This window comes from Streptomyces flavochromogenes (assembly GCF_000717595.1).
Taxonomy (GTDB): Bacteria; Actinomycetota; Actinomycetes; order Streptomycetales; family Streptomycetaceae; genus Streptomyces; species Streptomyces flavochromogenes.
The window spans coordinates 1-55,494 of record NZ_JNZO01000050.1 but is presented as its reverse complement, the minus strand read 5'-3'; the positions used below and the strand labels follow the sequence as shown (position 1 = coordinate 55,494).

The following is a 55,494-nucleotide window of genomic DNA, read 5'->3' as shown; positions in this document are numbered from 1 at the left end:
AACCCGACGCCCTCGTCCCCGCCGACGCGAGCGACGCGACCCTTTACTGGGGCTTCGCCCACCTCTCGGCCGGCGGCGACCTGAAGGCTGCCGTGGAGGCGGCCCGCACCGCCGGTGCGCGCCCGGCCGACGGCCGGCACGGCACGGGACAGGTCACCGTCACGTCCCGCGCTCACGCGCTGCTGAACACGGGCGGCTTCCACGCCGAATCCGTCCCCGACGGAGGCACCGCCCACCAGCAACTACGCGTCCACGCCAACGACGCCGGACAGCTGACCCTCCGCTTCGACCACGCCCAGGGGCAGCTCACGCGAAACGCGCCGCCCATCCGGATAGGCCGTGTCACCACCGACTCCGGCGCAACCTGCGAAATCCGCCACGCGACCCTGCCCGGCAGCGTTCCCAACCTGGCCTGCGACCTCGAGGCCGGAGACCATGTCATCGGCTACGACCTGGCCGGCGATCCGGGCCAGTACGCCCAGAGCTTGCAGGCGCACACCCGCTACGACATCTACGACCTGGGTGTCTGGGACGAATCAGACGTCAAGCAGAGCAGCCGGCCGTTTGCAGTCCAAGGCCGCACCATCCTGCCCTGGCACGGCCTGCACGCCCGCGACACCACCGGCACGCTCTGGGAGTACGGCGGCACCCGCCGCGCCACCGCGCCCCTGCACGAGCGCACCGGGACCGGCCCCGGCTGGCAGGCCTACACCGCCGTCACCTCCCTCTCCCCCTACAGACAAGGCCCCTACTTCCGGAACGTGGTCGCCCCGTCTGCCGCCACCCGCGGTCTCGGCGACCTCGTCGCCCGTGACACGGGCGGCACCCTCTGGTACTACCATCGCCAGACCGGCAACAGCGGCGGCGATTTCGCGCCCCGCGTCAAGGCCGGCGCCGGCTGGAACATCTACGACCGGATCACCGGCGCCGGAGACCTCGACCGCAACGGAAGCATGGACCTCCTGGCCCGGGACAAGACCGGAGCGCTGTGGCTGTACAAGGGCACGGGCAGTTTCACCGGGGCGCGGTTCAAGGACCGGGTGAAGGTCGGCGGTGGCTGGGGTGGCTACAACCAGCTCTCGGGCGGGGCCGACCTGACCGGTGACGGCCGATCCGACCTGCTGGCCCGGGACAGGGCCGGGATCCTGTGGCTCTACCAGGGTTCGGAGAGTGGAACGTCCCTGTACACGACTCGCACCAGAATCGGTGCGGGCTGGAACGCCTACAACCAACTCGTCGTCGCCGGAGACCTCACCGACGACGGCAACGCAGACGCCGTCGCCCGCGACACCACCGGCATCCTGTGGCTGTACCAGGGCACAGGCAAGACGACCACACCGTTCGTAGGCCGCGCCAAAATCGGCACCGGCTGGGGGACGTACAACCTCGTCTTCTGACCGACAACGCCCCGGGGCGGACCGCGCGATCGGACAAGGCGAGGACCGACCAGGATCCGGCCTGAATCGATGTGGTCGGCCCACAGGCGTACCACCGGTACGAAGCACCTCGGCGTTCTCCCGACTGCCTCGCCGAACGCTCCTGCCAGGCCGTCGACAGAGGCGAGCGCGTCGTCGGCGGCCAGACCCCTTGCGACCGCCGAACGAGCTGCCGCCAGCGGCACGACAGAGCTCAATCGCGGTCCGCGGTGATCCCGCCGCACACCCCCCGCAAGCGGACCCACCTCATCGCGTTCGTCGCCGACCTGCTCTTCAGCGTCGTCCTGCTCACCGCCGGCACCCCCGCCGCCTCCCCGAATCGTCGCCCCCGCAGGTCTCTCCCAGCTCTACGACGCCTCAGCACCCACAGCCGCTCAAAAGGCTGACTTTCGTCAGGCTCGTCCGTCACGGGCAATGGGGCAGTTCTAGCGGCTCATTCCGTATACCGGCGGGTTGGAGACGGGGCGGGTTCGGGAGCGCTTCACGGCCGTGGCGCGGGCTATCTCGAAGGCGATGGCCGCGTGCTCGTACTTGAACCAGGGCTGGGCTCCGCACCACGGCCCGATCAGACGGAACTGCTCCAGGGCGGCCGTGTAGAGCATCGACTGAAGCATGTAGTGCGCGAGCAGGTGGCGCAGGGCCGGCAGGCGCTCGTCGTCGGGCGGGACCTGTTCGAAGGACGCGGCGACCTGCTTCAGTGTCTTCCTCGTCAGCGGCGTGAAGGGCATCGCAACGACGAGGTGGCGTTCGGTGAGCTCGTTGAGTGCGTGCAGGTAGATCCCGGCGAGTGGGCTGCCGGGCGGGGCCTTTCGGACCGTCTGGCGGGCGAAGCGCATCATCCGCCGGTCACTGCCGTACCACTTGGCGCACCAGTACTGGAGGGCCTGCCAGTGCCCCTCGTAGTGGTGGGGCGCGCGGGCGACGAGTCCCTCCCAGAGCGGCTTGAAACGCGCCCGCCTGTACTTGGCTCCACGCGCTGCCGTGATCATGACGACCCAGGGGCCTGGGTTCGCTGGGTCGAGCAGCGCGGCCCGCTGTGCCTCCTCGATGGCGGCGGGGAGCATCGCGCGGAAGCGGTCCATGTCCGAGGACAGGACCTCGTGGGCGTACCCGCTGCCCCGGACTTCCCAGGCACGGTGGACCATCAGGCTCGCGCGGAGGGTTGCCGCGTCGCAGTTTCCAGGCTCGGCAGCGTGCCAGGCTTCAAGCCAGGCGTCGTCCTCCCGGGCGACGTGCTGCAGCAGTTCCAGGCGGGCCCAGCGTTCGTCCCAATCCTCCCCCGCCGCACTGACGTACCGCTCGGCGGTCTCCCAGTCCCCTTCCCATGCTGCGTCGGCCACGGCCTGCCGTTCCTTCGTCCGGTACACCGGCGGGGGCGGCCCGGGGCGCCGAGAGTCGAGCTGCTCACGGGGCGGGAGGCCGTAGGAGGACGCGACAAAGTGGTCTGCGGCCCTGCCGTCGACGTGGCGAGGGGTGCTGACGACGCGATAGAGCACGATGAGGAGCACGCCGAGTGCAACGGCGCCGGAGATGGTCACGGCGGGGAATCATTCCCGAAGCGATCACTCCCTGCAATAGCTCAGGGCAACGATATGGCGAGGTCAGAGGGATCGCGCCCTCACATCGCATCCCGTCTGACCGGCACGACACCCCCAGGCGGACGGCCTGGCTGTCGGTCTTCTCCGGGATGCTGTGGCGGATCCCCCGCCGCGGTCACCGGCATGCCGATCTGCTGCACGCTCTCGGGCAACTCGCACGACACTGGCGTGACCGGACCCTGCAACGCTCTGCGCCATCAATCGCCGGACCGCTCGATGGCGCATGCCGTGGCCCCAGCACACGGCGCGGCCCCAGCGCTCCGTTGCCGGAGTGCCGGGGCCGAAGACGGTCCGGTCGTACTGCCCCAGAGCGCGCTGGGCACCGGTCCTGACCCGCGCACCCATGTCGGCGCGGACTGCCTACGACCCTAACGCCCCGCCGGGGCGCGGCGGGCCCGGCCTGGGCAAGGCCGGCTGATGCCCATCTCGAGAATCAGTCACATCGTGCCCGGCTCGAACCAGCGCCACCGGACCTACAGCTCGAACTGGATCTGTTCGATGTCGGTCAGCTCGACCAGGAGGTCAGCGGCGCGGCGGCCGCCGTCACGGAAGTACACCTCGCTCAGGGCGTCGGCGGTGGCCTGCTGAAGTTCGCGGTCGGTGGCCCCTTGCTGGCGCCGCGGTGAACCCGAACCGGGCACGGACGTCCACCATCAGACCCGCCGACGTCGCCGCAGCCCTGCGCGCCCTGGCCCTCACCTGCGGCTGCCACCGCCGCCGAACCTCAGCACCCATCCTCTCCGCAAGCTCAGCCCGCGGCTTCCTGATCTGATCACGCACATACCGCTCCACAGTGCGCTGAGAAACACCGAGCAGCAGCTGCGCGACGTCACGAGTGCTGCCCTGATGCTGCTTAACGAGATAGCGAACCTGAGCGCCGGACGGGATCGCGCAGAGTCCCAGGCGAACGCCAAGCTTCTCCTGCAGGAGCGCGCGGCGCGTATCGCGGCCGTGGCTTCTGCGTGCTGACGCGGTCCGAAGGCTCCCGATCGTGACCAGCCCGCGCCCATATCCGCTGGCACTCTGGGCCAGGCCGAGAGACGTGAGGGACACGCGCAACAGTGCCAGCCCGGGCACCACCGGGGTCCGCTAATCGATTAGCGGACCCCGGTGTCTGGCATGAACGCCATAAATCTCTTACGCACGCATCAATGGAGACTCTGATGTGTCGCGTCCCCGTATCCCTTACGGTTCAGCTCGTTCGGCGTCCCGCAGGCGCGACCGGCGGGTCTTCCACAGGGAGCGCACGACGCCCATGAGGGTGAGCACGGTTCCGTTGAGGATGAAGCTCGCCACCAGCGCCAGCGTGAGGGGGGATCCGGTCAGCATTCCCGCCAGTACCAGCAGGGTGTTGAGGATGATCACGATGAGCGCGACGGTCTCGTTGCCGATCCAGGTGAGCCGCCGAGAGTGCGGGGGCTCAGCTGCCACCTGAGGGGAGGGGATGTCTACGGAGACGGAGTTGCCCAGCCGCAGACTGATCGGCGTGACACCCCCGGCTTCGATCGATCTGTGGACGGCGACCTCGGCCAACTGCAACCGACGGAGCTCCAGTTCCGTTTCCCGATGCTCTGCCTGGTCCTGGAAACCCTGGCGTGTGCGCTCCCTCTCGTCCTCCCGGGCCCACATCTCACGCCGCTCGTAGTGCCTCAGCTCTTCTTTCCTCAGCGCCACCATCTCGGGGGTGAGGCGCTCCTCGGGGGAACTCGGAGGCGCGGTGTAGGACGCCCCGCTGGTGTCGTCGGTGAGCCTCTCACGCTCTTCAGGACCCGGCTCGCCGAGGTCGTCATCGAGGGCCGGACGAGCGAGGAGCCCAGCGTCGTGCACCGCGGCGTTCAGCCTGTCGATGCGTGCTGTTTCGTCGGGGTCGATGGCGAGCTTGTCCAGGGCGAGCCCGAAGCGCCGGATCCTCTCCCGCTCCAGCGTCGCGGCGTTCAGTGCGTCGATGCGTCCTGCCTCGTCGGGGTCGAGGGCGAGCTTGTCCAGGGCGAGCCCGAAGCGCCGGATCCTCTCCCGCTCCAGCTTTTCGGCGCCGGCGGTGTTCCGCTCCTGTGCTTCGTCCATGGTCACTGGTCACCTCCTCGCCCGTCGGGCTCTTGCTCGAGCGCTCGTCGTAGCGCCCTCAGTCCGTCGTGGCAGTGGCGCTTGACGGTGCCTTCCGCGATGCCCAGGGTCGTGCTGACCTCTGCGACGCTCAACTGGTGCAGGTGGCGGAGCTTGACGACGGAGGCTTGACGTTCGGGCAGCATCTGCAGTGCCTCGTGGACAACGATGGAGGCGATCACCTCCTCGTCGGCCGACACTCTCGCCTCCTCGTACTCGCGCGCCAACTTCTGGGCCAGTTCCCTGTCCTGGTAGACCGTCTTCCAGTAGGCCTGACGCAGGTACCAGGTGACCTTGCGCGCGTAGGCCTCGGGGTGCTCGTCACGAATCCGCGCCCACTGGCGCCGGACAGCGAGGAACGCGTCCTGCAAGATCGTCTCGGCCTCGTCCGCCGGGACCCCGGATGTCAACAGTCTGCGGTGCATGGAATCACCGTGCAGGGCGAAGAGAGCGATAACCTCGCCGTCGAACTCCTCGTCGCTCACGAAGTGATCTCCCCCGCCGTGGGGCTCTGCCGGCTGGGCTCGAGCGGCGCCGGACTCGACGTCCGGCGGATGACCCTCGTGCGCCCGCCCGGTTCCGACTCGAAGAAGTCCATGCCGTCCTTGACCTGCGTAACCAGGTCCACGCTCGCCTTGTTGCGTTCGCGTTCGAGCTCCACAGCGGTCCGGGCACGGACCCGCTCAGTGAGGTACACCCACATACCCCCCAGGCCGCGAATGCCCCTCAACGCCCCCCGGACCGCTGCCGCCGCTTCCATCATGTCGCTACCCCTCCGCTCCCTCAGGTGGACCATTGACAGCTATATGGGTCAAGCGAGGGAAAGGGTTGGGTCCGTTCACCAGATTCTTTCCGGTTGTCCGCCTCTGCCATGGCCTCTGAGTGCTGATGCGGTCCGCGGCCTGCCGATCATGACCAGCCCGCGCCCACAGGCTTCTGCCGTGTCGGACGATGACATGCCGGTGCCCCGCCTTCCACTGTGAGCGAGGTTGATCGCGTGGCGGGTGTTGTTGGTGATCTCGACCCACTCGGCGTTCAGCGACCGCACGGTGCGGTTGTCGCGTCCGGGGCTGTCGGCCTGGACAGCGCTGATCTCCGCCTTCGGCGTCCGGTGACGGTCGCCCTCGTGAGCAGAGGCCGGCAGGGCGACGATCGAGACCATGGCGCCGGCCGCGAGGACGGTCGCGGCGATACGGCGAGCGGTCGAAGAAGCAGACATGGGTGATGTCTCCTCAAGAACAGTGCCCCACAGGCCGAAAGAAGCTGGTGAAGCGGTGCGGGTCCCGGCCCGGTGCTGGGCCGAGGACCCGAACTCTGCCGCCGTGTCGGGCCGGCCGGAATGCCGACAGAGGCCCGTTACCGGGTACGGACATTTCCGTCACAGTCGCCTGCACCCGGCACGCATATGCCGCAGACGTGACCCTGACATTCACTGACAGCTACACACACCCGGCCGGTGATCACCGGCAAGCCCTTGCGCGCTCCGGCGCCCCACCGGTCGCAGTAGCCGGGGCACTCCGCCAGCAGAGTGTCTGCGCGTTTTTTCGCATACCAGGCCATCACTCGCACAGAAGAACGAAGCCGGGCAGCTGCTCGATCGGCAGAGGGTCCAGGGCTCGTGCTGTCAGTGGTGGCTCGTAGCGTCGAAGACAGGGGCGCGGGATCCACCGGGCCCACGGAACGCCGGGAGCGGTCATGGGTGAGATCACCGTCAGTGCGCAGGACATGGACCACCTCCTGAGCGACCCCGCGAGCGCCTACGGCGCTCCGTATCAGCAGGCCTACGCCCAGCTCGCCGTCTCGCACCGCGGTCGGCCGGTCACCGAGATCGTGCCGCTGCTGCGCTCGGCCGCCGACGCCGCGCTCCTCGGCTTCACCGGCGCCGACCTGCTCGAGCAGGCGCAGGCGATCAGCAGTGGCACCCCGTACGAGCTCCGGGTCCGCGTCACCGGGTAGCCGCAGGGGCGCGCGATCACGGGCGGGGTCTGCCTAGCCTGGGAGCACGTCCAGGGGGCCTGGAGGAGCGTGAGATGCCCCGTCCCCTGTGGTCCGGAGCGATCTCGTTTGGCCTGGTCACTTCTCTGAACTAAGGAGCTGGCCGAGTGCTCTGGCCACCGCTCGCTTCCGCTCGCGGTGGTGGTCGCCGACGCACAGGATCGCGCCTTGTCGGATGCTCGCGGAAAAGACCCGCGAGTACACCCTCCTCAGCAAGCGTCTGAACTCAGCGGCCACAGGCATCGCCGCCCTCCACCCCGACAACACTCAACTCCGCCAAGAACTCGCGTCTGCCTCTGATGGCCGCGTCACTTCACTCCGCCCCCGAAGCCCATCCCCACACCACGAACAGGAGGGCACGCCTCATGAGACATGCGGACTGCGAAGAACAAGGCTTCCCCCTCGGGGTCACGGCCGAGGCGAACACTCCAGGATCCGGCCGTCGACGGTCCCAATAAGCAAGTGTCCTTGGGGCGCCACAGCCAGGGACAGTGCGGTGGTAGGTGCTCCGTCGACCTCGAGCTCGGTGTGCCAGCACACCGAGCCGTCGGCGGCGTCCAGTGCTGTCAGGGCGCCGGAGTTGTAGGCCACGTAGACGGTGTCCCCGTCAGTGTCGAGGGCGGTGGCGGGATGATCGGTGCGGTGCTGCCACTGCACCGAGCCGTTTAGGGATCGCCGCACGACGTAGGCGCCACCAGGTTGGAGCCCGTGACCATGGTGGACGGCGCCGCCATAGACCAGGGACTGCCCGAATTCGACCGCGGGACCACCGAAATGATGCTCCTCCGGTACCCAGGAGTGCGCGAAGAGCCGCCGCAATGTCCCATCGGCGCCCAGGGCGGTGACCCACTTGTCCCTGTGTGGCTCGTCCGGGTCAGTGCCTACCAGGACGTACGGGCGGCTTGCCCGCCGGACGGCGAACGGGTGATTGAACAGGTCGAAGTGGCCGACCTCCGGACCGTTCACCGGACCGTCGAGGTCGAACATCAGCAGCCGTTCGGGACGCTTGCAGCGGCCGTCCAACGGCCTCAGGATCGTCCCCTGGCCGCCTGAGACGAGAACCGTGCACACGCCCGGACTCACGGTCTCCAGCACCTGCCCCGTGTCGATGGCGATCCGGGCGACTCGGGGTGCAGACGTCTCCCAGCGTCTTCCCTTGCGGCGACCGCGGCGTTCGGCGTTAGTCCAAACCGATGTGCCGTCGGAGGCCAGAACCAGCTGCCGGCCGCCTTCCTCGTCCTCGACCGCCCATTGCAGGTCTCCCGATGGCAGCCACGACTCCGCCAGGACCCCGTCCAGAGCGGCCAGCACACGGCCGTCCTTCATACCTTCGACAGCCCACACCCGCCGGCGCACGGACCAATGTCGGCCGGCCGAGGCCGCAAGGTCCGCGAGGATTCGGCGGGCCTCCCCGCTGTGATCCGGCTGGACGACCGGCTCCGCGGGGGCGGCCAGCTCCTCGGCACTGATCGCCCCCTGCCCGACGGCACCCCAGTCTGAGCGAGCCACAACGACCGCATGCCCCTGCTCGTGTGCCTGCGGGTTCTCCCAGTCGTCACACGGCGCCAAGACCAGACGAAGTGCCGTCTCGCTGCGCCATTCCACGCCGAGCACCTCCCGCGGGTACGGCAGGGCAGACACCACGTCGCCGGAGTCCAGGTGGATCAGCAGCAGCTCGCCTTCGAACGAGTAGCCGCCGTCGTAGCGCCCCGTACCAACGGCCAACAGGGGAAGAACGGGGTGGAAGGCGAGAGACCGAACGGGGTACCTCGACCGCACCAGGTGCCGACACCGCAGCCCGTCCTGCACATAGACACCGATCCGGTGCCCCGCCCATCGGGAGTCCGCGGTCCCACTGCCACTCCACTGGACATGTCCGAGGTCCCCACCCACAGCGACCGTCCGCAAGCGCTCGTCAGCGACGGCCAGAGCGGGTTCTCCGATCTCGGAGAATGGGCCGTCGCCGAGTACGCGTCGGACTATCGGCACGAGGGCCATACAGGGTTCCTCCCAGGGCGGCACATGAATGACCGCCGTCCCGGGCTCGGCACGGCGGCAGCTCATGATCCCGTCGGGCGGCGGGGTAGACCAATGGATTTCATTGGGGCAAGGCGCTGACCGTACAGCCCGGGCCCGTCTGAGTGAACGTGACGAGCTGACGGCATTGAATCCCCCGGTCTCGGGAGACACCCAAATCGCGAAGAACACCTGCACGGCCACCACACCCACCGAACTGGGACGTGCTGCGGTTCACATGCAGATCCGTCCTCGGCGTCGGTAGCCCGAGCAAGACCGGCTGGCCCGGGGCCGCCGAGTCGATCTGGCTGATCTTGGATTCGGCACCAGCCAGACTGACGCGGAGCCCTTCGATCTCGCCGAGCCAGCTTCCGCGAGGTCGTGAAGGGTCCAGTCCGCGCAGAAGGTGGCGTTTACCCGCTCGAAAGCTCCGAGGCCCGAACTCCGCTGGAGATCCAAGCTGTTCATTGAACGTCGGCTTGAGACCTTCGCTCTCCAGCGGGATGCGTGGATCGACAGTGGGGCCCTCAAGCCCCGCGGCCAAGCGGCGGCCGGCCCGCACCGTCGGCGTTCTCGGTGCCTGGCGCGCTCCCGTTCCACAGGTGGAAGACGACCATCGGCTGGGCTCGTACCGGTCGCCGGTCTCCACCAGCCGACCCCACCGAGGAACGGCCAACCTCGACAGATCCCGCTCGGGCCCCCTGCCCGGCGCAATGTCCTCCCGTGAAAGTACCCAGTGCTCCAGGTCTTCGGACGCGGTCCGCAGGGGCCGGCCGTGGAGTCTTCCGCTGGAGGACAGGGCCCAGTCGCGGTGTTCTTCCAGGAACTGCTCGCAGCCGGTAGCCTCGGGCTTTCACGAGCGGGCTTGTGCGGGTCTTGATCAGATAGGTGGAGAGTGCTGCTGAGCTGCAGCGATGGGACTTGCCAGCCCCGTTCACCGGGCTGAGTCCGCGGCAGTTCGGGAAGCTGGTGACGGTGCTGCGACGCCTCTTACTGATCGTTTCAGAATGAGCCTGACCGAGCGCTTCAGTTGGCACTTGTGCAGCCGAGTTGACACCTTGGCCCCTGGCTTTGTGCATGTAGCAGCAGATCCGGTCGGGCGTAGGAGTGGGTGGATGAGCGTAGATGTGGAGCGGGAGTGCTGGGCAATGCGACCCGGAGCAGGTGTGGGGCCGTTGCGCTTCGAGATGTCTCCAGCCGAGGTTGCCAAGGCACTGCATGCCTCTGAACCGCAGGAACGGGTCGGTGGTCCGTATGAGCAGGAGGACTTCCCAGATGGGGTGAAGGCGTTCTACGAGGCGGGCAGGCTCGCCTGCGTCGCGTTGGATGCGGTCACCGGTCCGCAAGTCTTCCTGTCTGGCTTCCCGCTGGCAGGGAGCGATCCCGAGCAAGGCCATCAGTTCCTGCTGGACCACGCTGCGGAGCATGGAAACTGGGTGCTTTACACGCCCGACGACTCGGTTTCCCTGACTGATCTCGGGCTTCTTCTGCGTTCTCAGCTGGTCGGGGAAGCCCGCCTCACGCGCCCGCTCTTCGTGAAGGAGGAGTGGCTGGAGTCGCAGTACTTCCGAGACCACCTCCCGCTGGAGGCTGTGCCAGGCTGAGCGCGAGATGAGTCGTGGGTCTTGTGCTCGACGATCTTGATCAGCAGGGTGTCCAAGGTGCGTGCTGATCTTGTCCCAGATGACCTGTGGGAGCGGGTGGCCCCGCTGCTGCCGCCCACTCCAGAACGGCGCCGTCGCCACCCCGGGCGGCTGCGTGTTCCCGACCGAGTGGCGCTCGCCGGCGTCATGTATGTGCTGCGGACCGGTGTCGCGTGGCGCGATGTCCCCGCAGAAACCGTGGGCTGTTCTGGTGTGACGGCCTGGCGCCGGCTGCGGGACTGGACCGAGGCCGGAGTCTGGCCACGCCTGCACACCGCCCTGCTGGCCGAGCTTCGCCGCGCCGGCCTACTCGACCTGGACGACTGCTCTGTGGACGGATCGCATGTCCAGGCCCTCAAAGGGGGGATCACGTCGGCCCCTCACCCGTCGACCGTACCCGCTCCGGCTCCAAGCACCACCTGATCGTCGACCGCCACGGAACCCCACTCGCCGTCACGCTCACCGGCGGCAACCGGCACGACGTCACCCAGCTCCTGCCACTGCTCGACGCCGTCCCACCGGTCCGAGGACTGCGTGGACGTCCCCGCCGCAAGCCCCGGCGCCTGTATGCCGACCGGGGCTACGACTTCGACAAGTATCGGCGCCTGCTGTGGAAACGCGGCATCAAACCCCTGATCGCCCGACGCGGCGTCGCCCACGGCTCCGGACTGGGCACAGTGCGCTGGGTGGTCGAGCGCACCTTCGCCTGGCTGCACCAGTTCAAACGGCTCCGCACCCGCTACGAACGACACGCCGATCTCCACCAGGGTCTGCTCCACCTGGGCAGCCGAGATATTGTCAAATCCTGTGGACTGATCGGGCCGCCCAATGACCGGGCGGTCAAGCAAGCGGCTTGCGGTAACGGACGTACTCGTTCTGCCGCCGGAACCCCACACTCTCGTAAAGATCGTAGGACCGGTGCGGGTTTGACGTGCCCGTGAACAGCCGAGCGGTCGTTGCACCCTGTCCGCGAAGGCTCCGCAGCCCGTCCAGCAGCAGGGCCCGGCCGATTCCGAGGCGTTGCTGGTCCGTCCGGACACTCAGCTCTTCGACCTCGCCTACGGTGTGGTCGTGACGGCGGATGCTGCAGAGGGCGACGCCGACCATGTCCTGCCCGTTCCATGCAGCCCTCCAGCATGCCGGATCGGCGGTGTCGACGAAGTCCTGGAATGGCCATTTCTGCGTGAAGCCGGTGTTCGCATACTAATCGACGACCGTCCTCCAGGCTGCGCGGTAGTGGCTTGACTCGATCGAGCCCGTCCGTATCCCGGCTGGCAGTTCGCTGCCCCGCTCGGGCAACTGCTGCAGATCGCCCAGCTCCAGCTCGACCAGGCTGAAGACACGTCGGTAGCCGGTTGCGAGCAGAAGCGCCGAGGCGTCCTGCTCGGAGGCCATGGCGTTCGCGCCGATCACTGCCGTCCGCGCCGTTCCATGCTTTTTGACGAGCCGGCGGATCCGTTCTTCGGCCCAGCTCAGCATGGCTGAGCCGATGCCCTGGCGGCGATGCTCGGGCAAGAGGTAGCCGCGGTGCAGGTACAACCACGTGTCGTCCCGCTCTTGCCACCATCGGATCGTCGAGTAGCCGACGACGCTCCCGTCATGCACCACCAGGATCTGGTTCTTGGACGGCTCCTCCAGCCTGGCAGAGGCTTCGGCGATCTCGGTCGCTGTCGGGAGCCCTTCCACAACCGAATGGGCGTCGGCCTGGTCCCGTTCAGCACAACCCAGCCGCACCGCGGCCATGGGGCCGTGGTCTTCGTCGCCGCGATACGGCTGGAACCCGAAGCCGACCGGAAGGTCCTGTCCTGGCGCGCTATTCGACATGGTCGGATGATCTCGAACTTCGAGGCAGGCCTGCCACCCTATTCATGCCGCGGTCGTCTGCGGCCGTTCGACGAGTTGGCCGCGTTCGAAGCGGGCCCCGGCACGGACGAGGGCGACGAGGTGGGGTGCGTTCACGGCCCGCCAACGCTGCTGGGCGGACTCGACGAGCTTGAACACCATGGCCAAGGCGGCGGCCGCGCTGCCGGCGCCCTTGGTGACCTTCGTGCGCAGCCGGACGGTGGCGAACGTGGACTCGATGGGGTTCGTCGTGCGCAGATGGATCCAGTGCGCGGCGGGGAAGTCGTAGTACGCCAGCAGTTCGTCCACGTCATCGGTGATCTTCTTGACGGCCTTGGGCCACTTCGCGCCGTAGGTCTTCTCAAACGCCGCGACCGCCACGAGCGCATGGTCGCGGTCCTCGGCGTTGTATATCTCCTGCAGGGCCTTCTTCGCTCCCCGCTGGGCGGACTTCGGGAGACTGTCGAGCACATTTGCGATCTTGTGAACCCAGCACCTCTGATGGCGGGTCTCGGGGAACACCTCGGCCAGAGCCTTCCAGAAACCGAGCGCGCCGTCGCCGACCGCCAGGACGGGAGCGCGCAATCCTCGCCGCCGGCAGTCGCGCAGCAGGTCGGCCCAGGAGTCGGCTGATTCGCGATAGCCGTCGCTCATGGCGATCGGCTCCTTGGTGCCGTCCGAGCGCACACCCATCAGCACGAGCACGCACGACTTCGCCTCCTGCAGGCGTATGCGCAGGTGGATGCCGTCGGCCCATGCGTAGACATAGTCGCTGCCGGACAGATCTCGCTCGCCGAACGCTTGGTGGTCGGCCTGCCACTGCTGGGTCAGCCGGGTGACCGTCGCCGGTGACAGACCCGCCGAGCTGCCGAGAAACTGCTCCAGGGCGGGCACGAAGTCGCCGGAGGACAGGCCGTGCAGGTAGAGCAGCGGCAGCACCTCGCTGATCTTCGGGGACTTACGGCACCACGGCGGCAGGATCGCGGAGGAGAACCGCTTGCGCTCGCCCGTGGCCTCATCGACGCGCTTGTCGTTCACCCGTGGCGCCTTCACCTCGACCACGCCGGCCGCGGTGGTGACCTGCCGCGGCTGGTGGAAGCCGTTGCGCACCACCAGACGGCGTCCGTTGCCGTCGCGCTCACCGGCGAACTCGGCTATATAGGCGTTTACTTCGGCTTCCAGCGCGGCGGCCAGCATCCGCCGCGCGCCCTTTCGGACGATCTCGTCAATCAAGGAGGAGCCCTTGGCGGTGGTGCCGTCATCGTTCACTACGCTGAGCACGGATGTGCCTTCCCGGCCGGCGCTGCGAACACCGGTCTTGCTCGGTGACCTATCGATCAATCACCCGGGAAGGTACGTCCTCCCGAGCCGATCCACAGGTCCTGAGCATTGCTCCCCGTCATCTGTCGTAACGGGACTACAAGGCAGCGGCGAGCCGCACGCTCCAGCTCACGGATGCATCGGGCGCCTGTCGGCAAACGATGGCGAGCTCAAGCGGTCAGCGCATCACCGCTGTTCAAGAGGTCAGCGTAGACCTCTGCTGGGGTGCGGTAGCCATGGGCCTTGCACGGGCGGTGACTGAGTTCGTGGGCGATGGCATCCAGGTCGGCCTGGCAGAACGTGCGGAGGTCCGCGCCCTTGGGGAGGTACTGGCGCAGCAGCCGGTTGGTGTGCGCGTTCTCCGCGATGGACCTCACCGCCCGCCAACCGCGTACCGGCGAACTGCCGTCCACCGTGAAATTCATGGTGCAGACCCTCGCAGCGGCCGCCGCCGGTGAACTCCAGCGTGAGCTCCAGCGCGAGCTCACCTACGACGAGCTGCGGGCCGCCGAGGCCAAGGGCAGCCGTCGCCCCCCGATCATGCGGAAGGTCCGCACCTGGGCAGCGGTGCGGGCTTCCGGTCGTACGGGCTCGGGCCATGTCGCGGTGGCGCGGTCCTTGCCGGACGGCTCACACCAACACCGCGGGGGCCAGCCGCCGCTCCGGGCTACGTTCCGGACGAGTCGAGCTCCCACTTGCGCTCGAAGTCCTCACGGTTGACCTGTACCTCGCGCAGCGCCCGCTCGTCGAGCCGGCGGGCCGCCGCTCGCCGCTCCCCGGGATCACCAGCGAAGGAGACCCGGAGGACCCCGAGGTCCAACTCCTCGTCTGTCACAGGCCCCGGTTCCGGTTCCAACGCGAGATGTGCATGGCGTAGAAGACGTTCCCGATCCCGCAGGTAAGCATCAGCAGGACGCAGTGGAGCCCGAACGACTGGCGCCGGCGCCGGACCATCCCGTACCCGCCCGCCACAGCCGCCGAGGCGGCGACGTTGTTGTTGATGATGATTGGCGGCTGCCCGACCGGAGCGGGAGACTGACCCGGAGTCGTCATGGAGTTGTCCTTCGTGCGCAGTGATCAGGAAGACTCGCACGATAAGGCCACCCCATCCGCAGTGAATACGGAACGCCCAGCCATCACACTGACCGGGGACCACTCGATCGCCAGTCCCGCAGCTGACGGCTCGTCCGGAAAGACACAGGGGCAGAGGAGCCATGGTCGCGTTCCACTCATCCGCTCTGGACGGAGTCGCCGGCAATCCGGCGTTGCCGACACCGCTGCTGCTCCGCCTGCTCGCCGTCGACGACGTCGGTCATGGTCCGCCCCGTCACGCCCTCCAGCGGTCCGGACTGCCCGAGCCGGCCGTCGCGATGATCCTGGCCCACCCGGCCCCGGGCGCACGGATCCACTTCGCGACGAGCGCCGGGGCCGAGCCCGCCCAGCGGGCCCGGCTCGCGGACGATCCCTCCCCCAAGGTGAGGTCCGCTCTCGCGTACGGACCCGACGTGTACGACCCGCGGACCAAGGTCGCGCCGCTGCCGGACGCCGTGTGCGCCCGCCTGCTCGACGACCCCGCCCCTTCCGTACGAGCGGCGCTGCTGGACTCGCCCCATCTGACGCCGTCGTTCGTGGCCTCGCTGGCCACGCACCACGATCCGGCGGCGCGCCTGAGCGCGGTGCGCGCATGGGAGGTCCTGCCGTCGGGCGAGCGGTCGGCGCTGTCGGCCGACCCCGACCCGGAGGTGCGCCGAGCCGCCGCGCTGAGGGAGTGCCGGCGGGACGCACGCGTCACCGCCGCACTCCTCCGCGATCCGAAGGCAGCCGCCGAGGCTCTGCGCCACGGGCGCCTGCACCGCGCCGACGCCGAGCGGTGCGTCGCCGAGCGGACGTGCCTGGTGGCCCTGGGGGGGGGAACCCGTCGCTGCCCGCCGACCTCGTGGAGCGGCTCGCCGTCGACCCCGACGAGGCCGTGCGGCTCGCGGTCTCCCTTCGGCCCGAGCTGGACGAGACACGGCGCATGGCGATCGACTTCACGGTCGGAGACCTCGACAGGGGCGACGGCGTGCAGTGGGTACGCGACGGGCTCGCCGACCCTGAGGTACTGCGCCGGGCCGCGACCTCCGCCCACCCACTGCTCAGGCGCACCGCCGCGCGGAGCCCTCACCTGCCGCCCGACCTGCTGCACCGGCTCGCACGCGTCGAGGACCCCGTGGTGGAGAACTGCCTGGGCATCCACCACCCGGACACCCCGGAGGAAGTTCTGATGCGCGTGTTCGCGCGGCTCGGCGGGACGTTCTCCGCCTGGATGGCGGAGACGCATCCCCGCTTTCCCCGCGAGGGTCTCGCCGCCCGCTACGCGGACCACCCGGACGGGAACTACCGTCGCCTGGCCGTCCGGGACCCGGCCGCCACCCCGGCACTGATCGAGCGGCTCAGCCACGACCCCGCCGTCTGGACGCGCCAGGCGGCGGCCCGCGATCCGCGCCTCAACGGACTCGGGACCGGTGATGAGGCTCGTTGAATTTGGCTCTGACCGCGCTTGCGTGAGAGCTGTTGATCTCGATCGTGTTGTGCGGCTGGTGGGGCATCCTGGTGCGATGGATGATACTGAGGCGAAGTGGCAGTCGTGGTTGTCCGGGCTCGCTCCGTCGAAGCGGGCCGCGGCGGAGTCGCTCCGAACACAGTTCGAGGCTCTCGGCGCGACTGATGCGCCGGATGGGGCGAGGTCGGAGATCGATGAGAACCAGCCGCAGTTGGCTCGCTTCGTGCTGCTCCGCTCCCTCTGGCGTGGTGCGATCGACGGATGGGCAGGACCGGGAGCCTTGGAGCAAGTAGCGGCGGCTCGGCGCTTGCTGGATGCGGGTGCGGACAGGGATGACCTCGAACTCATGGCTCGGGCGGTTGCCTACGAAGCGGTCTTCGCGACGGTCGACGAGCTTGATTGCGGTGCGGATGTGAACGTGTCCGGCGTCGACGCCGGCTGGGTGGTCGTGGAGTCCGGCAAGGATGGGTCCCCCACCGGCCGCCGCCTCTCGGGTCTTCACGAGGACCTGCTGACGATGGATCCGAGTGGCCGTGAAGGGGCGGACCTCTGGCGGTAAGCCATCCCCGACCTGAGAGAGCTGCGGGTCGGCGCCGTCACCCGTCAGTTCGGACAAGTTAGGCGAACCCCAGCAAGATCGTTCTCGCCGGGGATATTCTGTACCTCAACTACTCACCCGGGGTCTCCCACTGTCCTCTGGCCACCCCGTCCGTGTCCGGTACGACGGCGCACCAGTCACCCAGCGCCGCATCGGCCAGCATGAGGGAGAAACCGTCATCCGTGACCTTGGAGAGTGTGTCGGCTCCACCGGGGTAGTTCCGGTGGGCCAGTTCGCCGTGCGGCAGCGGGGCCACGAAGGCGGTGAAGTCGTCTTGCAGCAGCTCCGCTCTGGGGTTCAGCTCCGGCTCGATGGCCACGCAAACCAGCGAGCGTGGCCGCAGTAGTCGGGCCACTTCGGCTGTGCTCTCTGGCGTCACGCGGAACCATCTGCACCCCTGAGCGCCGTACGCCCAGCGCTCGCAGACCATGGTTAGGCACTCGGACGCTGCCGCCACCCTCGCCCAGAAACCCGCGTCCGCGACGGCATCGACGGGGTCCGAGACCTCTATGGGTTCAGGAGCCGCGTCTCGCCACAGGAACGTCACGCCCTCACCATGGAATCCCGCCAGCTCGGCGGCCACCGCTGGTGTGGTGTAGAGGTGTACTGCTCCGTCCCATCCTGACTCGATCTGAAGTCTCCCGGGTGCGGCGAGCTGACAATACGGCCCGTGCCCGGCTGCCATTCCCTCGGCGAGACCTATCGCTTGCGGCGGCCGGACCCCCGCACCATTGCGCAGGCCGCGGTGCTCTTCGGGAAGGGGCTCGCTCACCAGCAGCCCGCCCACCTCCAAGAGGTCTGCGCCACTCTTCTCAATCGCGGCTCCGAGTACCTCGCGAAGCTCCGCCGCGTACGCGCTCCAGGCAGCGGCTTCCGCCAGCTCCTGTCGCACGCGCTCGCTGCGGGGGCCGATGATCAGCTCTTTACTCACTTCGCCAGCCACTTGAGTCCTCGCAGCTCTCCGTTCGCCCCGGCGTCCAATCGTACGTTCCGTCTCGGGCGAGCCCCCAACGACGGCCGGGCAGCGAAGGCGAGTTTCCGTGGCCGCCGCTACCTTGCACCCTGGGCCGGGGATGGAAGACCGGGGCCGACATCGATCAGGCGACCTACATCGTTTTGGTTCGGCCAGCGACGGCAGCGGCGTAGGTGGCCCAGAGGCTGTCGACTTTCCACCGGTCGACGGAAGTGATGCTGATTCCGAGCAGCCGGTTGATGACACTCTGGGGCAGGTCCTGGCCAAGGTCGCGGAGTGCAGAGTGCTGGGTGGGGCGGCTGTAGATGCCGAGCTTCTTCAGCCGGGCTCGCAGGACCTGTGGGCTGCGATGCTGGTCCGGGAAGCGGCCTGGCAGAAGCCAGGGGCTGGACCGGTCACGGCCAGCCATCGTCGTGCGGGACCCACGCGCGTCGTCGCCGGCCTGTTCGGCTGAGCTAAACGGGATCGGGTTCGTCGTGGATGGTGAGTGCTCCGGCGAGGTCGAGGTCGGCGACGGTGCCATGTGCCCCGGCGCGGACGAGCAGCACCGCGCCAAGCGCGGTGCTCCAGAACGTCCTGGCTTCCACGTTGAGCGGCCGGCGAGCCCTCCAGCCGCGACTGTCGATGAGCCGGCTTACGAAGCGTTCGGATTGCCGGAACAGCAACTGGAGATGCTGGTCGACCACGGGGGCGAGTTCGGGCTTGGAGATCCCGGCGGCGAGTGCTCGTGTGACTGACGGGAGCGAGGGCATGGCCAGCACGGCGCGGGCGATGTTGCGCCGGAACGTCGCCGCATCGGGGGCTTGGCGACCGATGCGCTCAATCCGTCGGGCGTCGCGCAGCAAGCCGAGAAAGGCGGCGTGCACGAGGAGCGAGTCCTTGGAGCCGAAGTGGTAGGTGACCTGGTTGGGGAAGACACCCGCCGCCTTCGCGATCTCCGCGACACTCACCTCGGCGCCGGGCCGTTCCGCGCACAGCCGTGCAGTCGCCTCGATCAGCCGGTACCTCGTCGCGCGACCTCGATCACGCGACCGAGCCGACGTCGATCGGGCTTCGGTTCGCTTCTTTTCCACACCCGAATTGTATGTGATACAACAAAGACATTGACTTGTATCGCATACAAGAAGGTAGAGGGGCATGCACGGGACTCAAGTCGTCGTGACCGGACTCGGCGCGATCACACCACTCGGGGCAGACGTGGCGTCCACCTGGGACGCCCTGCTTGCCGGCAAGTCCGGCATCCGTGGCGGCGTCCTCCGTAGCCACGAAGATGTCGGCCTCCCCGACATCGTCGCGGGGACGATGGCGGTCGACCCCGCGGAGTCGCTGCTTGCGGTGCAGGCCAGACGGCTCGACCGTTCGCAGCAGGCGGCTTTGGCCGCAGCGGCCGAAGCCTGGGCCGATGCCAGCGCCCCAGAAGTGGACCCGGACCGGCTCGCAGCGGCGATCGGTACGGGTATCGGCGGCGTACGCACGCTGTTGAAGGAAGACGACGCACTGGAAGCGGCCGGGGCGCGGCGCGTCTCACCACGCACGGTCCCGATGCTCATGCCCAATGCGGCGGCGGCGCTGATCAGTATCGAATTCGGTGCACGGGCAGGGGCCTACACGCCCGTCTCCGCCTGCTCCTCGGGTGCCGAGGCGATCGCCCTGGGAGCCAGGCTCATCCGTGCCGGCGAGGCGGACGTGGTCATCGCGGGCGGGACCGAGGCCGCCATTACACCGATCACCGTTGCCGGCTTCGTCCAAGCACAAGCACTGTCGCGGCACACCGTCGAACCCGCGTCCGCGTCACGGCCGTTCGCCGCGGACCGCAGCGGATTCGTCCTCAGCGAAGGCGCGGCTGTCGTGGTGCTGGAAAGCGCCGAGCACGCCGCAGCCCGGCACGCGCGCGTCCACGCAGTGCTCGCCGGCGCCGGCATCGCAGCCGACGCCCACCACATCACGGCACCCGCCGCGGACGGCTCCGGTCAGATCTCGGCGATGCGGAAAGCCCTCGCGCAAGCCGGTCTGGCTCCCGAGCAGATCAGCCACATCAACGTCCATGCCACCGGGACTCCGATCGGCGACATCGCCGAGGCGCGCGCCATCGGGGAGGTCTTCGGCCGCACCACCGTGACAGCCCCCAAGGCGGCACTCGGTCACCTCTTCGGCGCCGCCGGCGCGATCGAAGCACTCATCGCCATCCTCAGCGTGGAGCACGGCGTCATCCCACCGACCCGGAACCTCACCGCGGCCGGCATCGCTCCCGACATCGATCTCGATGTCGTCACAGAGCGACGAGACGTCCCCCAGAATGCCGTGCTCAGCAATTCCTTCGGCTTCGGCGGGCAGAACGTCTCGCTCGTAGTCACCGGCGCACGGCCTTCGCCGACCGGGTGCCGCTGAGAGCGGCGGGCGGCGGGCGACGCCCGGCGGTACCTTCTGCCGGTCGCCCTGCTTGCGGGCCCCGGCCGCATGCTGGTGGGCGCGGCAGACCGTGGAGTCGACATTCAGGTCCCACGTGATCGCCCCTGCGCCTCCGCCAGGGCCTGGAACCGGGTGAAGATCCGTGCCAGGCGCCGCTCCGCTGCCACCGGCGGAACAGGTCATAGACCCGGTTGCATTCAACACTGTGTCACCACCACCGGGTGGCCGTTCGCCTTCGTTGCCGCTCCCTGGGACGACGCCGGACAGACAGCCAGCGGGCCGCCCGGCGCGTCCGTGATCAGAAGTGTTTTCCTCACACCGACTCCCCTGGTCCGGGGCCAACGCGAAACCCTCACCCTGGAGGCCGACTTCGCGGAGGCCATCACCGGGGGTACGGTCCGCGTCGCGCTGAAGTACGGCTCAGGGACGCCATGGTCACTCCGGTACGAGGAAGAAGGGACAGCGACGGCCCGGCACAGAAAACACCTGCGGGGGCGGGGTGAACTCCACGCCGGTGCCGCCGCAGTCGGCCGCGATGTCGAAGAGGCGGTCCTGCTCGTCCTGGTCGACGGCGAGCTACCGGCGGAGTTTGGTCGCGGTCCACTCCGTCGCCTACCGGCACAGGGCGTCAGGGGCCGGGGGCAGCCACTCGAAGGGGTCCTGGTCGGCCTTCTGCCGGTTCGAAGCGCGCGAGTTCGCGGATTCTTTGGATGCGGTCACGTTCCAACCCGCGCATCGATTGGAGCTATGAAAGGACCTGTGCGCACGTTCGCCGCTCCAGCACTCGGACAGACTCGATTGTGCGAGTCAAGGGTGACGGTCACTCGTTCGGCCGGTCAGGGCCCTTTCGCGCGGTCAGACTCCCGGGAGGGAACGCGCCGGTGGGACGCGGGCGAAGCGGGAGCGGCAGAGTGGGCGTGACCGAGCGCGGTACGGCCGGTCGGGCCGCTCCGGACGGGGCGGGGCCGGGCGTGAAGGACCACGGTGGGCCGCGCGCACGCGCGGTGACGGAGGACCGGCTGGGCGGGCGACAGTACGGTGGCGGACCCGGCGGGCAGCGGCGGGACGAGGGGGCGCGTGCGGGGCCGCGGCACGTGGCCTGCCGTGGTTGCAGGCGAGGCAGAGGATGAGGTCTTCGGGGTCGTCGGAGTACCGGTTGGCCTATCCTGGCCGGCCGCTGCCCAGGCCGACCCACCACGCTGACATGGCGCGATCCAGCCACTGGGGCCAGCCTGGAGGAAGGAAACTACTCCCCCGTAGCCCCAGGGAATGGAGACGGCCATGCCGGCGACGACGCGGGATGACACTCCGGTCGTGATCGAAGGTGGAGGCGTCGAACTCCGTACACGAGCGATCGGAGAAGATCTCTCCGTGGCCTTCGTCCGGTTTCCGAAGGGCACCGATATGCGACCGGCCCTGACCGGCCTGCCCGACGGCCTCTGCGCCTCCCTCACTGGGGCTACATGCTCAAAGGGAGACTGAAGATGGTGACGAAGGACGGGGAGGAGATCTACGAGGCGGGCCAAGCCTTCTACTGGCCGCCCGGGCACGCCCCCGTGGCCCTCGAGGACTGCGAATACGTGGACTTCTCACCCACCGAAGCCTTCACCAGCGTCCTCGAACACATCAAGGCACAGGGCTGACCCGACCCGATTCTGGGGCCTTGGCCCGGGGCAGGCACGGAACGGACGTGGTGGCACGAGGCCTTTGCTGTGCTCGGCGATCCACAGGCCGGTGCCCCGTCTTCCGCTGGGGACGTAGCGGAAGACCGGCTACCGGGTGGGGTCAGCGGTGGCGGTGGCCCCAGGACTCGGTGTCGACGGTACGGCCGCGGGCATCACGGAGCGTCGCGGTGTCGGTGTTGTCCCACACGTAGTTGCGGCGGTCCTGGAACACGTCGGTGCGGGTGTCACGGCCCTCACCGGTGTGGACGCGGACGGTGGAGCGCCCGGCGAGACGGAAGTCGTTGAACTTGTAGCGGTGGCCGTCCTCGTCCTTCAGGGTCCAGCCATTGAGGTTGATCGCGTTGCGGGTGTTGTTCGTGATCTCGACCCACTCGGCGTTCAGCGACCGCACAGTGCGGTTGTCGCGGCCGGGGCTGGCGGCCTGGACAGCGCTGATCTCCGCCTTCGGCGTCCGGTGACGGTCGCCCTCGTGAGCAGAGAGCGGCAGGGCGACGATCGAGACCATGGTGCCGGCCGCGAGGACGGCCGCGGCGATACGACGGCCTGCCTCCCGCCCGGCAAGCCAGATGCAGAGTCGAGTGATTGATGTCTGTCTCTGTGGGCACAGGCGAAGGGCGACCCTGTAGGCGTCGTAAGCCAGGCATCCGGCACATCACGGAAGGTAACCGTCATGCCTCGCGGATCGAGTTCCAAACGGGAACGGCAGTACGAGCACATCAAGGAGAGTGCGGAGGATCGCGGGGAGAGTACGAGGCGGGCCAAGGAGATCGCCGCCCGCACGGTGAACAAAGAACGGGCGCGTTCCGGCGAATCGAAGACCGCGAGCAAGTCTTCCACCCAGGGCAAGTCGTCGTCGAAACGAGGCGGTCAGCGGTCCTCGAGCGGCTCGGAAGGCCCGACGTACAACCAGCTGTACGAAGAGGCGAAGCGCCGGAACATTCACGGCCGCTCGTCGATGAACAAGTCCGAGCTGAAGCAGTCGCTCGGCCACTAACACTGTCGGCCAGTCCGTTGAACGGTCAAGGCCTTCGTATACCGAGCGGCACCCGGAGGTGGCAGGGTCGCTCTTCGGTTGGACGAGCCGTTCTGACACGCTCTTTTGGGCAAATGGCAAGCTCAGCACGGGCAGAGGGCGAGCGAACGGGGTGCTCTCCGCGCATCATGGTCAGTGATCCCGTCGAGCCGCCGCTGTGCCGACCGGGTGTCCCGCGCGGTGGGTCGCTCCCCTGGAAGGAGAAGTCATGGTCATCAGTCACGTCCTCACAGACGGAATCCTGCATGTGACGCTCCCGTGCGACCTCGATGTCACCCACCGGGCCGCGGCCGCCCTGGAGACGGAAACGCTGGTCCACGCCCACCGACCCCGGATCGTCCAGCTGAAGGTGGTGGGGAGCCACCCATCGCCGGCCTCGCTCAGCGCCCTCGCCCGCGCCCGCAGAATGTGCACGAGCCTCGGCATCCCACTTGCCGTCGTCGGGCCCGCGGCAGCCCAACAGGACGCCTCTGCCGAGCCCACCGCCGCATGAACGCCGTAGCCGGTGCCCACACCGAGCCTGTGCGACCGCGGTGACGCGGATACGGTGCTGGGTGAGCGTTGCGCCCTCGCGGACGACGGCGCGGGCAGACAGTCCTGCCGGTCCCGGAATCGTCATCGGTGACGACGGGCCCTCGGTCGACGAGGACCTCGTGACCCCGGTACAGGGGATGCGGTAGCCGGTCACCCGATCGGCAGGCCGGCCTCGTCGACCGCTCCACGAGCACCGGGGTGTGAAAGTGAGGTGCGCCGACAAGGTCCGCTCCCGTGCTCCTGCGAAGGCCGCCTCCCCTGCCCGGGTGTCGGTTCGTTTCTGACATGGCGGAGGCTTCACGCCGTCCCGGAGGCTTCAGGCTTCGCGTCCTGAGGCGCGACCACGGTTAAGCGTGCCCCTCGGGTTCGGTGAGGTCGACCTACCGGCTCGTCTTGGACGGCCGGGTGACAGCCTCGCCTCCCAGTCCGTTCGGCTTCACCGTGCTGCGTAGCTGCGCGAACTCAGCGACGTACACACCTGGCGGCAGAACGGCACTGCGTACGGCACCCGCGAAGCCGTGCGACGGTGAAGTCGTGTGCCGTGGCGCGGTCAGTCGGGGGCCGGCCCGGGGGCGTGGCCTGGCTCGGCGAGGAGTGCCAGCAGGTCGGTGATCTCATAGCCGGCTTCGGCGGGATGCCGGAAGTGGGCTCCTTGGACGATGCGGTAGTGGTTGCGGCGCCCGTCGTACCCGCGGCTGCGGGTGAGGTATCCGGCTTCTTCGAGGTCGGTGACGATGGTCTGTACCGTCCGCTCGGTGATGGCGCAGATCGATGCGACGTCGCGGAGCCGTATGCCCGGATCGCGGGAGATCGTCAGCAGGACCCGAGCGTGACTGGTGAGGAACGTCCACTCTGAGTGATTTGCGCCGTTTCGACCCATAGGTGGGGTCTGCCCGGGAGGGAGGATGCCAGTCATCGTACGGGGTAGATTTCCGGCAATTATTGACGCATTTCACATCAAAGAGGAGACTCGCAAAGGAAGGCTCCGTTTCGCCCGGGAGGCTCTCATGTCTCTTCTCTCCGAAGTCCAGCTTGAGTTCCCAGCGGACGCCGGACAGGGCACCCGCGTCAGCGTCCGCGTACAGAACGCTCAGGGCGGCCCCGTCGTGAGCATCGCCGGGGAGCTCGACCTCACCACAGCCCCCCATCTGCGGGCCGTCCTGCTGAAGGTCACAGCGGTGTGCCCCCGTGGGTGCGGGATCAGTTTGGACCTGTCCGGGGTCACCTTCTGCGACTGCACTGGGCTGCACGTCCTGCTGAGTTCCCGCCAACAGGCGCTCGGCGCCGACCGCCCCCTGGCCATCACCGCGGGCAGTCCCCGGGTGGACCGACTGCTGGAGATCACCGGGACCGCTCCCCTGTTTACCCCAGCGGGGTAAAGGGACAGGTCCATGCCGGAGACAGGGAGCACGCGATGAGCCGCGAACTCGTCCGCGAGATCGAATCACTCCTCGCCGACGCCGGCTACGGCCCCGCCAGCGGGGTGACCACACACAAGCACGGTGACCTCGTCGTCGTCAGCTGGCAGACGAAGCCTGCCGGCCGGGCCGCCGCCTCGGTCTGCCCCGCACGGATCGACGATGTCATTTGTCTCCGCGTCGCCGTGGACGTCGCCCTCACCACGCTTTTCCGCGCGGCCGGATACGCCGCAGTCGCCTCCCCGGACGGATTCGTCCTCGTCTCCCGGCAGCCCGTGCCGTGGCCCGCCGCACACCGAGACCGGGCAGCGTGACCACCGGATTGCCCGAACCCGCCTTGTTGCCTGAGCAGTCGAGGTACAGCCGTGGGTGCATGCCGCGGCCAGAAGGGGTGCCGGAATTGCTGTCGTACGGCGGGTGTCAGCGGCTGTGCTCGGGGATGGCGGCAGTGGAGCGAGCGGCTCTTGCTCCTGTCGTCGCCTGCGGGCTTCCCCCTTTCCCGCAGGCGACGACAACCGTCCCGGCCCGGCGCGCGCGGGAGGGCATCGGTGAAGGGCGGAGCGCAGCGTCGAAGGGATGTTGTGGCATCGGTATGAGGTCGGGGGTGAGAACCGTGATGGGCGATCGGACCACGGGCACGGAGGGCGAGTACCTCCGTCAGTTCCTCCATGCCGGGGCCCCGGCGTGGGAATCGGGTGACGGAGCGGCGATGGTCCGCTGGCCGACCGGATCGCTGGCAACCGTCCTGTTGTCCGCGACCGGTGAGTTCGACGTCGATTCCGTGGCCTGCCTGCGTGAGGCGTTCGACTGCGCGTGGACCGGGCAGACCGAGCGGATCCTGCTCGATGTGACCCGGGTTGAATTCGCCGACGCAGCCTTCATCCACGAGCTCCTCGACACCCGGCATCGTGCCGGGCGGCTCGTGCTCGTCGGCCCGGTCCCCCGGCCGGTCCGCAAGCTGCTGGAAACCACCGGACACGCGATCTTTTCCATATCTCCCTGGAGATCTCCCTGGAGCAGGACCACGCGCCCTGCTCCGGTCTACGTACCCCTCTGCAAGCTGCCGTCGGCCCCACACCTGCGCCCCCTGCTTGAAGCCCTGGACAGCAGCGCCCCCGCCGGCCTCAGTCGGCGCCCGCGTACACCCTGCTCGCGAACTCGGAGATCTGCGGGCCGGTGAGGTTCTGCGCGATGCCGGCCTCCGAAATGGGTCGGCCACGGCGCGGTGCTGCGCCGCATCAGGAGGCATTCCGCCTCGGACTCGGCGCGTGGCTGGTCCGGCACGCGCCCACCCGCCTCGACCCGCAGGGCACCCACGAGGACCTGCTCCACAGGATCCGCCTCATCGGCCCCGCCCGCCGGGGGGACCGCACTGGCCCGACTACCGCCACTGAGCGGGCCGGCTGCGGATCGATTCCCGAAGACCCCGGACACCACCGCCGCCGACCTCGGCGGGCTCACCGCCGGGCTCCGAGCCTGGATGGCGCCGGACCAGGTACAGGCCGTCGACGCCCCGCGGTCAGCACCACCCCGGGCGGGGTCAGCCTTCGATGCCGGTGGCGGTGTGGGCGGCGCCGACCGGCTTGGACTCGGGGGAACCGCGCTGGCGTAGATAGATGGACAGGACGACCATGGCGGCGACGGCGAGGAGTTCGGACTGCCAGTTCTGCAGGGTCCTGTTCCAGAAGTCGGGCGTGGCCACATAGCCGGCCCAGCTGACGGTGTCCTCGAGCTGGCGGAGCTGCTGGTCGTTGTAGGCGGCGGTGCCGGCAATGGACTGCGCCAGCCAGGACAGGAGGAACAGAGTGCCCATGACGGTGCCCAGAGAGCGGGCATAGAGGCTCTGGCGCCAGTCCTTCGTCCCCGCCCACCGCGGCGAGTCGGAGCGCGCGTGGTCGCCCATGCGTTGCTGCTGCTCGTCCTCGATGCCGGCTTCGTGGACCTTCTTGGATTCGGGAGAGCCGCGCTGGACGAGGTAGACGGTGCCGAAGATGTAGAGGAAGAACTGCAGGAACTCCGACTGCCAGTTCTCGCTGACGTCCACGGCGAAGTCCGAGGACGTCAGGTATTCGCCGAAGGTGAGCGGCTGAAGGCCGTCGACCGTCAGCTGTTCGTTGAACTCGGCGTGACCGGCAACCGCCTGCAAGGCGAGGACGACCAGGAAGGCGATGCCAAAGGTGAGGGTGAGGCTGTTCTCCCGCCAAAACCCCCTGCGCTGCTCGCGGCGCTCGGTCATCGTTGGAGCACTCCGATGGTGATGAAGTAGCCGAGGCCGCCGAGGATGGTCACCAGGACGGCGACGAACAGGGCCCGCATGCCTCAGGCCCCCTTGATCAAGCAGTCGTAGGGCTGGTCCGGGCGGCGGGTGCAGCCAGCGGCCACCACCTTCCAGCCGCCGGTGAACAGCGACAGGAACAGAGTGTCGCCCGCCATGCGGACCATCGCCTGCCTACCGTACGCCTCCACACCTTCGACGCCGTCCGCCGTCGGCAACTGCTGCGAGGCGAAAGCCGCGGGGCAGGTCTTCTGTTCGTTCTGCTCCAGCTGCCGGCGGGACTGCGGTGCCAGCAGGGCGCAGGCCCGTACGTGATCGCCCGCCGCGACAGCGGCCTCGAAGGCGGTGCCCGCTGCTGCGGCGGCGTCCTTCCGTGCCGCCGGGGCCCCGCATCCGGCCGCCGCGAGTACCGTCGCGGCCACGATGAGTATGCCGAGACGCGCCGGTAGCCGGGGCGGTGACAGCCTCATTTCGAGTGTGCGCTGGGGACGGCCAGTGGGTCGCGCGGGGCCTGCTTCTTCCCTGTCTGCAGCTCGCCGCCCGGTTCCGTGAGCCGGTTGCGGCCCATCGCCTTGCGGACCTCGGGGAACCAGTCCTGCTCCTCCTCCTCGACGTGGTGGCGGACCTGCTCCATCAGCACGCTCATCTTCGCCTTGAACCGCTCGTCGCCCGGATCCATGTCCTTGATCTCCGACAGCATCCACACCACCGCGTGGTGCTCCTCGATGCTCTCCAGGATGTGGTCCTTGGTGTCCGGTGCGGCCTCGCGGGCGGCCGGATAGAAGATCTGCTCCTCGATCCAGGCATGGACGGTCAGCTCTTCGACCACCTCGTCGGCGATCCGCCGACGCTCGGAACTCTGGTCGTCGGAGGTCTTCTCGAAACGCTTGAACAGCTTCTCGACCGTTTTGTGGTCCTCGCGCAGCAGCACGATCGCATCCATGCGGTGGAGCCTTTCGTCAGGTGGTGATACGGCTGTTGGTGCCGTCGTGGCCGTCGGCCTGCTCGTCGTCGAACCAGTAGTCCCCGGCCGCCAGGTAGCGGAAGGAGTGAGCGCCACGCGCGGGCAGGACGACCGTGGCCGCGCGCGTCCCGTCACCACGTGCCCTCAGCGGGTGTGCGGCAGGGTCCCACTCGTTGAAGTCCCCCACGACGCTGACCGGCCCGTTGGGGCAATCGGCGGGAAGAACGAAGGTGACCTGCGTACGGCCCTTGAGCTTCTTGCGTTCGAGCACCAGAACTCCTGACATGCGGGGGCAGGGCTCAAGCACCCTGGCACGGTGCGGCGCGCCGCGGCCCAGCACACGCCGCAGTGCGATGCGAGGGTCACTCCCCCGGAGTCCCAGGCGAGACCCCTGCGGGCGCGGTGCTTCTGAGCGGAGGTCTTCCGGGCCGCAGTCAGTGACCCAGGGCATTCTTCAGCTGCTGCTTGGTCATGGTGGAACGGCCTTCGATGCCGCGCTTCTTCGCCTCCTGGTAGAGCTCGTCCTTGGTCCGCTCGGACGAACCACCGCCGCCGGAGCTCTCGCCGCCACGCTGCGAGGCGGACTTCCCCCGGGTCGAGCTGCGGCTCGCGGTCTTGCTCTCACCGGCCCGCGCGCGTTCCTTGTTCACGGCGCGGGAGGCCATCTCCTTGGCACGGGACTCCGACATCCCGCGCTTCTCACCGGATTCCTTGATGTGCTCGTACTGGCGCTCGCGCTTGGCGCTGGATCCCCTGGGCATGACGATTCCCTTCATTGACCGTGTGTACGAAGCCATCGTGTGCGTCTCGCGAGACACCCGCATCTCGCACTCATCCCCGCGGACATAGGCGGCTCACCCCCTGCGGGCGGCGTGGGCGACTGTGTCGGTGTCGGGCCCCCTCGACCGGTTGCGGCGCCGGCCTGTGAAGGCCGCTGTGAGCCCGCGGGCGAGGATGAACGTGTCACCCGCTGGGGGCTTCCCGGAGAGGTTGTGAGCGGTGCCCCAGCCGGGATCTGGATCCTCACTCCGCTGCGAGGCCGGGTCGGGACCCGGCTGACAGGGATCCGCAGGTCCTGCTCCGGCATGTCGAACCCGAGGTCGGCCAGAGTCGCGGACAAGGTGGCCAGGAGGTGGACGGTGATGTCCTCGCCAGGGCAGCGGTGCCCGGTGTGCGCGTCCCCGCCGCCTTGCGGAATCAGCTCGCCGGGGCCGGGATCCCTGCCGAGGAAGCGGCGCGGGTCGAAGCGTTCCGGGTCGGGCCACAGAGCCGGGTCGCGATGGTGACCGGGCACGTCGAGGAGCACCAGCGTGCCTTCGGGTACTTCTTGGGCACCGAAGTGCAGGTCGCGGGCGGCGAGGCCGCCGACGAACGGAACGAACGGGTAGCAGCGGCGTACCTCGTGGGCGAAGGCCCGCGCATAGGCGCCGTCGTCCGCACGGAGTTGTTCGCGGACGGCGGGGAAGCGGTGCAGGGCGTGGGCGGCGAAGGTGGTGAACCAGGTGATGGCCACGGTGGGACGCAGGACGTTGAGCAGCTCCACCGCGGCGGTGTGAAGGTCGAGCAGGCTGCCGTCGGCATCCCTGTGCGTGGCCACGGCCTCCAGCACGCTGTGCTGCTTGCCTCCGCGGGTGGGGGCTGAGTGAGCTCGTGTGTCGTCGATGGTTCGGGCGAGGTCGTGTTCCTGGCGCGTGCGGGCCCGGCGGGCTTTCCAGTGACGGGGGCCGGGCAGTCCGTGGCCGCCGTGCGCGAGCCGCTCACCCGGGCCGCCAGCGCCGCCGCCCCGCTCATGCGCTCCTCGGACCCGGCCGTCGTCACCGCCACCGAGCAACTGCTGAACGCCCTGTCGGATGTGGAGAACACCGCGCGCCTGGAGGCTGCGCTGGAGGCGTTCGGCCGGGCCGTCAACGCCGCCACCGCGCCGAGGCTGTCCTGGTGGGCACGGCGCCGTGCCGCACGTACGACCTGACCGTGCGTGCCTTTCGTAGGATGCGAAACGCCTCGTCTCTGGCAGCTTCCAAGCGATTGTACTGAGCGTTCTTGTTGGCCGGGTGAACACGGGCCCTCGGTGTCCGGCAGCACAGCGGCCCGGCGCCCGGTGAGGACGAGTCGGGCCGCAGCATGCCGAGGCTGGTGCTGGGTTCAGCAGGTCAGATACCGAGGGCCTCGATGGCTGCTTCGAGACGGCGGCGTTCGGCATCGGCCTCCATCAGCTGCAGGTTTGCACCGGCGAAAATACCTTCGTCGCTGGCGGAGGGGCCCGCATTGATGGTGTTCTGCAGCGCCTTTGCGTAGTCCTCTTCAGCCTGGTGGTAGTCCCTCAGGAGGGTGGTTTCGGTGTCGCTGTAGGTGCTGGCGGGGGCGTGGAGCTGATGTTCAGCCACGGGGTTGGGGAAGCCAGGGGCCTGGACGGGGACCCGCATCGGGTAGATGCCGAACTTGTCACCGCCGGGGAGGGGATACCTGAGCCAGCCGGAGTAGACACCGGCGCAGGCACGCATGTCCAGCTTCGTCCACTGCCCTTCTTTGCCCGGGATGGTCGTGGATTCAGTGTGGCTCTTGCGGACCTCGGTGGTGTGCGTGGTGGTCTTCGACCAGCGGAACGAGGCGGTCGCCTTAACGCCTGGACCGTCTTTCTTTTCCATGCCGGCCTCGGCGGACAGGCCGAACTCCCATCCTTCCGTGGTGGAGTCGGTCACCGTGATGCTCGCCTCATCCACGTAGGACTTGTTCTGCACGCCTTCGAACGGGGTCGATCCGCAGATGAACGGCGCAACCGCCACACGCCTCCCAGCGAAGTGGAGAAGGTCCGCTTTCGCGATCGACATGAGGGCGACCGGCCCGTACGGCGCGGCCCAAGATGCAGACTGCTTGTAGCGCTCATCCGTTCCAATCGCCCACTCGGTCCAGTCCTTGTGGACTTGGGCGACCTGGCTCTCGTCGATCCCGAACTTCTCGTACGCCTCGGACCTCGGAAACTCGGCCTCGATCTCGGACGTCGTCACCGAGTAGTCCCAGCTCGCCCGGAACGCGGGGCCCGCCCTGAAAAACTCGACCTTGGGGCACCGCTTGAGATAGATCTCCTCGGGTGCGGTATAGCCGACTTGGCGGTCGGGCTGTAGACAGTTGTAGATACCGACGCTGATCTGGCCGTAGCCGTCGGGCGTGTAGCCCATGTGTGGAGTCCTTCCGCATGGTTGTCCAGCCCGCGGGATGCCCGTGCGGGCCGACTTGGACCGCGTCGATCGCGCTCGCGGCATCGTCCGCACGACTCACACTTCCACGGGCTGGTTGTGTGGCGCGGATCCACCCTCCCGCAGGGCCGCGACATCGGCCGGGCTGGCCCGCCCTGGTTCACCCACGCGCCGGAACGCGCGTTCCACCGCGTGGGTGAACCAGGGCGGGCCCTGGAGCCCGGCACGGTGAGGCAGAGTGACGGACAGCCGACCAGACTGACTGTGGGTATGGAGAGCGCCGACGGGCGACCCTCCCTCGCTTGTTGCCGCCGTGCCACGCGTAAGAGCTGACCGCGGCGGACCTTCCGTAGGATGCGAAGCGCCGCGCCCCCGGCAGCTCCAATGCCGGTGTGACTGAGTATTTGATACGGCGAGTCGAGCTGAGTCGCGGTACAGCCCGCCTCCCGGCTGCCAGGTCGTGCGCGAGCTGCTCGGGCCTCCCGCCCCCTTGGGCCGCGTCGTCCACTCCAGAGGCAGCACGGCTGCCTGCGCAGCCGGCGTCTCCGCGGATGCGCACGAGGTTCCGGGGGAAGTCCTTGCTGAACACGCGCCGTCGATCAACAGGGAGTCTCCCTCCAGCCTGTGACAATCCAATCCCGAATCGTCACTTTCTGCTACGGGAGGCATCGTCATGATTCCGTCTGACCTCAAGTACACGAAGGACCACACGTGGATGAGCGAACGTGGCCCGGAGTTCAGAATCGGCATTCACCGAGTACGGCCAGGAGCGGCTTGGGGACGTTGTCTTTGTTCAGTTTCCCGAGGTCGGCAGGCACATGATGGCCGGGGAGGCTGTCTGCGTCGTGGAGTCGCCCTCTGGCGAAATGCGCGTGCAGACCCCCAGGAGCGGTGTAGTGACCGCGGTGAATAGCGCCCTGGACGACCAGCCTGAATTGGTGAACAGCGATCCGTATGGCGAAGGGTGGCTGTTCTCCATCGAGCCGGACAGGGGAGCGCCCGCCTACGGGATGATCGACGCGGCTACGTACGAGGAGATGTTCGGCTAACAACGGCGAGTTCGTACCCTGGCTCGCCCGATCGAGAATGATCGAGGTTAACCCCGAGCCGTGGATCACTCCCACTCAAGTCGCCATCTCGCACGCTCACTCGCCAACTGAAGCGCCCAGTCACAGCCGGGGGCGCGGCGCTCGTGCGGGAGCCGGCCTACAGCTCGATGTCGAGCCGCTCCACGTCGGTGAACTCCACGTCCAGGCCGTGGGCGCGGGTGTTGTTGGCGCGGAAGTACCTCTGGGCCAGGCCCTCGGCGGCGATCTGCCGGAGCTGGTCCTCGCCGGCGCCCTGCTCCCGTGCGCTGAACAGCTGGTCGGCGTACTCGGGCGGCAGGGCCTGGGTGATGTTACGGATCCGGGCATCGTCGGTCGTGCCCCCGGCGGCTTCGAAGCCGAAGCGGGCGCGGGTGGAGACGACCAGCCCGGTCGTGGTCGCCGCCTTCTGCCTCGCCTTCGCGCGGACCTGCGGCTGCCACCTCTCCGATACCCAGCCCCCGCCGCATCACGACCTGGATCATGCGCCGCCCCGACAGTCTGACCGGCAATCAGCTCGAACAGCTCGACCGGATCCTGGATGCCTGTCCCGACCTGGCCACCGCCCGTGACCTCGCTCATGAGTTCAGTGCCATCGCCCGCGAACGTCGAGGTCACGATCTCACCGACTGGATGGCCCGCGCCCTCGGCCAAAGGTCCACAGCCGGTCGAGGGCTTCGCAGCATTCCTCCAGAACGACTGGGACGCCGTCGTTAACGACCACGCTCCACTGGAGCTCCGGCGTCGTCGAGGGGCAGGTCACACGCATCAAACTGATCAAACGCCGGTCATACGGCCGCGCTTCCTTCGCCCTCCTACGCACCCTCGTCCTTGCCCAACCACCTTGATCTTCAGAGCATCAGACGCGTCGCCCGCGCTTGGTCTTCGCATGCACCCGGTTGCGCAGCTCGGTCTGGTAGAAGGCGGCTTTGTCACCGCCAAGCCCGACGGACTCACAGATGTCCGCCACCGTTTCGGCGTCCTTCGCCGTACCCGTGAGCCCGATCTGGACAAGCCTCCCTAACCCCTCCTGCACGTGGTGCCTGCACCCCTCGCCCAGACCCTCACTTTCCGCAGTCGGCCCGTCATCGCCCGAACCCGCTGCCACGAACCACAACGTCTGCAGCAGCACGTCCCGGGCCAGTGTGGAGAGGTCGCCCGCCAGCGCGGCCATGATCACGCCGACCGCTGGCGGAGTGCACTCGAAGATGATCGTGCTTTCCTCGACATGGCCATCGAGGGTGTATCCGATCATGTCTTGGGGTGTCTCAGCGGTGATGATCGCCTCGATCAGGAGCGGCACATGCTCCGCAGAGTCACCGCAGCCGCACTTCAAGGATGCCCAGTCGACGCGTCGCAGTTCTGTTCGTACCAGTTCACCGACCACCACCGCGGGCCCCCTCAAGGTATGCCGGGCCCCCGGGCCCCGGCGCTAGCGATCAAGCATGGGCCAACCGTCGGCCCCCTCGCCATCGCGTGCGTCACGAATTATCCGCCACAGCCGTTTTCAAGAATCGCCATCACCCCGCGCTCGCCGGTCCACCAGGGCCGATCTGCCCAGCCTTCCGGGTGCCCGGAGTGTCCGGGCTGGCCGCCGGAGCGGCCACAGCCGCGTCCGGAGTGGACGGGGCCATGGCCCCCCGTGTGGCTGGGGTCTGGGTGCCCGTCAGGGCGCCTCGCTCATCCCGGCAGTCTGCCCCCTGCCGACAGCGACCGGAGGACCGCCCCTCACATTCGGAGCGGAGCCGGGCGCCCGTGATGACCTCGAGTGGGCGATGCGGAACCTTCCTCCCGGAGCACAACGGGACCTGGGCCGACTGATCACACGCCTCGATGCGGAGCTCGAGCGCCGAACCCTGCCGGAACCCAACAACATCGAGTTGGTGATGTTCGGCTGGTGGTGGACCAGGATGCGGGAACGCTGACGGGCTGGCGCCCCCTGCAATCGAACGAAACCGTCACTCTCCGCGACGACTCCCCAAGATCTGTGCCAGAACCGAGTTTCGACGGCGCTTCGCGTCAGTGATCTTGGCCTGGAGTCCGTGCGGAGCAGTCGTGTCCGTCGCCGGGCAGGCCCATGACGTTCAGCACGGGTTCCTGGCCCTCGGGGATCTCGAAGGTGAAGTTCGCTCCTGACGCGATCGCCGTGATCGAGCACTGGTCGCCGAAGGTCAGCGGAGGATAGGGCTCCCAGGAACAGCCGGCACTGACCAACGCGGAAACGACGTCCGCATGCTTGAGCCCTGCCGGGAAGGTGCCCGTCCCCCCGACAACCGACGGAGGGAGTTCGACGACGTCACGCCAGGTCTGGACGCAGATGAGGGAGACCCTGCGGCAGCGGCAGACACTCAGTTCAAGGTCTCCGTAGGCGAAGAGCCGCGGCCACTTTCTGTGCCGGCTCATTGTTCCGATGTCCCACGGCTCGCCGAGTGTTGCGGTCACATCGTTCCAGTCGGCTCCGCTGAACACCGAGCCCAGCCGACCTGTCTTTGCCATGCTGGTCAGGACATCGAGTATCTCCACGAAGCGGAGCCTGACAGGTGCCCTGACCAGCAGTCCAGCGGTTTCAGGGGTCAGCCCGCTGCAGGTTGTTCGGTTCGGGCTCGGGTGCTGGCGAGGCGGTAGGAGTCGGTGCCGGTCTCGATAATGGTGCCGTTGAAGGTGAGTCGGTCGACGATGGCCGCGCAGAGGCGGGGTCGGGGAAGGTCTTGGTCCAGCCGCCGAAGGACTCGTTGGCGAGTGCTGATACTGCGGGCAGCCATCCAGGTGGTGAGGTCGCGGGCGATGTCGTTGATGCTGCTCGCCGTGGTGATGTCGTGCTCGTTGCGGGTGGTGTCGCGGCGGACGATCTCGTAGCCGCCTTCATCCAGGACGGCCACCGAGGCGAACCAGTCGAAGGACTCTACGCGGCGGCCCGCAAGGGCAAGCACGGGGGCCGGCCGCCCGTCATCACCGACGACATGCTGCACACCGTGCTGCGGCGCCGCGCGAACGGCGAATCGGGCGAGGAGATCCAGCCCGACCTGATCATCCCCACCGGCGAGCGCAAGGGCCTGGCCCTCAGCGTCTACCGGGCGTGCGCCGAACACGAGAAGAAGGAAGGCGGACCCCGAAGCCGTCCAGGCGGCGCACGCCGACTTCGCCGACCTTCGGGTCGCCGACGACATCCCGCGCACGCGCCGACACCCGTGAACCCCAGCGCAATGCCCCGGACCTGAGGATCAGGTCCGGGGCATTCACCGGCGACTCGCCCGCGACGCGCCTCATGGTGCGTCTACAGCTGCCTCATAGGCGGTTCGAGGGGTCGGCGTAGTAGCCGCCGACCTGGCGGTGGTAGTCCTCGTTGCCGAGGTGCTTGTCCTTCTCGAACTCCGGGGCGGCCTTGATCTGGTCCTTGGTCCAGCCGACGTAGACCTTCTCCTCCTGCGCGTCGACCCGGTCGATCGTGCCCGCCGGCAGGAGAACCTCCTTGCCGAAGATCCACGGGCCGGTGTCGACCACGATGTACGAGGAGCCGACCTCGTCGGAGTGCTTGTCGACCTTGCCGATCGAACCGTCGACCGCCTCGACCTTGTAACCCGTCAGGTCGGCACCGGCCGTACGGCCGGACGTCTCGCGGTAACCCCACACATTCTCAGTCATTCGAAAGTCCTTCCGTGAACGGGAGCCGATCGGGAATGGAATTCTCGACCGGCCTTCATCAGGTGCATCACGTATGCAGCGGAACTCGCGTTCCGTCCTGAACTCCGCCTGCCCCGTGTCCGCGCCGCCACACATCGAATTCGGTTCGGGCCGGAACGGCAGCCGTTTCGGGAAGGTGAGCAGGTTCCCTGCTGCGTCACGGCTGCCGCCCCGCAACGCATACGGCTACCCGCGGGATCCGATTTCAATGGGAGCAGGAGCAGAACTATTTCCCGGCATGGCGGTGGCCGTCCACCCCCCTTCGTTCGGGGGTGGACGGCCACCGCCATGCCAGCCCTGAACTACGCCAGGAGCCGTCGTGCTACCAGCGATACCAGCGGCCGCTGCTGTTCTTGGGCCGGGCGACGAAACCGATCAGCCAGATCACCAGGACGGCAATCGCGACCCACCAGAGAATCTTCACCGCGAAACCGGCACCGAACAGAAGCAGAACGAGCAGGGTGGTCACGACCAACCCGGTACTACACGAGGAGGTCCCCATGTCGGGCACCGAGAAGACCAAGGCACAGGCCGAGCAGGCCAAGGGCAAGGCCAAGGAGATGACGGGCCGGGCACTCGGCAACGAGCGGATGACCGCCGAAGGACACGCCGACCAGGCCAAGGGCAACGCCCGCCAGGCCAAGGAAGACGTCAAGGACACCCTCCGCCACCACTGACCACACACCCGCCGCCGGCCACGGCCCCCGGCTCGGATGGACCCCGACCCCTCTCCCCCAGGGCCGGGGCCCAGCCACGTTCCCGGCCCACCACCCTGCACCTCCTCGTCAACGATCACCATCCGGCACGCAGCACACCGGCGCGTTGAACATCATCGAGCAGGACCGCATCGTGGTGGCTGCCGGCGTGTCGGACCCCGTCATGACCAGCATCGACACGTTCGACCCACGCCGCTCGCGTCAAAGGGCAGTCTCGCCGGCATCGGCAGAACGTTCGTCCTACGCACCGAACCCGACGAGTCCGTCACTCTGGCCGCCCTGCAAACCGGGGCCGATGAAGTCGCGGGTTACCTCGCTCAGGCTCTGATTGCGCACCACCCTTCCGCGGCCTGAGGCTTCGTCGCCTGCCAGCGCTCAAGATCAGCATCTGCGTAGTTGTTGAGCTAGTGCCGGGTCAGAGAATCTTTGCCCTGTTTGGTCGTCAGGCGGGGCAAGCTCCAGGGCACGGCGGCGCGGCGGGGAAGAGGTTTCCTAACGCGACGCTACTGTTATGAGGGTGGCGGGAATCAAGGCCGACCGACGGTGGTCCGAGTCCATGCCGGCGGCCTATGAGCAGTACCTCGTGCCGGTGGTCTTCCAGCCTTTCGCCGGGGACCTGGCTGCCAGGGCGGCGGTACTCCGCCCTCAGCGAATCCTCGAACTGGCTGCAGGGACTGGAGTCTTAACGTCTGCCCTGCTCGTGGCGGCACCGTCCGCCAAGGTGACGGCCACCGACCTGAACGAGGCCATGGTCGCTTTCGGGTCGGCTCGATCACCGGGCGCAGTATGGCGGCAGGCCGACGCGCAGCGGCTGCCGTTCCCGGACGGGGGCTTTGACCTGGTGGCCTGCCAGTTTGGTGTGATGTTCTTTCCTGACCGCATCGGGGCCTTCACCGAGGTCCGCCGGGTCCTCGCTCCGGGCGGCCGGTTCCTGTTCAACACCTGGGGCTCGCTTGGGGCGCACGCCTTCGAAGTCGCGCTGCAGGCCGGGCTGGAGCGGGCCTTTCCGGTCGACCCACCGCAGTTCTTCCGGACGGTTCCGCACGGCTACGCCGACCCCGCTGTCGTGGCCGCTGATCTGGCAGCCGCCGGGTTCGCCGTCGAGGAGGAGCAGGAGCTGACACTTCAGGGCTGGGCCGCGTCGACCGCCGACCTCGCCACCGGATACCTCACCGGAACACCGGTGCGCGCGGCCGTCGAGGAACGCGGCGACGGACCGACCGTCCGCGCCGCCGTCATCGAGGAGATGACGGCCCGGCTGGGCCCGGGGCCGGTCACCGCCTCGATGACGGCGTTTGTCTTCCGCGCGGCGGCCTGAACCGCGGCCCGCGCCCTTGCAAAGGTTGGGAGTGAGTCGATCTCGACGGGGTGTGTCCCACGGAGGCCATGCTCATCAGGCGACGTTGGCCCTGGCCACGACATTTCGTAGCCGTTGATCGGCTGCATGCTTGTTCCGCCCGATGATGTAGCGACGGATCATGCTGCCCTGTTCCGTGTGACTGACGTGGTCGGTACCGTCGAGCGCGAAGTAGCGCAGGGCGGTGAACTGGGCTTCGATCCGTTTGAGCCAGGAGCTGTTGGTCGGCATGTAGGCGATCTCGACGTTGTTCGCCGCGGCCCACCTTCCCACCCGCTGGCACCGCTTCGTGGTCAGGTGGGGTGAGTAGTTGTCGCAGATGATCGCGATGCGCACATCCGCCGGATGCGGCGAGCGCAGATAGCGGCAGAGCTCCAGGAACTTGGACCGATTCTTGGTCTTCGTGACGTGGCCGTAGAGCTGGTCCTTGGCAAGGTCGTAGGCGGCGAACAGGTGCCGGACCCCGTGCGATCGGGTGTAGGTGGCCGCCGCCGGGGCCTGGGCTCTCGGTCAGGGTCTTTGCCCCTGCCTCCACGCTCGGCCCACTGCCGACCGGCGTGCGGTTGAAGGTTGAGGGGGCCGAACTCGTCGAGGCAGAAGACGACTTCGGGCTCGTCTTCCTCGGGTACGACCTCGCCGTCGGCGATCGCGCAGAGGTGTTCGACGCGAGCCTTCTTGGCCGCGTAGTCGGGGTCGCGGGAGGTCTTCCAGGTCTTCACGCGTTGAGCGAGACGCCCGCCTCGCGGAGCAGGACCCGAAGGCCCTCGTGGCTGATGTCATCGACCACCCCCTCGGCGACCAGGAAGTCGGCCAGCTTGGCCAGGCTCCAGGTCGAAAACGGCAGGCCGTGCTCAGCCGGCTTGGACTTGGCGATCTTCTTGATCTCCCGACGCTCCGGAAGGGTGAACGTCCTCGGCCGTCCGCCCCGGTACTTGGGGTAAAGCGAGTCGAAGCCGTCGGCGTTGAAGTTGTGGATCACATCGCGGACCCGATCCGCGCTGGTGAACGTCACCTCGGCGATCTTCGCCACGGGCATGCCCTGTGCGGACAGCAGCACCATCTGGGCCCGCCGCCCAGGTCACCACCAACCCAGTGCCCCGGCGGACAATCCGCAGCAGCCGTCTTCCGTCATCCTCATCGAGCTCACGGACCTGCACGCGTTCAGCCACATGATCATTCTGATGGACGGATGCCGCCCCGCACAGCGACACGTCACGGCAGGGCGAACGTTGCCTGATGCGGCACTAGTCGCTGGCCGACGTCCGGCGGGGGCCACGGCCCCGGCCGGGGAGCACACCTAACCGTGGGGGCTCTCCTCCGCCTCGACAAATCCCACGGCGCCAATGCGTAGCCCCTCCTCCCACCCGGCTACGCCACACACCGACAGGCCCCAAGAGAAGTCAGGTTCCGGCGATGTCCGGCGACGTGAACCGTCGGTGTTCGTGCTGTTCAGAAGGGGGATGATGACGATTCCGGAGAAGTCCTCCGCGGACGGTGGCGGTGGTGGGCCGGCGGACGGTTCGGAGTTCGAGGAGGAGCTGAGGCCCTCTACTCGGCCGCTGGCGGAAGCCAGGCGATCGGGTACAAGCGCCTCGTCGCTCTGGGCAGGACGCACGGCTTCGAGGTGTCCACCTCCAGCCTCGGGGAGTGGCTCGGGAGCGGGTCGCGAAGATCCGTCCCGCGGGATCCGGCCCCTGTCCGTTATACGTGTTGCGGCATCTGATCCCCTTTCTGGAGGCACAGGCGGCCGTGCGGTCTCCGGACGGACACCGGACGGCCGGCTTCGACACATGGAAGGCCCGTCTCGAGGCCGCCCAGGCCGTCAGCAGGAGCGGGCAGGGAGGACGGGGGGCCAGGCCGCCGTCGCATCCGCGTGGTCGCGCCTGCACCTCCGGGCGTCCGACAGGACTGGGTGGATGATGCGACATCCTGAGCACTTGGGCGACGAAGAAGGCCAGCACTTCACCGCCGTCCTCGCCCGGTGCCCGGAACCGACCGCCCTCCATGGACACGTCCGCACCTTCGCCGAGATCCTCACCACCCGCTCCGGCCAGCACCTCAAAGACTGGGTCACTGCCACCCGCGCCGACGATCTGCCAGGACTCCACACATTTGCCACCGGCCTGGAGAAGGACTGGGACGCGGTCGTCCAGGGCTTGACTACCTGCTGGAACTCCGGTCCGGTGGAAGGCCGGGTCAACCACATCAAGATGATCAAGCGCCAGATGTTCGGCCGGGCCAAACTCCCCTGTGTCCGGCGCCAGCCGCGTCGCCCGATCCGGTGGCGGCCGGGGACGGCCACCGAGTATCTGGAGGAGCCTGGCCTCACCAGTCGGGGACCTCAGGGCAGCACTTCAGCGTGACCCGGGGCACGGGGTGCCCGGGTCGGGTCGGACTTGGCGGACCTCCGTCTTGGATCGGGGCCCGGCCGCATGCCCAACAGCCGCACTAAGCTCCGACGTTCTGCGGCAGGAGCCCACCTGAGCCTTCGATTCCAAGACGCCGGGGCGCATCATCACCTTTGACTGAGCGGCGGCAAGCAAAGGGGCCCTTGTCGCGATCGGTGGCTACCTCGGTTTCCGGGCAGCTGGCGGCGTCGAAGTCGGCCAGGCCGGTGAGGCGGCCGGGCTGATCCTCAAGTCGCCACGGCCGACCGTAGTCCGTCGGACGCGTTTGCGGTGGGTGGACATGACCGCCCGGGTCGGTGGCGGGGTTCAGTCGCCGCCCGGCCGCCACCCGGTTGCTGCCCGTAGCGCCGTGGCTGCCCCCCACACCGTGAGCGCGAGAGCGCACACCAGCGCGCCCGAGGTGAGGGACGCCAGGCCCAGGGGGTCGCTGGGGGCGACGCTCCTGACCGGCGCGGCCAGCCACCAGGCCAAGCCGACCCCGGCGAGCGAGGCCAGGGCTGCCGGGAGCAGGAGCGACCAGCCCGCGACCGCACCGTAGAGCCGCCTTCCGGGCGCTATCACGGACAGTGGCGCGAGTTCGCGTCCGAAGCGCAGGAAGTCCGTTATCGCGCCGATGCCCGCGCTCAGACAGACGATGGTGATGCCGGCCGTGGACAGTAGACGCAGCCAGCCCGCCGCGATGGTCAGTTTGCCCAGGCCGCCGCCGTTGAGTACGTAGTCGACTCTGGCGGTCATGGCGAGGTGGCGGTGGGCAACCCCGTTCAGCGTGGCCAGCGGAAGTTGCTGGCCGCCGGTGCCGAAGAGAACCAGCTCGCGTCCGGCATCGGCCGCCGCGGCTAGCTGCGCGATATCGCCAGATCGCACCACGACCTCCATGCCGTCGGCTGCGCCGACACCGCCGAGGTACTCCCGCAGCCGTGACTCGGATGTTGCGAAGGAGATCGGCTGCGGACGCTCGTTGCAGGATATGCGCAGCTCGCGCAGCGCGGGACAGTCGCCGACGAGTTCAACCTGGCCCTTGCCTTCTGCGTGCACCTGCACCGCGAGTGCGTGCACTTCCGGCGGTAGCGCGTCGTGGAACGCTTGCACCTTGGCGGGTTCTGCGTAGGGGGCGACCCGCAGCACACTGGTGCCCAGCCGCTCGCGCGAGTCGACCGCTCCCTGGCCTGCCGCGGTCAGGGACGCCGTCCACACCTGGATCTGAACGGCGATGCCGATGGCGATGACGAGGGCGGCGACCAGGCGAGTGACCGTGTGGGGCGCCGCCGCCATCCGCCGCCCGGCGAGTAGCGGGCCGGCGGCGCCCCTCCGGTAGCCGAGGGTCGCGAGATGCGGTCCCAGCAGGCTGACGCACGTGCCGATGGCGCTGGGGAGGGTGACCAGGACGAGCAGGTACCCGGTGGCGTAAAGGACCACGACTGTGTCGGGAGGCGCCAGGTCGACGACCCGGACCGTGAAGAGCAGCGCGACGGGGAACAGCCACAGGCTCCAGGTGGCTCTGCGGGTGCGGACTGCCGTCGGGCGGGTGGCTTGCGCGCGGCGGCGCGGTTGCGCGAGGGCAGTCACGAGGAGGATGGCGGCCGGGACGGCTACCAGGATGCCTGCCACCAGCGGGGCTGCCGCACGTACGTCCCGGGCGGCCAGGATGAACGTCGTGGAAGGGAGGGGGATGTCGATGATGAGGGCGGGCAGCATGGCGACCGCTCCTGCGGCCGCGCCCAGTGCAACCGGTCGGGCCGCCTCGCCGGCTGTGCAGCAGGCACGCGCGAACCGACTGCTGCCGAGTGCCGCGAGCAGCATGGTCCTGCGGTCCCGGGCAGTGGCTCCCGTGCGGACGGCAATGGCGACGAGCAGGGCCACGGGCAGGAGCACGAACCCGGCGTAGGCGGCGAGGAACTCGGCCTTCCCGAAGTAGTGCAGGTGCTCGCCCAGGACGCCGGTACCGGTCGTCTCGCCGAAGCCGCTGATTCCTTGCATCACAGAGCGGTCCAGCATGGCTGCGGTGGGCCGGGTGTAGACCAGGAACTCGCCGGGGGCTTCCAGACCGGCGGGCTCGATCACACCGGCGAGGCGGCCGTACTGCGCGGCCACCGCGTCTGCGCCGGAGGCGTCGAGCAGTGCCCGGGATGCGAAGGCTTCACCGGGCAGGGGCCAGCGTGGCAGGCCGGGTGGGGGCGTCAGCCGGTCCGTGAGCGGCTCGAGGTGGATGACGTCGTAGGCCAGGCCGTCGGCCTCGGCGGGATCCCATCTCCACAGGGCTCGCATCGGCTCGTCGGGGTAGGCCGCGGTCAGACGGGGAGAGCGTTCCAGAGTGCGTTGTGTGCGGCCGTCGAAGGAGGCGTCGGTGACCGCCAGCCCGCCGACGGCGAGGGTGAGCAGGGCAGTGGCCAGGGCCAGGGCCCAGGAGCGGATGCGGCCGGCTTCCGCACGGTGTGCGGTCGACGCACCGATCCTCCACAGCTGCGACGCGAGCCTGCCTGTGGTCATGAGCGGGCCCTGGAACGGGAGGTGGAGCGAGCGCCGGGCAGCCAGTTGAGCGGCGCGGTGCGTTGTCGGCCGGTGGAGGTGTCGGGTGGTTGCGGTGTGGCGGTGGCGTCTTGCGGCACCAGGCGCCCGGCATCGAGGGCGACGCGCCGGTCGGCGCGCCGGGCTACTGCCTCGTCGTGGGTGACGAGCAGCAGGGCGCACCCTCGGGTGGCGGGGAGATTGTGGAGGAGTTCTGTGACGGCGTGGCGGTGGGCGGGGTCGAGCGAGCCGGTGGGTTCGTCGGCCAGCAGCAGTGCCGGTTCGTTCATCAGAGCGCGGGCGACCGCGGTGCGCTGGCGCTCGCCGCCGGACAAGGTGTCCACGGGTCCGTCCACCGGGTGGACGCCGAGCTCGCCCAGCAGATCCGTCGCGCGGCGGTCGGCCTCCTTGGGCCGCATGCCGCCGAGCAGGCCGGCCAGTGCCACGTTCTCCAACGGGGATAGTTCGGGGAGGAGTTCACCGAACTGGAAGACCATGCCCATGTTGCGGCGCCGGTGCCGGGCGAGCGCACGTGAGGACATCGCGCCAAGGTCGGCGCCCGCGACTCGTACGGTGCCCTCGGCCGGGCGGATGAGGCCGAGGATGCTCATCAGGAGCGTGCTCTTGCCGCTGCCGCTTGGTCCGGTGACAGCCACGGACTCACCTGCCCCGATGCTCAGGGTGACGTCCTCGAAGAGCGTCCGGCCTGGCACGTGGCAGGTCAGCCTCTGGATGTCGAGTACCGGTGGGTCGTCTTGGCCTTGCACTGCGCGGTCTCCCCGTTCTTCTCGATGGCGGCTGCATACACTGCACGTCGGCGCCGGGAGGCGGCCTGTGAGAGAGGTCGCCTCCCGGCGCGCGACGAGCGGTTGTCAGGTCCTGCGGGGTGACGCCCCGGTAGGGCAAGGGCGTTCACGGGCCGCAGGGCGGCCGGCTCAGAAGGACTCCATACCGCCGCAGAGGTCGGGCAGGTTGTTGCGGACCTCGCAGGCCTGGCCGCGGAAGATGGTGGAGTGCTTGCCGCTCTCCACCGTGCCCGGGTTGCCGTCGTTGTCGGCCGGGCCCTCAGCGCCGGCCTTGTTCCACAGCGTGAGCTTGTCGGCCGGGTGGGCGTTGCGGTAGTACTCGGCCTTCACGGAGTTGCCGTCCGCCTCCAGGTCGCGGATGTTCATGACCGTGTCGGACTGTTCGGTCCACGCCTTGGCCCCGTAGTGCGTCTGCGACCAGGCGAAGGCCGGGGACGAACCGGCGATCGCCGCGAGAGCGAAGAGACCAACAGCGGCACGACGCATGCCCATCTTCATGGGAGCTCCATTTCCTTGACTGACACAGGGATCCATACCGGACTCGGCGGGCCCCGCTCGAACGTGAATCATTCTGTGAAGCGGAGCCGGCCGAGTCGTTGGCCAGGAGTCGACAGCGCCTTGACGATCCGTCTACTCGCCGCCCCCGGTGGCCGTGGGCGTCGTCTGGCGGTAGGCGGTGGGGGTCATCGCGTAGGCGTCGCGGAATGCGCGGCTGAAGGCAGCCGCGTGGCTGAAGCCACGGCGTGCGGCGATCACGTGCACGGGCATTTCCCGCAGCAGCGGGTCGAGCAGGTCACGACGCGCGTGCTCCAGGCGCTGACGCAGCAGGGCCCTCCCCACCGTGGTGCCGTCCCCCTCCTGCTGGAACAGCCGGTGGAGGTAGCTGACCGAGATGTGGTGCGCGGCGGCAATCGAGGGGACATCCAGCCGGGAGTCGTCGGCGTTCTCCCGGATGAAGGTCCTGATGCTGAGAGCCAGTGTCCGCCGGTGCGTCTCGTACGGCAGACTGCGCTCTGCGTCGAGGGCACCGGCGAAGACCGCGGCGACCAGATCGGCCAGTACGGTCCGTAACCGGGGTGCCTCAGATGGCCGGTACGACCTGCTGTCCGCCACCATCCGGGTCAGGAACTGCGCCAGCAGCGCCCCCGTCCCCTCTCGTGCCGACAACCTCCCACCGATCACGCGGTCGGCTTCCCGCGCGGGCAGGGGCAGCACCGCCTTGGGTATCTCCACGCCGATGAAGCGGAGAGGCTCACGGCCGGTTTGGATCTCCCAGACCCTGGAAGTGTCGCTGGTGTGCAGGTCGTACGCGCGGTGCGTACGGGTCTCTTTGCCGAGGGTGACGTGTCCTTCCCCGCGCTGGATGAGGGAAAGGTGGTACGCCTCGGGATCAGCCTTCCGGATGAGCTTCGCGGTGCGACGGAAGACAAGGGGTTGGCATTCCGCTGGGTAGACCGCCACCTCCCCCAGAGAAATGACGCGCTGGTTCACTTGGAATTCAGTGGCATAGTCGCTTTCCATTTCCATCGGTGCGTGCGTCTCGGCCATGAGGGCCGCGAAACAGTCGAATCGGTCACCGGGTGCCAATTCTTCACTGCGGAACGATCTCTCGGGCAACATGGCCAAGGGTTTACAGCGACACGAACAGCAGGCGCAAGTGACCCTGGCGGCCCCGAGCGGATCCCGGGCAGGGCCAGAACAGCAGGGCCGGCGCTACACACCCCTTGATCACCTTCCGGATACCACGTTCCAGCGGACGCACCGAGACAACGCCATGGAATATGCTTTTCCGGATGACCCTGCAGCGATCACCAAGGCGCACATATAAGCGCCGATTCGCCCGGCTGATCCCCCGCTCTCGCCTTAACCGAAAACATCATAAAACGCCGGGTGTGCACCCACGCCTGGCCCTGTCACGGCACCGGCCCAGCGGTTCCGCTTTCCGGCAGCAGGACCACCGCATCAGGAATCCAGCCTCCAAAGGAAGTGTTCGCGCGTCCTGGGCAATGTGGCGGGAACCCACGCACAGGGGCGTGTACAGGCGTAGGCGTCGAGCCGGAGCCGGGATGACGTCACCCCCACTCTCGTCCAGAGCGCTGGCACCCGGCGCGCATCATCGGCCGGCACGATCACACCGTGGCCCCAGCCACCAGCCAGCAGTGCGGCGCACATCGGCGGGCAGCGGGACGGGAACGGAGCGGGGGCCGGCGCCTCGGTCGTCGTCGGTGGTGACCTATCCGATCAAGTGGCCGAGCTCGGGTAGGTCGGCGCCCGATCCGTCGCCGACCGTGTCCTACCCGATCAAATGGCCCGCGTGGAAGCAGACCGCTCCGCGGCCGGCTCCAACGGTGTCATACCCGATCAAGTGGGACCGGAGCGGGGGCGCCAGGTGAGCCGGCGCCCTGCGCGACGCCGCCCGGCGAGGCGACGCTCACGCAAGAACGCAGGTGGTGAGCAGCTTGTCCTCGTCGGTGGCGGTGTTCTTCTCGTGTGGCTGCTCCTGACGGGCGTGGTGAGGTTCCTCGCCGCCCATCCATGGGTCCCGGTCGTCCCGGTGCTGCTCGCAGGCGGGGTGGTGGCTGTCCGGATGGTCCGGCGGCAGCGGGCGGTCCAGTGGGAACGCGTGCGGTCTCAAGGGCTTCGGTACGCCCTGGCGCAGCTGGACGCGTTGCATCATCGGCAGTTCGAGCACGCGGTTCGGGATTTGATGCACCGTGACGGGTGCGCGGATGCCGTGCAGGTCGGCGGTGCCGGGGACAACGGTGCGGATGTGAAGGCAACCGATCCTTTCGGGCGGCGGTGGGTCATCCAGTGCAAACACCGCCGGGACGGACTGGCCGGGGCCGCGGTCGGTACCCCGGACCTGCAGGTCCTCAACGGCACCGGCCGACCCGTCCACGGAGGCGACGTCGTCGTTCTCGTCACTAACGGCAGGTTCACCAGGCCGGCCATCGAGTTCGCCCGCGACCAGCGACTGCATCTGGTCAACCGCACAGTCCTCGCCGAATGGGCCGGCGGCTCCAGACCTCTCTGGGAGCTGCTGCGGGCCGTACCACCCCCTCGACGACCCACACCCCTGTCCTAGGCATCGCCGGAAGACGGCGGCGGGACCATCCCCGCGCGAGCGGACGTGTTCCGCATCTCGGCGCCAGCCTGCTGAAGGTAGCGGCCCGGCCCCCGCGCGAGCGGGGGTATTCCGACAGAGATGGTGGTCGGTCGACTCGACGATCGTGCGAGCCCACCAGCACGCCATGGAGGGCTTCCGAGGGCGCTTCGGATCGGTCACCCTGGAGGTCCGTCAGCGAGCCGAGGGTGGGGATGAGCGAGGGTGGGGATGAGCGAGGGTGGGGACGTTCTGGACGGGCAACCGGAGCAGGTCGGACCTGCGCCGTGGCTGGCGCTGGCCTGTCTGTTCGGGCTGTTTCTGGCCTACGTCGTGCTGACGAACTTCACCGGCGAGCTGCGGGCGGCGCTGTGGGGCGAGCCCGGGACCGTGACCGAGGTCAGCTGCCGGACGTACGACAACACCGTGGCCAATGCGGGAACGTCGACGTCCTGCTCGGGCGCCTTCACCCCGGACGACGGCGGCTCGTCGTCCGACGTCCCCGTCGAGGGCGACGTCGCTTCGCAACCGGTCCGTGCGTGGCTGGTGGACGGTACGTCCGGCACCGCGTACGTCTCGCCAACGGTGTGGGCGGGGGTGCTCCCGGTGGGACTGTCCCTCCTCCTGGCGGGTCTGCCGGCGGCGGTGACGGTGAAGCGCGTGCGCCGCGTCCACGCACGGCACCTTGGAGAGCCTCTTCGAGGATCAGACCCAGAGTCGAGTGCGTGATCGACGACGGGTACGGCGAACACGTCACCTGACTCGGCATCGACAAGCCGGGCTTCTGGCCAGGGGAGCGGCCTGCGGCTTGTCACACATGCTCCTGCAGCAGCCTCTGCCACCAGCACCGCGAGGGGCCGTTGACACGAAGCGCTGCCTGCCGGCTACGGCGGCAGTGATCATTCCACTGTCAGCAGGAAGATCACTGTGCCCAGGATGAGGAGGAGCCCGCACAGTGCGGCCACGAGCAGGAGCGTGCCGGCGACACGGGCAGTCAGTGCGCCCCAGAACTCCGTCCGCCGGCCGTCGGGAGTGTCGGTGCGCCAGTTCGACGGGATGTCGACGCGTCCCTCGGCGATGGCCGGCGCGGCCCTGCGTACGTCCCCCGGGTGGAAGGAGTAGAAGGTCGGCTCCGCCCCCCACGTGCCCCGGCTTGCTCCGCCGTGCCTGCGGACCCGGACATCCGCGCGATGGGCGGCACCCGGCAGCCAGTCCCTGCGCACCGGCCACAGCTTCGCGACCTCGTCACTGCTGAGCCAGCGCTCCTCGTGGGCTGACTCTGATGTTCCCGGCTCCAGGGTGTCCGACATGCCTCCCCCTCGACACAGCAGGCATCCAGTACACATCAGCTGCCCTGTACGCCGATAGAGCACCTGCCGACGAGGCCGCGGGGGCGGGGAGCAGATGTGCGCGTCCGGCTGGCCACCGAGACGGGCGGGGCCTTCTCGCCCGCCTCCTGCTCCGTCCGGGGGCCTGGGCGCCGCCGACCTGTGCGCGTCACCTGTGAATTGCGAGATGGGGTTGACCTTGACCCGGGGTCAAGGCGGCAGGCTCCTCGCATGGCGGTTCGAAGGGGCGGGAACCCACCGGGGCCGCCGTGAGAACCCACTCTGTGAACGGGAGATGCATCATGGCGACGAGCAGCACCGGTTTCTCCGGCCAAGGTCTGCGCCGGCTGCGCGAGGTACTGGCAGGTCACGTCGAGTCCGGGAAGATTCCCGGCCTCGTCGCCCTCGTCAGCCGCGGGGGCCACAGCCACGTCGAGGCGATGGGGACGATGCGCCATGACGGCGGCGCTCCGATGCGCCGGGACACGATCTTCCGGATGGCGTCCACGTCCAAGCCTGTCACGATGGCCGCCGCGATGGTCCTGCTCGACGAGTGCCGGCTGAGGCTGGACGATCCGGTGGATCCGTGGCTGCCCGAACTGGCCGACCGGAAGGTGCTGAAGCGGCCCGACGGACCTTTGGACGACACCGTGCCGGCCCTGAGGCCGATCACCGTACGCGACGTGCTGACCTCGACCTTCGGGCTCGGAGTGGACTTCGAGTCGATGGCATCCCCGATCAGGGCCGCGACCTTCGAGCGTCTCGACTACAGCGTGGCGTCGGGGCCCGCGCCCGATCCGGACGAGTGGATGCGCCGCCTCGGTGAGCTGCCTCTGCAGTACCAGCCCGGGGTTCGCTGGCAGTACGACCTCAGCAACGAGGTGGCCGGCGTGCTTGTCTCCAGGGTCGCGGGACAGTCGTTGGAGACGTTCCTGCGCGAGCGGATCCTCGACCCGCTGGGGATGAAGGACACCGCCTTCCACGTACCCGCCGACAAGATCGACAGGCTGCCGCCTCTGTACGGGCCCGACCCGCAGACCGGTGAGTTCGCCGTATGGGACCAGGCGGCAGGAGGGCGGTCGAGCACGCCGCCCGCGTTCCAGGGCGCCGGAGGCGGCCTGGTCTCCACCGCCGACGACTACCACTCCTACTTCCGGATGCTGCTGAACCACGGACTGCACGGCGGCGAACGGATCCTGTCCCGCACCGCCGTCGAGCTGATGACCACCAACCGTCTCTCACCTGGGCAGCGGGCAGCACGCGACACCATGTTCGGCGGCGTCGCCCACCTGTCCTGTGGCCAGGGAACGAGCGGCGGCTGGGGCTTCGGGATGGCCGTACGCACCGCTCGCAGCGACTACGCACCGATCGGCCAGTTCGGTTGGTTCGGCGGCACCGGCACCACGGCCTACGCGGACCCGGCCAACCAGCTCACCGGAATCCTGCTCACCCAGGTCGGACTGTCCACCCCGGACTCCCCGCGGGCGATGAACGACTTCTGGACCACGCTCTACCAGGCCATCGACTGACAACAGGCCGAGCCCCGCCCCAGGCGCTCGCCGCCCCGGGCACGAGGGCGGGGACCCGGCCGTGCGTGACAGACAGAAGAGGCACGCCGGTCCCTTTGGCAGCAGCCTGTCTAGCCCTCCTCACACGCGTGCCGCCGGGCCGTCCACGGGTCAGCGATGTGGCAACCGCGCCCCTTTCGAAAGCCACGCCGGTCACGGCGCGTGTACTCGGTCGAAAGGACAGGGACAAGGCGTGGGAAGACGGCGAGAAAGGTCGCCGTGTGATCGTGGTGACGACGACGGCGTCCCCGGCCCCCCTCTGCGGCCGCCGGCGCCCGCCACCGCGGTGTGCGTCCCACACAGCGGGGATCGGGCGCCACCCTGGATCCCGTCGCCGGCGGCGACGGGACCATCCCCGCGCGTGCGAGGAGCAGGCCACTGCCTGGCGGGGGCTTCGCTGATGGGGGGACCATTCCCGCGCGTGCGGGTGCATATCCAGAGCGGTCCCAGGCGCTCGATCCCCGCATGCCTCGGGCACCGTGATCCACACCCCGGCTTTCCCGGACCCCGGGGCCGTAGCGCCTACCGCCAGGTGGCCGCGTCCGGGTCGATGCCGTGGGCGCGGGCGCTCGCGTCCACGACCGTGCGGAACCACGCTGCGAGACCCGGGCGAACGCCGTCGTAGTGCGCGGCGAAGCCGGGATCCGACGCGTACGTGCGGGCCAGGCAGACCTGCATCTCCCTCGTCAGGGGGAAGTACGTGGCGAAGACGGCGCGGTGGCGGTCGACGAGGGCGTTCGCCTCCGGGCTGCCCGGTGCGACGCCCGCGTCCAGCGCGGACGCGAGCTCACCTTCCAGGGCGGCTACCGCGTCGTGGACCGCCTGCCACTCCTCGGGCGTGCGGGCTGCCGAACGCTCGGCGTACTGACGCCACTGCAGGGTGTCCCCGTACCGCTGCCGGGCCTTCACCGGCCCCTCCGGGTCCCAGTCCGCGCCGAAGATCGCGGCCTGCTGTTCGACGGTCAGCAGCAGACCGCGCTCGTGCGCCTCGATCATCCGGTCCAGGCCGGCGCCGAGCCGCTGGAGCCGCTCGACGCGTTCCGCGACCTGGGCGCGCTGGGTGCGCAGCGCGGCGGGGACATCGGTGCCGGCGTCGTCCAGGACGGCCTGGATCCGGTCCAGGCCGAGGCCGAGCTCGCGGTAGACGACGACGCGGTGCAGGCGTTCGAGATCGGCGGCGGTGTAGAGCCGGTATCCGGCGCCCGTACGCAGCGAGGGCCGGGCCAGGCCGATCTCGTCCCAGTGGTGCAGCGCGCGGACGGTGACGCCGAGGCGTGCGGAGACCTGGCCGACGGTGAGGCCTTCGGTGTCCGTCTCTTCGGTGCCGGTGCCGGTGCCAGTGCCAGTGTCGGTGTCGGTGCCGGTGTCAGTGTCGGGCATGCTCCTCATTCTCGTCGGGGTGAGTGGTCGGCCCGGTGATGCCGATCTCGGCGAGGTTTCGCGCCTCCTGGCTCGCGGGGTCGTACGGCTTCGCCGCCGTGAGGACGACCCGGGCCTTCTCCGGGGTGATCACCTCGACGTCGCGGGTGTTCCAGAGGGTGTCCCGGGGACTGTCGGCCGAGACGGAGTCGGGGCGGACCGCCCGGCAGGCGTCGACGATCCCGTCGATCTGGCCGAGCACGCACGCGAAACTGACGCTCATCGCCGGGGCCTCGGCGGAGGCCGAGTCCGCCGCGACAAGCAGGACGTCCTGGAACGCCCAGCGGCGCAGGTGCACCAGGGTGCCGGGGACCGAGAACAGCTCGAAGAAGCCGAGGCCGCGGGTCCAGAAGTCCAGGGAGGCGGCCAGGTCGGTGGTGGGGACGGTGACGAAGGCCGGCATGCCGTAGATGCCGTGGAAGGGCTCCGGCGGCACGGCATCGGGGCCGGGGGCGGGTACGGGACTGACCTCGAAGGCGTCGTAGTAGTCGCCGTTGGTGTTGGTGTTGGTGTTCTGGTCGGTCATGTCCTTCACCTTTCAGCCTCACGCTGCGTGAGGGTCAAGTCCGAGAATGACCGGCCCCGTCCCCCGCCTGTGTGGATGGCTGCCGGGGTGACTCCGGAGCTGGAGACCATGGCATTCGATTCGGCCGAGGGGTTCACGGCGTGGCTCGCCGAGCACCACTGCCTCCGGCCCGGCATCTGGCTCAATGTCCTGCCAGTGGTCTGCCCGCAGGCAGTCCCCGTTGTCGCCTCTTCTTCTGAACGGCGGAAGTCGGCCAGCTTTTCGATGCGGCCTTGACCCGCGATCCCTTGAGGGAACGTCACGCGCAAGGTTTTGCAAGTGGTGCGCCTTGGGAGGGTGTTGTGGAACTAGAGTTCACCGGCATCGACCTTGTTTGCGAAGGAGCGCAGGTGTGGTCGGCAGCGGTTCCTCAGCGGCCTGTATAGCCGGCGTGACGCCGGCGTGACGTTGCGCGATCTGGACGCGGCCGCAGATCGGCTGGCCAGGGGGCGTTGCCGGATCAGGCGCTGCTCCAGCGCAGAACGGTCTCTCCGTCGGCGGTGAGCCATGTGCCGTCGCCGAGCGGGACGGCGCAGACCCCCGACGTCTCCGGGTAGTCGACTTCGGCGAGAGGCGTGAGCGTGTGGGCGTCGAGCAGGAGGTGAGTACCTTCCTCCGCCCACTGCTCCTCGGCCACAACGACCAGGACCCGCTTCTCGCCGACGAAGCCCGGGGTGCAGCCGGCGAAGACCCACTCCTCGGGAAGTACCTCACCGGCCTCGATGATGACGTCGTCGACACCCTCCTGTGTACGGCAGAGACAGCCCCCGCCGACGTCCTGGCCGACCAGCACCCCGTCTGCACCCAGGCCGACGTACGGCTCCTCGGCGGTGCCCGCCGCCCGGACGTCGAGTCCGCCGGTGGTGCAGGTGATCAGGAGACAGTGCGTACCGTCCTGGCCCATGGACGCGGTGAGCAGAGTCTCGGGGCGTGCGTCCGGGAACTGCTGGAAGGCGTACGTCGCTGAGAAGGACGGCAGGACGTGCTCGGCCAGCACCTCGCCGCCTACGCCCACAACGTCGCCCAGACCGCCGCCCGCGAAGGCGTCTCCGCCGGCCGCATGTACGAAGCAGGGCCAGGGGACGGGGCGGCCAAGGCACGCTCGACGGTGAACGCTCGGCGGAGACCTCCTCGTCGACAGCCACATCGCCACCACGGGCAGCACCACCGACCGCATCCGGATAACCGTCCAGGGCCGCGCGACCTCCCTCTTCCCCGGTATGGGCGGCTGGCCGGTCACCGCCTCCGCGTCCGGCCCCGTCGAACGATGGACCACCACAGGAGGCCGATGATGCGCCGCCCACTCGACTCGCCCCGGCCAGCCGTGCAGCACAACTCGGACCGGGGCGACGCCGCGATCGAGGCGGTGGTCGTCGTCCCCCTCCTGATCGCGATCGCGCTGGTCTTCATCGCCGGCGTCCGCCTCTCCCTCGCCGCGCAGAAGACCGACGCCGCCGCTCAGGCCGCCGCCCGCGCCGCGTCCCTCGAACGCACCCCCACCGCCGGGCAGTCAGCCGCCCGGGCCGCGGCCTCCGACGCCCTCGGCGAGCGGAATCAGGCTTGCACCTCCACCCGCGTCACGGTCGATACGAGCGGCCTGGGCGCCCGGCTCGGCCAGGTCTCCTCGGTCACCGTGACCGTCACGTGCACCGTCCCCCTGGGCGACCTCCTCCTCTTCGGAGGCGGGCCAGGAGTCCGGACCATGACCTCCTCGTTCACCTCCATCGTCGACGCCTACCGGGAACGCGGATGAGCTCGAGGCCCCCGCAGGACGGCGGAACGGGAGCGACGACCGGGGCGCGGTCTCCCCTTTCGTCGCCATCATCACCGTCCCTCTTCTCTTCCTGGGCGGCCTGCTCGCCGTCGCCGCCTTCGGAATCACCCGCGCCCACGAACGCACCGACGGCATCGCCACCGAAGCGGCCCGCACGGCCGCCCAGGCCATCGATCCCGCCCGCGCCGTCACCGGCGAGGGCGTCGTCGCCGACCCCGAGTCCGCCGCCTTGGCCGCACGCGCCTACCTCAACAAGGCCGGCGCGCGCGGCACGGTCACCGTCTCCGGTGACGGCCGCCGCATCACCATCCGCGCCGCCGGCACCTACCAAGGCGTGTTCGTCCCCCCATACCTGGACCGTCCACGCCAGCAGCTCCGCGACCCTGCTGCACAGCACGACCCGACCTGTGAAGGACTGACCCCTGATGCCCGCTCCCCGCTCCCTCGGGCGGCGCCTGCTGCGCGCCCTGGTGTCCACGGTCGTGCTGACGGCCCTCCTGGCCGGCCTTCCCTGGCTGCTTACGCCACCACCACCGCCGTCTGGGCCCAGGGCACCGACGCCATCGCCCACCTGTTCACCCGCCAGGACACCGGCGCCGCCTTCATGCTCGCCCTCTGCGCGATGGGCTGGATCGCCTGGGCCGCCTTCGCCCTCTCCGTCTGCTGGAGATCCCCGCCCAACTCCGAGGCCGCAGCGCACCAAGTCTTCCCGGACTGCGTCTGTCCCAACGTGCCGCCGGCACGCTCGTTTCCGGGATCCTCGTTCTCTTCGCCTCCAGCACCCTTGACTCCGCAACACCCACCCTCGCAGCACCCATCACCGCCACCACGACTGTTGAGATCGTCCACCCGGGCTCTGCGGCGACGGCCACGACGGACGAGCGCGCCGCCGAAACGACCGGTACGAAGCGAGCGGCAGCGCCTGCATACACCGTCCGCGACGCACGTCCTGCCGAAAGCCTATGGAGCATCGCCGAGAAGCTCTACGGCCACGGCGAGCTCTACACGAAGATCGCCGACGCGAACGAGGGCCGGCGGATGGCCGACGGCACCCTCTTCCATGCCGACACACCCATCCAGCCCGGATGGACCCTCACACTCCCCCACGCCCACGCCCCCACAGACACCACGCCCCCGACTGCCACAGCAGATCACTCCGTGCACTCCACGGGTCCGGCGGCCCGAGACGACATCGGCAGCCGCCCCGCTCCCGGGTGCAGCCAGTGGCGAGCAGCCGGTCGAAGTGACAGTTCGCGAGGGTGACAGCCTCTGGACGATCGCTGGCGCGCACGACAACCCCGAGGACTGGCCCGCCATCTACGAAGCCAACAAGGGCGAACCCATGCCGGGCGGCGGGCACCTTCGACAACCCCGACGTGATCCTCCCCGGCCAGGTGCTGGACCTGCCCGGGACCAAGGCCCCCAGCAAACGGGCCCCGGACCGCAGCACGACCAAGCCGAAGACACCCGCTCCGCCCGAGGAAACCCAGCCCTCGCAGAAGCCGTCGTCCCCGAGTACTCCCGGCGCGGGCGCCGAGGCCGGCCAAGACGCCCCGCCCGCCGCCACCCCGTCTCCCTCCCCCACTGCCCAGCCCCCGACC

At 68.8% G+C, this 55,494-nt stretch carries 54 protein-coding genes and 8 pseudogenes (1 of these 62 only partly in view); 23 read left to right on the top strand and 39 right to left on the bottom strand.

Features of this window, described 5'->3' with window-relative positions; genetic code table 11:
- On the top strand, positions 1–1,397 hold the 3' portion of the coding sequence (locus IF00_RS0138675; RefSeq protein ID WP_030326511.1) for an FG-GAP repeat domain-containing protein. It extends 340 nt beyond the left edge of the window; only the last 1,397 of its 1,737 coding nucleotides appear in the window; the start codon falls outside the window, past its left edge; it ends in the stop codon at positions 1,395–1,397.
- A gap of 464 nt (positions 1,398–1,861) precedes the next feature.
- Here IF00_RS0138675 and IF00_RS0138665 read toward each other — a convergent pair whose 3' ends face one another.
- The 6 genes and pseudogenes from IF00_RS0138665 to IF00_RS47920 form a co-directional block, all read right to left on the bottom strand.
- Positions 1,862–2,974, bottom strand: a complete 1,113-nt coding sequence (locus IF00_RS0138665) for a hypothetical protein (protein WP_051820851.1) — start codon at positions 2,972–2,974, stop codon at positions 1,862–1,864.
- 533 nt (positions 2,975–3,507) lie between these two features.
- Positions 3,508–3,961 (bottom strand): annotated as a pseudogene (gene tpg / locus IF00_RS42015) (telomere-protecting terminal protein Tpg).
- A gap of 258 nt (positions 3,962–4,219) precedes the next feature.
- Entirely contained in the window at positions 4,220–5,098 is an 879-nt protein-coding gene (locus IF00_RS0138655; protein WP_030326507.1) for a hypothetical protein, read from the bottom strand.
- 2 nt (positions 5,099–5,100) lie between these two features.
- Positions 5,101–5,622, bottom strand: coding sequence for an RNA polymerase sigma factor (locus IF00_RS0138650; protein WP_051820850.1), 522 nt, complete (start codon positions 5,620–5,622; stop codon positions 5,101–5,103).
- Positions 5,619–5,900, bottom strand: coding sequence for a hypothetical protein (locus tag IF00_RS0138645; RefSeq protein WP_158710581.1), 282 nt, complete (start codon positions 5,898–5,900; stop codon positions 5,619–5,621). Before IF00_RS0138645 ends, IF00_RS0138650 begins: the two co-directional genes overlap by 4 nt.
- Before the next feature lie 75 nt (positions 5,901–5,975).
- On the bottom strand, positions 5,976–6,356 hold the full coding sequence (locus tag IF00_RS47920) for a lamin tail domain-containing protein (protein ID WP_209439844.1): 381 nt from the start codon (positions 6,354–6,356) through the stop codon (positions 5,976–5,978).
- Between the two features lie 476 nt (positions 6,357–6,832).
- On the opposite strand from IF00_RS47920, the gene IF00_RS0138635 reads away from it, so the two are divergent.
- On the top strand, positions 6,833–7,093 hold the full coding sequence (locus tag IF00_RS0138635; protein WP_030326502.1) for a hypothetical protein: 261 nt from the start codon (positions 6,833–6,835) through the stop codon (positions 7,091–7,093).
- A gap of 447 nt (positions 7,094–7,540) precedes the next feature.
- Here IF00_RS0138635 and IF00_RS0138625 read toward each other — a convergent pair whose 3' ends face one another.
- On the bottom strand, positions 7,541–8,857 hold the full coding sequence (locus IF00_RS0138625) for an outer membrane protein assembly factor BamB family protein (RefSeq protein WP_245234750.1): 1,317 nt from the start codon (positions 8,855–8,857) through the stop codon (positions 7,541–7,543).
- A gap of 1,406 nt (positions 8,858–10,263) precedes the next feature.
- On the opposite strand from IF00_RS0138625, the gene IF00_RS0138620 reads away from it, so the two are divergent.
- Both IF00_RS0138620 and IF00_RS44460 read left to right on the top strand, forming a co-directional pair.
- Positions 10,264–10,752, top strand: a complete 489-nt coding sequence (locus IF00_RS0138620) for a hypothetical protein (RefSeq protein ID WP_209439843.1) — start codon at positions 10,264–10,266, stop codon at positions 10,750–10,752.
- A gap of 57 nt (positions 10,753–10,809) precedes the next feature.
- Positions 10,810–11,573 (top strand): annotated as a pseudogene (locus tag IF00_RS44460) (IS5 family transposase); the annotation flags it as partial.
- A gap of 58 nt (positions 11,574–11,631) precedes the next feature.
- Here the strand turns inward: IF00_RS44460 and IF00_RS42005 are convergent.
- The 5 genes and pseudogenes from IF00_RS42005 to IF00_RS0138590 form a co-directional block, all read right to left on the bottom strand.
- Positions 11,632–12,615 (bottom strand): annotated as a pseudogene (locus tag IF00_RS42005) (GNAT family N-acetyltransferase).
- A 42-nt stretch (positions 12,616–12,657) separates the two neighbouring features.
- The gene (locus IF00_RS0138605; protein ID WP_030326496.1) at positions 12,658–13,914 is read right to left on the bottom strand and encodes an IS256 family transposase; all 1,257 of its coding nucleotides are present in this window, start codon (positions 13,912–13,914) and stop codon (positions 12,658–12,660) included.
- Between the two features lie 209 nt (positions 13,915–14,123).
- A pseudogene (locus IF00_RS0138600) lies at positions 14,124–14,312 on the bottom strand (IS30 family transposase); the annotation flags it as partial.
- A 308-nt stretch (positions 14,313–14,620) separates the two neighbouring features.
- Entirely contained in the window at positions 14,621–14,788 is a 168-nt protein-coding gene (locus IF00_RS45905; RefSeq protein ID WP_158710580.1) for a hypothetical protein, read from the bottom strand.
- Positions 14,785–15,006, bottom strand: coding sequence for a DUF8108 domain-containing protein (locus tag IF00_RS0138590; RefSeq protein WP_030326494.1), 222 nt, complete (start codon positions 15,004–15,006; stop codon positions 14,785–14,787). The genes IF00_RS45905 and IF00_RS0138590 overlap by 4 nt, the downstream gene beginning before the upstream one ends.
- A gap of 883 nt (positions 15,007–15,889) precedes the next feature.
- Here IF00_RS0138590 and IF00_RS47385 point away from each other — a divergent pair.
- On the top strand, positions 15,890–16,474 hold the full coding sequence (locus tag IF00_RS47385) for a hypothetical protein (RefSeq protein ID WP_245234749.1): 585 nt from the start codon (positions 15,890–15,892) through the stop codon (positions 16,472–16,474).
- Positions 16,475–16,550: 76 nt separating this feature from the next.
- Positions 16,551–17,054: a hypothetical protein gene (locus tag IF00_RS41995; RefSeq protein ID WP_245234748.1), complete on the top strand. Its 504-nt coding sequence runs from the start codon at positions 16,551–16,553 to the stop codon at positions 17,052–17,054.
- A gap of 109 nt (positions 17,055–17,163) precedes the next feature.
- Here the strand turns inward: IF00_RS41995 and IF00_RS0138575 are convergent, their stop codons facing one another.
- A complete protein-coding gene (locus IF00_RS0138575) occupies positions 17,164–18,036 on the bottom strand; it encodes a hypothetical protein (RefSeq protein WP_158710579.1) in 873 nt (290 codons plus the stop codon).
- Between the two features lie 485 nt (positions 18,037–18,521).
- Entirely contained in the window at positions 18,522–19,139 is a 618-nt protein-coding gene (locus tag IF00_RS0138565; RefSeq protein WP_030326487.1) for a TetR/AcrR family transcriptional regulator C-terminal domain-containing protein, read from the bottom strand.
- Between the two features lie 64 nt (positions 19,140–19,203).
- On the opposite strand from IF00_RS0138565, the gene IF00_RS0138560 reads away from it, so the two are divergent.
- Both IF00_RS0138560 and IF00_RS47915 read left to right on the top strand, forming a co-directional pair.
- Positions 19,204–20,454: a beta-ketoacyl-[acyl-carrier-protein] synthase family protein gene (locus IF00_RS0138560; RefSeq protein ID WP_037640190.1), complete on the top strand. Its 1,251-nt coding sequence runs from the start codon at positions 19,204–19,206 to the stop codon at positions 20,452–20,454.
- A gap of 1,505 nt (positions 20,455–21,959) precedes the next feature.
- Positions 21,960–22,118 carry a cupin domain-containing protein gene (locus tag IF00_RS47915; protein WP_342451071.1) on the top strand — a complete coding sequence of 53 codons (159 nt, stop codon included), beginning with the start codon at positions 21,960–21,962 and terminating at the stop codon, positions 22,116–22,118.
- Between the two features lie 142 nt (positions 22,119–22,260).
- On the opposite strand, the gene IF00_RS0138545 is transcribed toward IF00_RS47915, so the two are convergent.
- Positions 22,261–22,665 carry a lamin tail domain-containing protein gene (locus IF00_RS0138545; RefSeq protein WP_078945034.1) on the bottom strand — a complete coding sequence of 135 codons (405 nt, stop codon included), beginning with the start codon at positions 22,663–22,665 and terminating at the stop codon, positions 22,261–22,263.
- Between the two features lie 165 nt (positions 22,666–22,830).
- On the opposite strand from IF00_RS0138545, the gene IF00_RS0138540 reads away from it, so the two are divergent.
- Positions 22,831–23,154 carry a hypothetical protein gene (locus IF00_RS0138540; RefSeq protein ID WP_030326480.1) on the top strand — a complete coding sequence of 108 codons (324 nt, stop codon included), beginning with the start codon at positions 22,831–22,833 and terminating at the stop codon, positions 23,152–23,154.
- Positions 23,155–23,401: 247 nt separating this feature from the next.
- Positions 23,402–23,686 (top strand): hypothetical protein, encoded by a 285-nt coding sequence (locus IF00_RS0138535; protein ID WP_030326478.1) that lies wholly within the window; start codon positions 23,402–23,404, stop codon positions 23,684–23,686.
- Between the two features lie 591 nt (positions 23,687–24,277).
- On the opposite strand, the gene IF00_RS0138530 is transcribed toward IF00_RS0138535, so the two are convergent.
- On the bottom strand, positions 24,278–24,607 hold the full coding sequence (locus IF00_RS0138530) for a helix-turn-helix transcriptional regulator (protein ID WP_030326477.1): 330 nt from the start codon (positions 24,605–24,607) through the stop codon (positions 24,278–24,280).
- A gap of 127 nt (positions 24,608–24,734) precedes the next feature.
- On the opposite strand from IF00_RS0138530, the gene IF00_RS0138525 reads away from it, so the two are divergent.
- The 3 genes from IF00_RS0138525 (at position 24,735) to IF00_RS43045 (ending at position 26,325) form a co-directional block, all read left to right on the top strand.
- Entirely contained in the window at positions 24,735–25,106 is a 372-nt protein-coding gene (locus tag IF00_RS0138525) for an STAS domain-containing protein (protein WP_051820849.1), read from the top strand.
- Between the two features lie 35 nt (positions 25,107–25,141).
- Complete coding sequence (locus tag IF00_RS0138520; protein WP_030326472.1) at positions 25,142–25,459, top strand: hypothetical protein; 318 nt, start codon at positions 25,142–25,144, stop codon at positions 25,457–25,459.
- Between the two features lie 290 nt (positions 25,460–25,749).
- Positions 25,750–26,325: an STAS domain-containing protein gene (locus tag IF00_RS43045; protein ID WP_158710578.1), complete on the top strand. Its 576-nt coding sequence runs from the start codon at positions 25,750–25,752 to the stop codon at positions 26,323–26,325.
- 360 nt (positions 26,326–26,685) lie between these two features.
- Here IF00_RS43045 and IF00_RS0138510 read toward each other — a convergent pair whose 3' ends face one another.
- The 6 genes from IF00_RS0138510 to IF00_RS47375 form a co-directional block, all read right to left on the bottom strand.
- The gene (locus IF00_RS0138510; protein ID WP_030326470.1) at positions 26,686–27,381 is read right to left on the bottom strand and encodes a DUF6766 family protein; all 696 of its coding nucleotides are present in this window, start codon (positions 27,379–27,381) and stop codon (positions 26,686–26,688) included.
- Between the two features lie 83 nt (positions 27,382–27,464).
- Positions 27,465–27,842 (bottom strand): hypothetical protein, encoded by a 378-nt coding sequence (locus IF00_RS0138500; protein WP_051820859.1) that lies wholly within the window; start codon positions 27,840–27,842, stop codon positions 27,465–27,467.
- A gap of 44 nt (positions 27,843–27,886) precedes the next feature.
- Positions 27,887–28,363, bottom strand: coding sequence for a hemerythrin domain-containing protein (locus IF00_RS0138495; RefSeq protein ID WP_030326466.1), 477 nt, complete (start codon positions 28,361–28,363; stop codon positions 27,887–27,889).
- A 16-nt stretch (positions 28,364–28,379) separates the two neighbouring features.
- Positions 28,380–28,655 carry an isoamylase early set domain-containing protein gene (locus tag IF00_RS0138490; RefSeq protein WP_030326464.1) on the bottom strand — a complete coding sequence of 92 codons (276 nt, stop codon included), beginning with the start codon at positions 28,653–28,655 and terminating at the stop codon, positions 28,380–28,382.
- A gap of 163 nt (positions 28,656–28,818) precedes the next feature.
- Positions 28,819–29,145: a plasmid stabilization protein gene (locus tag IF00_RS0138485; protein ID WP_030326462.1), complete on the bottom strand. Its 327-nt coding sequence runs from the start codon at positions 29,143–29,145 to the stop codon at positions 28,819–28,821.
- Between the two features lie 11 nt (positions 29,146–29,156).
- Positions 29,157–29,897 (bottom strand): cytochrome P450, encoded by a 741-nt coding sequence (locus IF00_RS47375; RefSeq protein WP_342451072.1) that lies wholly within the window; start codon positions 29,895–29,897, stop codon positions 29,157–29,159.
- Positions 29,898–30,128: 231 nt separating this feature from the next.
- On the opposite strand from IF00_RS47375, the gene IF00_RS47370 reads away from it, so the two are divergent.
- The gene (locus tag IF00_RS47370; protein WP_078945032.1) at positions 30,129–30,353 is read left to right on the top strand and encodes a hypothetical protein; all 225 of its coding nucleotides are present in this window, start codon (positions 30,129–30,131) and stop codon (positions 30,351–30,353) included.
- A gap of 181 nt (positions 30,354–30,534) precedes the next feature.
- Here the strand turns inward: IF00_RS47370 and IF00_RS0138470 are convergent, their stop codons facing one another.
- Positions 30,535–31,560: a hypothetical protein gene (locus tag IF00_RS0138470; protein WP_030326455.1), complete on the bottom strand. Its 1,026-nt coding sequence runs from the start codon at positions 31,558–31,560 to the stop codon at positions 30,535–30,537.
- A 743-nt stretch (positions 31,561–32,303) separates the two neighbouring features.
- Between IF00_RS0138470 and IF00_RS41985 the strand changes: the two genes are divergently transcribed.
- Positions 32,304–32,627, top strand: a complete 324-nt coding sequence (locus tag IF00_RS41985; protein WP_245234747.1) for a glycine cleavage system protein H — start codon at positions 32,304–32,306, stop codon at positions 32,625–32,627.
- 157 nt (positions 32,628–32,784) lie between these two features.
- On the opposite strand, the pseudogene tpg (IF00_RS47365) reads toward IF00_RS41985, so the two are convergent.
- The 6 genes and pseudogenes from tpg (IF00_RS47365) to IF00_RS0138435 form a co-directional block, all read right to left on the bottom strand.
- Positions 32,785–33,105, bottom strand: a pseudogene (gene tpg, locus IF00_RS47365) (telomere-protecting terminal protein Tpg); the annotation flags it as partial.
- 417 nt (positions 33,106–33,522) lie between these two features.
- Positions 33,523–34,053 (bottom strand): hypothetical protein, encoded by a 531-nt coding sequence (locus IF00_RS0138460; protein ID WP_158710577.1) that lies wholly within the window; start codon positions 34,051–34,053, stop codon positions 33,523–33,525.
- Between the two features lie 629 nt (positions 34,054–34,682).
- Positions 34,683–35,159 (bottom strand): hypothetical protein, encoded by a 477-nt coding sequence (locus tag IF00_RS46315; RefSeq protein WP_167346908.1) that lies wholly within the window; start codon positions 35,157–35,159, stop codon positions 34,683–34,685.
- A gap of 77 nt (positions 35,160–35,236) precedes the next feature.
- Positions 35,237–35,400 (bottom strand): annotated as a pseudogene (locus IF00_RS44435) (ATP-binding protein); the annotation flags it as partial.
- A gap of 548 nt (positions 35,401–35,948) precedes the next feature.
- Positions 35,949–36,305, bottom strand: coding sequence for a hypothetical protein (locus tag IF00_RS0138440; RefSeq protein ID WP_030326444.1), 357 nt, complete (start codon positions 36,303–36,305; stop codon positions 35,949–35,951).
- 361 nt (positions 36,306–36,666) lie between these two features.
- Positions 36,667–36,846, bottom strand: a complete 180-nt coding sequence (locus tag IF00_RS0138435) for a hypothetical protein (protein ID WP_030326442.1) — start codon at positions 36,844–36,846, stop codon at positions 36,667–36,669.
- On the opposite strand from IF00_RS0138435, the gene IF00_RS44425 reads away from it, so the two are divergent.
- Positions 36,845–37,021 (top strand): CsbD family protein, encoded by a 177-nt coding sequence (locus tag IF00_RS44425; protein WP_078945031.1) that lies wholly within the window; start codon positions 36,845–36,847, stop codon positions 37,019–37,021. The two genes, IF00_RS0138435 and IF00_RS44425, sit on opposite strands and share 2 nt — an antisense overlap.
- A 550-nt stretch (positions 37,022–37,571) precedes the next feature.
- Positions 37,572–38,378, top strand: a complete 807-nt coding sequence (locus tag IF00_RS0138425; RefSeq protein WP_245234746.1) for a class I SAM-dependent methyltransferase — start codon at positions 37,572–37,574, stop codon at positions 38,376–38,378.
- A gap of 75 nt (positions 38,379–38,453) precedes the next feature.
- On the opposite strand, the pseudogene IF00_RS47910 reads toward IF00_RS0138425, so the two are convergent.
- A pseudogene (locus IF00_RS47910) lies at positions 38,454–39,586 on the bottom strand (IS630 family transposase).
- Between the two features lie 174 nt (positions 39,587–39,760).
- Here IF00_RS47910 and IF00_RS47905 point away from each other — a divergent pair.
- The gene (locus IF00_RS47905) at positions 39,761–40,780 is read left to right on the top strand and encodes a transposase (RefSeq protein ID WP_078945030.1); all 1,020 of its coding nucleotides are present in this window, start codon (positions 39,761–39,763) and stop codon (positions 40,778–40,780) included.
- 351 nt (positions 40,781–41,131) lie between these two features.
- Here the strand turns inward: IF00_RS47905 and IF00_RS0138410 are convergent, their stop codons facing one another.
- From IF00_RS0138410 to IF00_RS0138395, 4 genes are all read right to left on the bottom strand, one after another.
- Positions 41,132–43,312, bottom strand: coding sequence for a hypothetical protein (locus IF00_RS0138410; protein WP_030326435.1), 2,181 nt, complete (start codon positions 43,310–43,312; stop codon positions 41,132–41,134).
- Positions 43,309–43,986, bottom strand: a complete 678-nt coding sequence (locus IF00_RS0138405) for an ABC transporter ATP-binding protein (protein ID WP_388310197.1) — start codon at positions 43,984–43,986, stop codon at positions 43,309–43,311. Before IF00_RS0138405 ends, IF00_RS0138410 begins: the two co-directional genes overlap by 4 nt.
- Positions 43,987–44,265: 279 nt before the next feature.
- Positions 44,266–44,634, bottom strand: coding sequence for a hypothetical protein (locus IF00_RS0138400; RefSeq protein ID WP_030326431.1), 369 nt, complete (start codon positions 44,632–44,634; stop codon positions 44,266–44,268).
- A gap of 132 nt (positions 44,635–44,766) precedes the next feature.
- Entirely contained in the window at positions 44,767–45,684 is a 918-nt protein-coding gene (locus IF00_RS0138395) for a helix-turn-helix transcriptional regulator (protein WP_245234745.1), read from the bottom strand.
- A gap of 817 nt (positions 45,685–46,501) precedes the next feature.
- Between IF00_RS0138395 and IF00_RS44410 the strand changes: the two genes are divergently transcribed.
- Both IF00_RS44410 and IF00_RS0138385 read left to right on the top strand, forming a co-directional pair.
- Entirely contained in the window at positions 46,502–47,221 is a 720-nt protein-coding gene (locus tag IF00_RS44410) for a restriction endonuclease (protein ID WP_388310307.1), read from the top strand.
- A gap of 249 nt (positions 47,222–47,470) precedes the next feature.
- A complete protein-coding gene (locus tag IF00_RS0138385) occupies positions 47,471–47,968 on the top strand; it encodes a hypothetical protein (RefSeq protein WP_030326426.1) in 498 nt (165 codons plus the stop codon).
- A gap of 170 nt (positions 47,969–48,138) precedes the next feature.
- Here IF00_RS0138385 and IF00_RS0138380 read toward each other — a convergent pair whose 3' ends face one another.
- Positions 48,139–48,549, bottom strand: coding sequence for a hypothetical protein (locus IF00_RS0138380; protein ID WP_030326424.1), 411 nt, complete (start codon positions 48,547–48,549; stop codon positions 48,139–48,141).
- A gap of 320 nt (positions 48,550–48,869) precedes the next feature.
- Between IF00_RS0138380 and IF00_RS0138375 the strand changes: the two genes are divergently transcribed.
- Entirely contained in the window at positions 48,870–50,096 is a 1,227-nt protein-coding gene (locus IF00_RS0138375; protein ID WP_030326422.1) for a serine hydrolase domain-containing protein, read from the top strand.
- 561 nt (positions 50,097–50,657) lie between these two features.
- On the opposite strand, the gene IF00_RS0138370 is transcribed toward IF00_RS0138375, so the two are convergent.
- The 3 genes from IF00_RS0138370 to IF00_RS0138355 all read right to left on the bottom strand — a co-directional run bounded on the left by IF00_RS0138370 (position 50,658) and on the right by IF00_RS0138355 (position 53,116).
- Positions 50,658–51,515 (bottom strand): MerR family transcriptional regulator, encoded by an 858-nt coding sequence (locus IF00_RS0138370; RefSeq protein WP_051820845.1) that lies wholly within the window; start codon positions 51,513–51,515, stop codon positions 50,658–50,660.
- On the bottom strand, positions 51,502–52,080 hold the full coding sequence (locus tag IF00_RS0138365; RefSeq protein ID WP_030326419.1) for a glycosyl transferase: 579 nt from the start codon (positions 52,078–52,080) through the stop codon (positions 51,502–51,504). Before IF00_RS0138365 ends, IF00_RS0138370 begins: the two co-directional genes overlap by 14 nt.
- Before the next feature lie 499 nt (positions 52,081–52,579).
- Complete coding sequence (locus IF00_RS0138355; RefSeq protein WP_158710575.1) at positions 52,580–53,116, bottom strand: hypothetical protein; 537 nt, start codon at positions 53,114–53,116, stop codon at positions 52,580–52,582.
- 291 nt (positions 53,117–53,407) lie between these two features.
- Between IF00_RS0138355 and IF00_RS0138350 the strand changes: the two genes are divergently transcribed.
- On the top strand, positions 53,408–53,872 hold the full coding sequence (locus tag IF00_RS0138350; protein WP_063740724.1) for a TadE/TadG family type IV pilus assembly protein: 465 nt from the start codon (positions 53,408–53,410) through the stop codon (positions 53,870–53,872).
- On the opposite strand, the gene IF00_RS45390 is transcribed toward IF00_RS0138350, so the two are convergent.
- The gene (locus IF00_RS45390; protein ID WP_158710574.1) at positions 53,835–54,290 is read right to left on the bottom strand and encodes a hypothetical protein; all 456 of its coding nucleotides are present in this window, start codon (positions 54,288–54,290) and stop codon (positions 53,835–53,837) included. The genes IF00_RS0138350 and IF00_RS45390 overlap by 38 nt on opposite strands.
- A gap of 979 nt (positions 54,291–55,269) precedes the next feature.
- Here IF00_RS45390 and IF00_RS47360 point away from each other — a divergent pair.
- Positions 55,270–55,494: pseudogene (locus IF00_RS47360) on the top strand (hypothetical protein); the annotation flags it as partial.

Excerpts from the sequence above, each read along its gene's own strand:
- IF00_RS0138655 (WP_030326507.1), bottom strand. The coding sequence starts at position 5,098 with ATGGACGAAGCACAGGAGCGGAACACCGCCGGCGCCGAAAAGCTGGAG.
- IF00_RS0138645 (WP_158710581.1), bottom strand. The coding sequence starts at position 5,900 with ATGATGGAAGCGGCGGCAGCGGTCCGGGGGGCGTTGAGGGGCATTCGC.
- IF00_RS47920 (WP_209439844.1), bottom strand. The coding sequence starts at position 6,356 with ATGTCTGCTTCTTCGACCGCTCGCCGTATCGCCGCGACCGTCCTCGCG.
- IF00_RS0138635 (WP_030326502.1), top strand. The coding sequence starts at position 6,833 with ATGGGTGAGATCACCGTCAGTGCGCAGGACATGGACCACCTCCTGAGC.
- IF00_RS0138620 (WP_209439843.1), top strand. The coding sequence starts at position 10,264 with ATGAGCGTAGATGTGGAGCGGGAGTGCTGGGCAATGCGACCCGGAGCA.
- IF00_RS0138590 (WP_030326494.1), bottom strand. The coding sequence starts at position 15,006 with ATGACGACTCCGGGTCAGTCTCCCGCTCCGGTCGGGCAGCCGCCAATC.
- IF00_RS41995 (WP_245234748.1), top strand. The coding sequence starts at position 16,551 with ATGGATGATACTGAGGCGAAGTGGCAGTCGTGGTTGTCCGGGCTCGCT.
- IF00_RS0138560 (WP_037640190.1), top strand. The coding sequence starts at position 19,204 with ATGCACGGGACTCAAGTCGTCGTGACCGGACTCGGCGCGATCACACCA.
- IF00_RS47915 (WP_342451071.1), top strand. The coding sequence starts at position 21,960 with ATGGTGACGAAGGACGGGGAGGAGATCTACGAGGCGGGCCAAGCCTTC.
- IF00_RS0138545 (WP_078945034.1), bottom strand. The coding sequence starts at position 22,665 with ATGGTCTCGATCGTCGCCCTGCCGCTCTCTGCTCACGAGGGCGACCGT.
- IF00_RS0138540 (WP_030326480.1), top strand. The coding sequence starts at position 22,831 with ATGCCTCGCGGATCGAGTTCCAAACGGGAACGGCAGTACGAGCACATC.
- IF00_RS0138535 (WP_030326478.1), top strand. The coding sequence starts at position 23,402 with ATGGTCATCAGTCACGTCCTCACAGACGGAATCCTGCATGTGACGCTC.
- IF00_RS0138530 (WP_030326477.1), bottom strand. The coding sequence starts at position 24,607 with ATGGGTCGAAACGGCGCAAATCACTCAGAGTGGACGTTCCTCACCAGT.
- IF00_RS0138525 (WP_051820849.1), top strand. The coding sequence starts at position 24,735 with ATGTCTCTTCTCTCCGAAGTCCAGCTTGAGTTCCCAGCGGACGCCGGA.
- IF00_RS0138520 (WP_030326472.1), top strand. The coding sequence starts at position 25,142 with ATGAGCCGCGAACTCGTCCGCGAGATCGAATCACTCCTCGCCGACGCC.
- IF00_RS0138510 (WP_030326470.1), bottom strand. The coding sequence starts at position 27,381 with ATGACCGAGCGCCGCGAGCAGCGCAGGGGGTTTTGGCGGGAGAACAGC.
- IF00_RS0138495 (WP_030326466.1), bottom strand. The coding sequence starts at position 28,363 with ATGGATGCGATCGTGCTGCTGCGCGAGGACCACAAAACGGTCGAGAAG.
- IF00_RS0138485 (WP_030326462.1), bottom strand. The coding sequence starts at position 29,145 with ATGCCCAGGGGATCCAGCGCCAAGCGCGAGCGCCAGTACGAGCACATC.
- IF00_RS0138470 (WP_030326455.1), bottom strand. The coding sequence starts at position 31,560 with ATGGGCTACACGCCCGACGGCTACGGCCAGATCAGCGTCGGTATCTAC.
- IF00_RS46315 (WP_167346908.1), bottom strand. The coding sequence starts at position 35,159 with ATGGCAAAGACAGGTCGGCTGGGCTCGGTGTTCAGCGGAGCCGACTGG.
- IF00_RS0138440 (WP_030326444.1), bottom strand. The coding sequence starts at position 36,305 with ATGACTGAGAATGTGTGGGGTTACCGCGAGACGTCCGGCCGTACGGCC.
- IF00_RS44425 (WP_078945031.1), top strand. The coding sequence starts at position 36,845 with ATGTCGGGCACCGAGAAGACCAAGGCACAGGCCGAGCAGGCCAAGGGC.
- IF00_RS0138435 (WP_030326442.1), bottom strand. The coding sequence starts at position 36,846 with ATGGGGACCTCCTCGTGTAGTACCGGGTTGGTCGTGACCACCCTGCTC.
- IF00_RS0138425 (WP_245234746.1), top strand. The coding sequence starts at position 37,572 with ATGAGGGTGGCGGGAATCAAGGCCGACCGACGGTGGTCCGAGTCCATG.
- IF00_RS47905 (WP_078945030.1), top strand. The coding sequence starts at position 39,761 with ATGCGTAGCCCCTCCTCCCACCCGGCTACGCCACACACCGACAGGCCC.
- IF00_RS0138410 (WP_030326435.1), bottom strand. The coding sequence starts at position 43,312 with ATGACCACAGGCAGGCTCGCGTCGCAGCTGTGGAGGATCGGTGCGTCG.
- IF00_RS0138400 (WP_030326431.1), bottom strand. The coding sequence starts at position 44,634 with ATGAAGATGGGCATGCGTCGTGCCGCTGTTGGTCTCTTCGCTCTCGCG.
- IF00_RS0138395 (WP_245234745.1), bottom strand. The coding sequence starts at position 45,684 with ATGGCCGAGACGCACGCACCGATGGAAATGGAAAGCGACTATGCCACT.
- IF00_RS0138385 (WP_030326426.1), top strand. The coding sequence starts at position 47,471 with ATGAGCGAGGGTGGGGACGTTCTGGACGGGCAACCGGAGCAGGTCGGA.
- IF00_RS0138380 (WP_030326424.1), bottom strand. The coding sequence starts at position 48,549 with ATGTCGGACACCCTGGAGCCGGGAACATCAGAGTCAGCCCACGAGGAG.
- IF00_RS0138375 (WP_030326422.1), top strand. The coding sequence starts at position 48,870 with ATGGCGACGAGCAGCACCGGTTTCTCCGGCCAAGGTCTGCGCCGGCTG.
- IF00_RS0138370 (WP_051820845.1), bottom strand. The coding sequence starts at position 51,515 with ATGCCCGACACTGACACCGGCACCGACACCGACACTGGCACTGGCACC.
- IF00_RS0138365 (WP_030326419.1), bottom strand. The coding sequence starts at position 52,080 with ATGACCGACCAGAACACCAACACCAACACCAACGGCGACTACTACGAC.
- IF00_RS0138350 (WP_063740724.1), top strand. The coding sequence starts at position 53,408 with ATGATGCGCCGCCCACTCGACTCGCCCCGGCCAGCCGTGCAGCACAAC.